The organism is Mesorhizobium sp. P3_A9 (assembly GCF_056402975.1).
Genome location: NZ_JBFUGJ010000019.1, coordinates 1 through 42,581 on the forward strand (window position 1 = coordinate 1; position 42,581 = coordinate 42,581).

Here is a 42,581-nt window from a genome sequence, read left to right on the forward strand (position 1 = left end):
CGATTTGACCGAGCAGATGGATGCCGCGGTCAACAGCCTGCGAATCGTGCTCGCCGCAGAGCAGAGCATCGCGCTCGGCAGGACGGTCGAGCTGGGCTGACGTCGGCGCCATCCCACTCATACGGCCGCTTCGCGGCCACCTTATCCCGGGGGGGGAGAAGTGAGGGAGCGGCAGAGCGAGACAGTCTCCACTCCCCTCGGGGAGAGGGCAGCCGAGGGAAGCGGTGGCTGGGTGAGGGTGAGACACTCAGATCCGATATGAAAGGAGTAGTACATGGCCGCTGTCACCGACAGTCTGTTGAAGACCTATGCCGAGTCCGATGCGCTGGACCTCGCTGGTCTCGTGCGCGGCGGCCAGGTTTCGCCGGCCGAGCTGGTCGAGGCGGCGATCACGCTGGTCGAGCGGCTCAATCCGGCGCTGAACGCGGTCATCCATCGGCTCTACGACATGGCGCGTGCGCAAGCGCAGACGGTCGACAAATCTGCGCCCTTCGCCGGCGTGCCGTTCCTGCTCAAGGAACTGGCCTCGTCCTGGACCGGCGCGCCCAACACCAATTCGTCTTTCTACCTGAAAGACGTCGTCGCCGACTTCGACACCGAGGTCGTTCGCCGCATGAAGGCGGCGGGGCTGGTGCTGGTCGGCAAGTCGAACGCGCCCGAAAACGGCTGGTCGATCACGACCGAACCAAAACTCTACGGCGTGACGAAGAACCCGTGGAAGGAAGGCATCACGCCGGGTGGTTCGAGCGGCGGCGCGGCTGCTGCAATCGCGTCGCGCATGGTGCCGATCGCGGAAGCCAGCGACGGCGCCGGCTCGATCCGTATCCCGGCCTCGTGCTGTGGCATTGTCGGGCTAAAACCGTCGCGCGGCCGCGTCAGCCTCGCGCCGTTCGGCGACTATTGGTATGGCGGCGCCTATTTTCTCTGCTGCTCGCGCACGGTGCGCGATACCGCGGCCTATCTCGACGCGGTGGCAGGTGCGCTGCCGGGAGACCCTTATACGCCGCCGGTGCCTGACAGCTCCTGGCTCAGCCTGTCGACACGGGCGCCGAAGAGGTTGCGCATCGGCTTTACTGTCACGCCGCCCAACGGCACCGCCATCGATCCAGAGGTGAAAGCGGCGGTGCTGGCGACGGTGGCCGCACTCGAGCGGCTGGGACACCAGGTCGAGGAACACGACATGCCCGTCGACGCCAACGGCGTCTGGGCGACCTACACCAACATGACCTGCGTGCAGACAGCGGCGACGTTCGACTACCTTGAAACGGTGATCGGCCGGCCTGTAACTCCAGGCGATGTCGAGGCGGTGACCTGGGCAATCATCGAGCGCGGCCGCGCGACCAGCGGCGTCAGGCATATCTCCGATGTCGAGCAGCTCCGGCAGATCGGCCGCGACATTGTCGGCGATCTCAACGCCTATGACCTCTTCGTCACGCCGACGCTGACGCAGCTGCCGCGCCCGTTCGGCTATTACGACATGTCGGAGACCGATCTCGACCGCTACAACGCCAAATGGGCGGATTCGGTGTTTGCCTTCCCCTTCAACATTTCGGGACAGCCGGCGATCTCGCTGCCGCTGGGATGGTCGAAAGACGGCGTGCCGATCGGCGTGCAACTGGTCGGCCGCTATGGCGACGAGGCGACGGTGCTGGCCGCGTCGGCGCAGTTGGAGCAGGAGATGCCTTGGAGGGATAGGCGGCCGGCGGTGAGTGCGTAAGTGCGTGGAACGGCGGGGCGGAGCGGTGAATAGCAAAGCATAGGAGGTCGCGCTCTACGGCGCCCCCCTCTGCCCTGCCGGACATCTCCCCCACAAGGGGGGAGATTGGCGGCTTCGGCGCTCCGCCTCTTCCTGCAACGTTGAAAATTGGCGAAGGCGGTTCCGATAAGCGATCTCCCCCCTCGTGGGGGAGATGCCCGGCAGGGCAGAGGGGGGCGCCGTAGAGTGCTAAGGGCGATAAGGACCAATACCCCCTACCCAACCATCTCCAGCCGCCTCGGCAGCCGGTTCATCACAACGGGTCCCTCCGCCGTGATCAGGAACTGGTCCTCGAGGTTGAAGCTGGCGAGGCCGTCTATGTAGAGCGGGATTTCGAAGGCCAGCACCATGCCGGCCTCGATCGCGACTTCGCTGTCGGCCGCAATGAACGGCCATTGCTCGGAAAACACCGATTGCCCGACGCTGTGGCCGAAATGGCCGCGGCGATAGGAGCGCAGGCCTTGCCGGACCAGGCTGTCGGTGGTGATGCGGTGTACGTAAGCGAGCGTGTTTCCGGGGATCAGCGCCGCCAGCCCGTCCTCGAAGGCGCGCTCGGCGATGGCGTGAAGCTCGGCCTGGTCGGCGGAAGGCGGCCCGAAGATGAAATTACGCGACATGTCGGAGGCGTAGCCGCCGACCGTGCAGACCATGTCGCATTTCAAGGGATCGCCGGCCACGGCCCTGGCATCGGCACCCTTGGCCCGGGCGCCCAGCGTCACATATTCGGCCGTGACGACCGGATGCGACAGGCCGGCGGCCGCATCGGCGACGCCTTTGCGGTAGAGCGCGACGAGGTCGGCCTGGCGCATGCCGGCCATCGCATCCACCTGCAAGCGCTCCAGCCCGGCTTCCGAGAGAAAAATACCTTGCTGCAAGAGATCGATCTCGCGCTGCGACTTGATGGCCCGCAGCCTATCCAGAACCGGTGAGCCGTCGACCATCGGGCAATCCGGCAGCAGCGCCTGGATGGCCGCGAAATCGGCGGCTGGAACAAAGTCGAGGTCGATGCCGAGCGTTGCGCGCGCCAGTCCGAATTCTTTCAGCAAAACCTGCACTTGGCGCACCGAGCCGGCGAGATCGAAGGTCGCTGGCCGCGAGAAATCCGTCGTGCGGCCAAGCGAGGTGAGGCCGGCCTCGATGCGCTCGGTCAGGGGAAGCCCGTAAGATGTATCGACAGGCGCGGATTCGATCCAGATCGGGTGCGAACGCACGACCGCTTCGGGCGCGGCGCTCCGCAGCTGCGCCGCGTTGAAGTCGGCGACGACAACGCCGATCGGCAAATCCTGCCGGGCCGGGATGACGACGAAGCCGCCGCCGGCGCGCCGGAACAGGCCGGCCGGGCCGATCCACGCACCGGTCGCATAGTGGAAGGCCTCGGGTGCCGAGAGCACAAGTGCTTCGATGCCGGCGCGTTGCATCAGTTGCGCGGCGCGCTGGCGGTCGACAAAGCCTGTCATGAAACCTCTCCGGATGTCCGAAGCGGCAACGGAGCATTGCGCAGAGCGACAATCAAGCCGGTTGCTCGCGGATGACGGTCTGCGGGCGCTTGCATTGGCAACATTCGGGATTGCCGAGGCCTCTCAACTTCGTCATCCACGGGTCTCCGCGACGCCGCTGCGCGGCTGCTCCGCCCGTGGATGACGAAGTGATAGGGCGTCGGCCAAGTTTGCCGTCGAAATCCCCTACTTGGTCGTCTCCAGCTTGGCGACGGCCGCGGTGAAGCCGGCGAGGGACACCGGGATGGTGACCGGCTTGCGGGTGACCGATTCCATGCCGATGTTCAGATTGGTTCCCGACTTCATCGCCTTGATCAGTTCCGGCGACAGCGGCGTGGCGGCATAGGCGCCGTTCTGGTCGCTGGTCTGGATAGCGATGACGACCTTCTGTCCCTGGTCGATCTGGTAGCTGACGCCGGACGGCAGGAACAGGCCGTGCGGCAAAGCGAGCAGCATGGCGAAGCTGCCATTGCCGTTGTCGCGGCGCACGGTCACCGTCAGCACACGCTGGCCTGTCTTGGCCTCGGTCAGGTTCTGCGACACCTGGCACCGAAGCTCGGAATTCGCCGAGCCGCTGGAGCAGTTCACGGCCCATGGATTGGCGTCGGCCGGCTTGGGTCCGGCCTCTTTGGCTTGAGGCTGTTTGGATTGGGATTCTTTGGCGGCATCCTCGGCAAGCGCCGGGCCAACAGAAGCCGACAGCAGCCACAGGGCAGCCGATGCCGCGACTATGCGGAGCAGATTAGCTTTCGCTAAAGTAATTGCCATGTTCTTTACGCCCCGCAGTTTTCCTTGCTCCGGCAGGTATTCTCCTGGAAAAGGCTTGATATCGCAATGGCGACTGCTCCGGAAGCCGACTCCCCGACCAAGCAAGCCGGCAAATTTACTGTGGCAATATCGCCACAGGACAGAAGTTTGAGGGCGGTCAACAACAGTCACAACATTCCGGACTCGCTATACAATAGAATTCGCGTAGAAATGAACGCGGGACGTGTAGTCCCAGAAGGACTCGCCAGGGATGGGAACTACCGAGAAGTCTCGGCAGGTTGGTGAGATGGCAGCGCGTGGGGGGGATTTCCACGTGCGTGCCGTCTATCGGCGTTCGCGAATTGTAAGTCATCTCTGGAAGACGACAGCGCTGACGACGCTGGCGCTTGGCCTTTCCGGCGTGGTTGCCTATGGCGACCCCGATGGGCTCTGGCAGCCGCAGATCCGCGCCATCATCGGTGCCGACAACAATGGCGGCAATGCCGCGCTCGAAGGCTTCATCCCGATCAAGCAGACGGCCGAATCGGTGCTGTTCCTGGATGTCAGGGCCAAGCACGATTTCAAGGATGCTTCCGGCCAGGACATCGGCCTCGGCATTCGCCGCATCGTCAATCCCGACCTGATGCTCGGCGGCTACGCCTATATCAACGTCGAGAACTACAACAGCACGCAGTTCACCGCCGGCACGCTGGGCGTCGAGGCGATCACGCCGAACTTCGACGCGCATGTGAACGTCTTCGTGCCGATCAAGGGCGACTCGACCGACCACTCGACCAGCTCGTCGCTGTCGATGGTCAGCAACCAACTGATCGAACAGATATCGGTGCTCGACCACCGCGACTACGCGGCCTGGGGCATCGAAGGCGAGATCGGCGCAAAGGTGCCGATCAACCTGCCCGACAAGCATTCGCTGCGGCTCGACATTGGCGGCTATCATTTCGAGGATCCGCACGGTGACGACGGCAGCGTCACCGGCGCCAAGGCCGGGTTCGAATACACGATCGGCGATGTCTTCGGGAGCGGCACCGAACTGGTGCTCGCCGGCGAGGTCCGCGACGACAATCGCGACCACACCCAGTTCGCCGGCAGCGTGCGGCTGAACATTCCGTTCAATCCCGGCCATGGCTCGGACACGACCGCGGCCATCGGTACGGACCCGATCTATCCGGTCAGCGAAGGCCTGCGCAAGCGCGTCAACGAGCGGGTGCGCGGCGACATCGGCGTCAGGATCCAGTCGCAGGAGTTGACCGGCGGCTCGACGACGCGCGTCGCCATCAACGCCGCCACCAATGCGGCCTTCGGAAAATTCTATTTTGCCGATGGTGGCCTGGCCGGAGCCGGCACGCAGGCCGACCCGACCACGCTGGACGACGCCGTCACCAAGGCCGGCAGCGGCGGTTTTGTCGTTGCGCTCGGCGGCAATGGCAATCTGACGACAGCCGGCGTGACGCTTGCCAACGGCCAGACCGTCATCGGTGGCGGCGAAAACGTCACCGCCAAGCTTTTCAACGGCAGCACGGCGACCTTCAATCTCGGCGGCAGCGACGGTACGATCCAGGGCACCAACGTCGCCAACAACGTCATCACGCTCGGCAACGGCAACACGCTGAACGGCATCACCATCACCGGCGGCGCCGACGGCATTTTCGGCAACAACGCCACCGGCACGACGCTGACCAATGTCACGGTGACGGGCGCCGGCCGCAATGGCGCCGAGTTCACCGGCAATTCGACCAATGTCAGCGCGTCCGGTTTCACCGCGACCGGCAACGGCCTCGACGGCCTGCACATCGAAGACAACGGCACCTACAATTTCACCGGCACGACATTGCTGCAGGGCAATCTCGACGATGGCCTTGATATCACCGGCCAGGGCACCTACACGTTCGCGACAGTCAATGCGCTGAACAATACCGATCGCGGCATTACCGTGCAGGGCACGTCGAGCGGCGGTACGTTCACCACCACCGGCGGCACCATTTCCGGCAATGGCGGCGTCGGCGTCTTCATCGACCCGATCACCGCCCATGTGGTGCTGGATTCGATCACCCAGACCGGCGGCACGTCCGGTGTGGTGCTCGACCATGTTTCGGGCAGCTTTACCGTCAACGGCGCGACGACGATTTCCAACACGACGGGACCGGCGATAGCCATTACCGATTCGCCGGCGACGATCCGCTTCGGCGACATCAACATCACCAATCCCGGCGCCGACGGCATCTCGTTCAGCGGCGTCAACGCGGCAGTGGTGGCCGGCAACATCGTCATTTCCGGCCTCGGCGTCGGCACCGGGCTCGATTTCTCCGGCAGCCAGACGAATTTCACCGCGCAGTCGCTCAACATCACTGGCTCCAATGCTGCCGGCACCATCGGCATCGACCTTGCCGACACCACCGGCGACGCCACGATCATCATCACCAATGGCGGTTCCATTTCGGGCGTCGACACCGGCGTGCGCCTTGGCATTACCGGTTCGCTGGCCCATTCGGCCAATGCCGAATTCAGCTTCGGCGGCGGCTCGATTGCCGGCATCACTGCTTCGCTCGACGCGCGCGGCCTCAACCAGACGCTCGGCCACTATGCGTTCGGCTCGACCACCTTCAGCGGCCCGCAGCTGTTCGACCAGCAGAATGTGATTTTCGTCGGCGCCGTCGGATCATCGGGTGATGGCTCTTCGACGTCGAGCCTGCTTGCGATCGACCAGGCCGACCTCGATACGGACGGCACCGCGATCTTCGTGCTGGTCAACGATGGCTCGCCGATCGATGCGTCGGGCGGTTTCTCGCTCAGCGACGGACAGACGCTGGCTTCCTTCGGCAATGGCCGCTCCTTCTCGCTTGGCGGCATTCCAATCAATGTCACCGGCGACAATGTCGAGCATGACCAGGTTGTCTCGGACCCGGGTGGCGCGGCAACGCTGACCAATTCCGGCGCCGGCGCCGTGGTGACGGCGGCCAATGGCAACTCGCTGCTCGACTTCAATATTTCGGGCGGATCCGGCGCTGGGATCAGCGCCTCCGGCGTCAACGGCCTGACCGTCCAGGGCGTGACGGTGAGCAGCGTCGCCACCGGCCTGTCGCTCAACAATTTCAGCGGCACCGGCACCTTCAACAATTTCGACGTCACCAGCGCCGGCACCGGCGTCAGCATCACCGGCGGCACCACCGGCACGTTGACTTTCGACGCGGCGAGCTCGATCGCCGGCACGACCGGCGTGGCGTTCAACATCGATAGCTCGACGCCGAACCTCACCTATAACGGCACCATCAACCAGACCGCTGCTGCCAGCGCGGTCAAGATCAACGCCATGACCGGCGGCAGTGCGACCTTCGGCGGCAAGATCATTGCCAGCACGGGTGCGGCCAATGCGATCGACCTGACCGGCAATGCCGGCGGCGCGATCAATTTCACCGGCGGTCTCGACCTGACCACGGACGGCGGCTTTGCCTTCAGCGCCATCAATGGCGGCACGCTGACGGTGACCGGGGCGGGCAATACGGTCAACACCGGCGCCGGCGCTACGGAAAACGGTATTCATCTCGGTGGCGCCAGTGGCCTGACGATCGGCGCGGCGGGCGTTACGTTCGCCAGCGTCACGGTCGATGGCTCCGGCGGCGCGGTGCAGAGCGGCATCGTCATCGAGAACACCAGTGGCGGCAATGTCACCTTCGGCGGCGTCGATATCAGCCGCGCCGGCACCGATGCCATCCGCCTCACCAACGTCGCCAGCGGCATCTACTCCTTCAACGGCACGACGACGATCGCGACGGCAGGCGGCACTGTCCCCGGCTTTGCGGTGCAGAACAGCGCGGCGACCGTCAACGTCAACAACCTGGTTACGACAGGTGTTGCCGGCGCCGATGTCAGCCTGACCAACAACACCGGCACGATTGGCATTGGCGGCACAATCACCAATTCCTTCACGGGTGACGGCGTCGTCGTCTCCGGCGGCAGCGCTGCCATCACTATCAGCGCTGCTATCAACAGCTCCGTGACCACGGGTGGCACGGCGGTCAAGGTCGACGGCACCACCGGCGGCTCAGTGGCCTTCAGCGGCGCGGTCACCTCGACCGGCACCGGCAATCTTTTCGCGATCGGCTCGATCACTGCGCCGACCGGCGGCGCGATCAGCTTCACCGGCTCGACACTGTCCGCGACAGGCGGCGGTGGCGCCGTCGTTGTCGGCCTTGCCGGCTCGGCCACGTTGAACGTCACAGCCCCGCTGTCGATCACCAATGCCACGAGCACCGGCCTAGCCGTCGCCAATGTCGCCAGCACCGCATCGGCGACCTTCGGAACGGTGACGGTAACGGGCGCCGGCGCCGACGGCATCGGCATCGGCAATAATGCCGGTTCAGTCACCTTCGGAACCACACAGATCACGCTGGGCACCACGGCTGGCACCGCCGGCATCAACTTCGCGCTCACCAATGCTGACGTCACCTTCGGCACGACGACCGTCAGCAATGTCGGCGCCAACCAGACCGGCATCGACTTCAGCGGTTCATCGACCACGGCCGATTTCGGCCTGACCACCATCACCGGCACCGGCGACCTCACCTCGCGCGGCATCGACCTGTCGTCGACGACAGGCAACAAGACCATCACCTTCCTGCAGGGCTCCAAGATCGACAATGTCGGCGTCGGCGTCGAACTGTCGTCGGGTGGCACCACGGCGACCTCGGCCAACGCCAACTTCACCTTCGGCGACGGCAATGCCGGTGACGGGCTGGAATCCACCATCATCGCCGCCAGCGGTGGCTACACCGTCAACACGATCGGGCTTGATCCGACGCTTGGCAATTATGATTTCGACGATGTCGCCTTCACCGGCAGCGCCCATCTGGCCAGCGCCGTTGGCGGCGTCATCATGGTTTCGCAGTCGGGGGGCGTGATCGCCGCCGGCACGGACGGGCTCAGCGCCGCGGTAACCACGATCTCGGTTGCCGCCGCCGATGCCATGGCCGGCACGCAGACCTTCGCCTTCGTTGGCACCGTCGATCTCAGCGGCACGCCGTTCACGCTCGATTCGGGACAGTCGATCACCGGATTCGGCAACAACACCTCCATCCTCACCTCCGGCACCATCCAGCCGGTCAATGTCCAGGGCAATCTCGGCGCCACCGGCGGCAACGTCACCGGCAATGAGGGCGTGGTCACCGGCACCGGCGACTTCCTGCACCTGCTCGGCAGCAACCAGGTGCGCAACACCGCCTTCGACTTCAACGGCGCCAGCGGCTCGGTCTTCACCGTTGACCAGAGCGCGGGCGGCTTCAACAATGCCGGCGGCATCGTCATCGAAGGTGTCACGGTCAGCAACGTTGCTGCCGGCCAGACGGCGTTCAAGGTCGCCGGCCTGGATTCGAACCTGTCGATCATCAACAACAACGTCAACGTTGCCGGCACGCTGCTCGACGTCGATGGCGGTGCCGGCAACATCACGGTCACGCGCGGCACCTTGCCCAACAGCGCGACACCGGGCACGCTGACCGGCGGCGGCATCTCGATCGCCAACCGCACCGGCGGCCTGGTCAACTTCACCGACAAGGTGACGGTCAACGGCAATGGTGTGTCGCTCACCGGCAATACGGGCTCTACGGTCACCTTCGCCGATCTGGACATCACCACCAACGGCGTGACGGCTTTCAGCGCCTCCGGCGGCGGTACGGTCAATGTCACGACCGGCACGATCAACGCCACGTCAGCACAAGCGGTTGATCTCGACGGCATCACGGCCGGCATCAACTTCGCCTCGACCAGCGTGACATTCGCTTCCGGCAACGGCATCGACCTGCAGAACCTGGCCGGCACGGCAAGCTTCGGTACCGGCACGCTGACCAACACCGGTTCGGGCACGTCGTTCAATGTCGGCTCGACCACCGCCGCCAGCGGCGGCACTGCTGCCATGTCCTACGGCGGCACGATTGCCACCAACGGCACCGGCGCCGCGGTTTCGATCCAGAGCATGACCGCCGGCTCGGTGACGCTGTCGGGCAATCTGACCGACAACAATGCGGCCGCCGGCGGCAACATCTTCGTTGCCGGCAACGATTCCACCACCATCACCTTCTCGGGCACGACCAAGCAGATCAGCTCGGGCACGGCCGACGGCGTCAATCTCGGCCTCCCCGGCGGTTGGCCGCTGGGCACGCCGACCCCCAACACGAACTCCGCCATCAACTTCACCAATGGCGGCCTCGACATCACGACGACAACGGGCGCGGGCTTCATAGCCATTGGCGACCTCGGCTCCTCGAGCTTTACCGTCACTGGCAGCGGCAACAAGATCAATTCCGGCGGCGACGGTCTGCTGGTGAACGGCGCCGATGTCGGCGCCGGCGGCGTCACCTTCGACAGTATCTCGGCGGTGTCCACGAGCGCCTTCGGCGGCGGCGCTGGCGTGTTCCTGTCAGGCATGACCCTGACGGGCGATGTCAACATTGGCGGGCTGAAGGATACCGGCTACATCGGCGCCTCGCTGTCCGCCCTGTTCGGCGCCGGTGTGGTCAATTTCACCGGCACGACCGATCTCGACACCAGCAACGAAGGGTTCGAGATCAGCGGCCAGGTCGGCACCATAAACATCGCCAATGTTGCTGGATCCACCCTGACCATCGACGGCAGCCAGGTCGGCATTGCGGCGGCCGTTCTCCAGACCGGGACCGTCAATGTCGGCGGCAATGGCGGCGTCGCCAGCATCGGCGCGACGACAAGCACCACCGGCTCGGCCATAGCTCTCTCTGGCGGCAACGACCTTATCAATGCGACGCTGAACTACAACGGTTCGATCAAGGTCGATACAGGCTCGGTGCTGCAAGCCGGCGGCGGTGACTGGACCCATCTGAACATGAGCGGTTCGGTTGTCTCGACAACGGCAATATCCGGGCCGGGGGCAGCAGCTTTCATCTTCAGCGGCAACGCCAACGGGCTCTACAATATTTCGAGCACGATCGATCATACCGGCACGGCCGTCGGCGTGCTGTTTGACGGATCGTCCGAGGGAACGGTCACCTTCTCCGGCACATCGAAGATCTTCAACACCAGCGGCGGCACCAACGACGCCATCGTCAAGGCCCCGAGCATCGGGGTGGGCGAAGGTACGGGCACGCTCGCGTTCACCAATGGCGGCCTGGTCATCACCACCAGCAGCGGCGCCGGCTTCACCGCCAGCACCTTCGGCGCCGGCACGATCAGCGTCAGCGGCGCCGGCAACACCATCACCACCGGCACGGGCACCGCGCTCAAGCTCGGCGACACGGCGGGCGCTACGGTTGGAGCGGCTGGCATCAATTTCGCTTCGATTTCGACCAGCGGTGCGGCGACCGGCATCTCGCTCAACAATGTCAGCGGCGGCACCCTCAATCTCGGCACGGTCAACTTGCAGGGCGTCACCACGACCGGCGTCGACATTTCCGGCACGCTCGGCTCGGCACTGAATTTCACCAGCCTGAACATCGGGCTCAACGCCGCCAATGCGGTCGGCCTGGACCTCAACGGCGCGGCACTCGGCGCGAGCAACATCACCGCGGGCGATTTCGATGTCGACGGCGGCAGCTTCGCCGGCACGATCGGCATCGACATGGCCGGCACCACCGGCACCGGCACGATCCAGCTCGGCGACACCGTCAACAACAACCCGGCCGGCCAGACCTCGACCATCGCCAATGTCGGCTATGGCGTGCAGTTCTCCAGCGCCACCAATGCCAAGCTGGTGTTCGGCGACGGCGCCGGCCCGGTCGAATCGTCGATCGCGACCACCGGCGGCCAGGCCATCCACGCCACCGACAGTTTGCCGACGAACGGCGATTACAATTTCAACGACGTCAATTTCACCGGCGACATTTCGAACCTGTCGTCGATCAGCGTCTACTATGTCACCGAAGGCGGCACCGGCGACGGCAGCCTCGCCAATCCGGGCAGCTATATCGGAGCGCAGGCGTCGACCGCCAATGTCGTGGTGCTGATCGACAAGAACGTCAACGGAGCCCAGGAAACCATCGACCTGAGCGGCACGACGTTCAGCCTTGATGACGGGCAGGTGCTGCTCGCCTTCAAGAGCGGCGATGCGGCCGTCGATGTTTCGCAGCTTGGCGTCGACACCAGCGCCGGCGCCTCCGCCGCGTTCCACTTCACCACGGTGCAGAATTCGCCGATCATCTCGGCGCCGGGCGGTATCGATTCGCTGCGGCCGGTGCTGCAGAGCAACAACGCCACCTCGGTGATTAATTTTGCGACATCAGGCACCGGCATCTTCACCGGCGGCATCGAAAACCTGATCGTCCGCAATACCGGCAGCGGCGCGGGCGTTGCCGTCAATGCGACGAGCGCCTCCAGTTTCTTCCTCAGGAACAACGACATCGCGGCCGGCGGCAACGCGCTCAGCCTCGGCACGACGGGTGGCACGGCCGACATGCTGCAACTCAGCATCGACGGCAACACTTTCCAGCGCACCAGCGCCGGGGCTGCCGTCTCGCTCAGTGGCCAGAACCTGTCCGCGACGACGAATTCCATCCTGGTCAATTCGTTTGCCGGCAACACGGTGACCGGCGGCACCGGCGGCGGCATCCTGTTCAGCAACGTTCACTTCAGCGGCGCCGCGGGCGGCACGCTGACGGTCGGCACCACGGGCGCGCGCGTTCAGGGCGACGGCCTGAGCTTCGTCAATCCGATCGGCACGCTGAACCTCACCACGCTCAACGTCGCCAACAATTCCGGCACAGGCGTCCTGGTCAACACCAAGGGCGCCGGCACGGCCTTCTCGCTGAACAACACCGGCGGCGTGGTCGACACGACGGGCGGTGCCGCGTTCAATCTCGATCCGCTGACCGTTGCCATGACGTTCGGCAGCGTCACCGCCACTGGTGGCGCCAGCGGCATCATCTTCGACGATGTCGCCGGCACCTTCACCGTCACCGGCGCGACGACCGTCACCGGCACGACGGGCTTCGGCATCGATGCCATCAACACCAACACCGGCACGTTCAATTTCAACACGGTGACGGTGAACAACACCGCCACGGCCGGCGGCGGCATCCATGTCGCAACCGGCACGCTCAACGTCACCGGGCTCGCCAACATCGACACGTCAACCGGCACCGGCGTCTCGCAAGGCACGGGCTCGACCAGCTTCACCGGCGGCCTGACCATCGACACGTCAAGCGGCGACGGCTTCCTCGGCATCAACGCCGGCTCGATCATCGTGAGCGGAGCCGGCAACACGATCACCACGGCAACCGGCCGGATCGTATCGTTGCAGACCGCAACGATCGGCGCCGGCGGCATGACATTCGACACGCTGAAGGCGACGGGAACGGTCGGCATCGGCGCCGGCGTACAACTCGCCACGGTCTCGGGCGGCACCTTCAACGGCGGCGCCCTTTCCGTCGCCGGCACAAGCAACAATGGGCTGATAGTTCAGAACAGCACGTCGTCAGCGGTCAATTTCAACAGCGTGGTCGTCAGTTCGGCAAGCGCCAACGGCATCTATGTCGTCAACGGCGTTACCGGCCCGGTCACCATCGGCACGGTGACGATAGACAATACGGGTACCGCCGGCGTGCGCGTTGAGAACACGTCCGGCACGATCAACATCAATGGCGGTTCGATCGGCGCCACCAACGACCCGACCGGCTCCGCCGTCCAGGTCGTCGGCGGCGCCGCGACCTTGAACGTCGTCGCTTCGCTCACCAAGACCACCGCAGGCAAGATTGTCGACATCTCCGGCGTTACCGGCGGTACGGTCACCCTGTCCGGCGCGCTCAGCGCCAACACCGCCAGCGACAACGGCATCTACGTCCACGGCAACACCGGCGGCACCTTCAATTTCAACGGCGCCATGACGCTTGCCACGGGCACCAATCAGGCCGTCAATCTGGATACCAATGTTGGCGCCACCGTCAATTTCGCCGGCGGCATGGGTATCACCACCACCTCCGGCCTTGGCTTCGGCGCCACCGGTGGCGGCACGATCAACGTCACCGGCACCAACACGATCCTGACGAGCTTCGGCGGCCAGATCCTGGCCTGGAACGGCATGACCATCGGCGGCAGCGGCGCCACATTCAGCACGCTGACGGCGCAGACCAAGGTCGCAGGCACAAACGATGCGGTCAATTTGACCAATGTCGGCGGCGGTATCTTCAATGGCGGCACGCTCAGCGTCCCGGGTGGAACCAATTCCTTCGGCCTGTTCCTCAACGGCACCAGCGCAACGGTGAACTTCGCCAAGGTGACGATCGCAAATCAGACGGGCACGGCAACCGGCGGCGGCATCAGGATCGACAACAACACCGGCGCGGTGACGATCAGCGACAATACGAGCCTGATCGGCGGCTTCGGCGCCGTGCAGGATATCGGCATCGACATCAATGGCGGCTCCGGCAACGTCACCATCGCGGCGTCGGTGTCGAAGGGAACCGTTGCCAACAACGTCGTCCAGATCAGCGGCCGTACCGCTGGAACCGTGACGCTCAGCGGAACCCTGAGCGCAGACCAGAGTGTCGGCACCGCCAATGGCATCGACGTCAGCAACAACACCGGCGGCACGATCACTTTCTCCGGCGCCGGCAGCGCGCTGAACACTGGAACCACCACCGCCGTCAACCTGGCCAACAACACCGGCGCGACGGTGAACTTCACCGGCGGCGGCCTGGCGATCACCACCACCAGCGCCACGGGCTTCAGCGCGACCGGTGGCGGCACCATCAATGTCACCGGCGCAGGCAACACCATCCAGACATCGTCGGGTCAGATCCTGAACTGGAACGGCGTCGCCGTCGGCGCCAGCGGCGTCAATTTCAGCTCGCTGCACTCGACCGCTTCGGTCGCCGCCGACGCGATCAACCTGACCGGTGTGACCGGCGGCACATTCAATGGCGGCGCTGTCACTGTAGCCGGCACGTCCGCCGGCGGCGACGGCATCGAGATCAACGGCTCGAGCGCCACATTCAACTTTGCCTCCGCCACGATCGCGGCGACCGCCGGCAACGGCATCCTGCTCAGCGGCGCCAACGGCGCGGTGACCTTCACGACGGTGACGATCGACAACACGACGCTGGCCGGCATCAGGATCGACAACAACACCAATGCGGTCAATGTGAATGGCGGCTCGATCGGTGCGACGAACGACCCGACCGACGTCGGCGTCGACATCAATGGCGGCACGGGCGCCGTCACCATCGCCGCGTCGGTGGCCAAGACCACGGCCGGCAATGTCGTCCAGGTCAGTGGCCGTACTGCCGGAACGGTTGCTTTCAGCGGCAATCTGAGCGCGACTGGCGCCGTCGCCAACGGCATCGACGTCAGCGGCAATTCCGGCACGGCGGTGATCAATTTCTCGGGCGCCAGCAAGACGCTGACCACCGGCGCCGGCACCGCCGTCAACCTGACCAGCAACACCGGCGCGACGGTCAACTTCACCGGCGGCGCTCTGGTCATCAACACCACCGGCGGCACCGGCTTCAACGCCACCGGCGGCGGCACGGTGACGGTGCAAGGCACCGGCAACTCGATCACGTCGACAACCGGCACGGCGCTCAACATCGCCAACACGACGATTGGCTCGGGCAACGTGACGTTCCAGAGCATCACATCCACGGCCTCGAGCGGCAATGCCGGCATCGTCCTCGACACGACCGGTTCCAGCGGTGGGCTGAAGGTGACCGGTATCGGCACGACGGCAGGCTCGGGCGGCACGATCTCGAACAAGACCGGCGCCGATATCCTGAACGGGTCGGACGCCAGTGGCCAGACCACGTCCGGAACCAACGGCACCGGCATCTTCCTGCGCAACACGGCGAACGTGTCGCTGGCCAACATGCAGCTCAATGATTTCTCGAACTTCGCCGTCTACGGCAACACCGTGACCAATTTCACGATGACCGGCACGACCATCAACGGCACCAACGGTTCCAACAATGCCGGCGATCTTGAAGAGGCCTCGATCCGCTTCGACAACCTGCTCGGTACCTCTTCGATCACCAGTTCCAACATCAGCGGCGGTTACTGGGGCAACGTCGCCCTCTGGAACACCAGCGGCACGCTGACGCGGCTGACGATGGACAGCAACACGTTTGGCCTGGTCAATGCGACGGGTGGGAACACCAACGTCATTGGACAGGTGTACAACAGCGCGATCGCCAACTACACGGTGACGAACAGCACCTTCGCCGGTACGCGCGCCGACTTCATCGCCTTCCTTGCCAACAACAATTCAGCGATGGATGCGGTCGTACGCAGCAATACGTTCCACAATGGCCAGGCGATCGTACCCGGCGGCGGCACGGCGGTCGACATCCGCAGCGGATCCGGCGGCTTGGCCTCGGCGGCGACGACGACCTTCGATATCTCGCACAATATTCTGACGGATGGCGGGGCCAATGCCTTCGACACGGTCGGCATCTTCGTCGCCAAGGGCCAGGACAATGGCACCATGTCGGGCACGATTGCCAGCAACTCGATTGGGCCTTCGAAGCTGAATTCCAATTCCGATGGCATTTTCGTGCGCTCGGCAGGCACCGGCACGCTGACAACTCTGATCCAGAACAACACCATCACCGGTGTCGGCAACGTCGGCATCCATCTGCAGAACAATGACGGCAGCGCGACGATGAATGCTTCGATCTACGGCAACATCGTATCGTCGCCGACGAGCTCGTTCCCATTTGCCGCGCTGCTGGTCGACAATGGCGCAACCGCGACCGACACCAGCACGACGAATGTCGTCATCGGCACAGGCACTGGAGGCGCGGGCAGCAAGAATACGCTGACGCACAACGCTCTCTATGCGGTCGATGTTTCGCTGAGCAATTTCAACGCCAGCACACACCTCAACCTTTCCAGGAACGGCTCGGCCCAGAGCACCGCTCAAGGTGTCATCACCGACGACAACAATGGTTCTCCGATCGTGGACACGACCGGCGGCAACGGGGCGATCACATTTGTCAACACGTTGCCGGCATTGCCGGCGGTCGTCGCGCCATAAGCTTTCGGGCCGGCTTCAACCGGAAGCCGGCTACTTTTTAATAAAAGCCAAGTTAAAAATATTCTTTTATTTGAACGCCTCCTAACGTTGCGTAAGCTTGTAGTTGTGGGTTAGTATGTACCAACAATGAGGGGGCAGCGATGTCGGAGCCATTTCTTTCCGAAATCAGAATCATGTCTTTCGTTTTTGCGCCGAAAGGCTGGGCTTTGTGTAATGGCCAGCTTCTGCCGATCAACCAGAACCAGGGACTGTTTTCGCTGCTCGGCACCACCTTCGGTGGCGATGGGCGGGTGAACTTCGCCCTGCCCGACTATCGCGGGCGCGTGCCGATGCATGTCGGCGGCGGCCACGCGCTGGGCGAGCGCGGCGGCGAACAGGCGCACACGCTTTTGATCGGGGAATTGCCGTTTCACAGTCATATCGAGCAGGCCACGACCGCCAACGCCGACGTGCCGGCGCCCAACGGCAATTTGCTGGCAACCGTTGCCAACACCTATACGGCGCCTGGCAATCCCACGGCGATGGAGCCCGGCACACTGGCCCCTGTCGGCGGCAACCAGGCGCATATCAACATGCAGCCGTTTCTGACCCTGAACTTCTGCATCGCCCTGCAGGGCATTTTCCCGTCGCCGACCTGAGGAAAAGCAACCATGGCACAACCATATGTTGGCGAAATTCGCATGTTTGCCGGCAATTTTGCGATAGCCGGCTGGATGTTCTGCGAAGGGCAACTGCTGCCCATCTCGGAAAATGAGACCCTGTTCAACCTGATCGGCACCACCTATGGCGGCGACGGCCAGAGCACGTTCGCGCTGCCAGACCTGCGTGGTCGCCTTCCGGTTCATCAGAGCGCTGATTTCGTCCTTTCCCAGACCGGCGGCGTGGAAGAAGTCACGCTTACACCCCAGCAGATCCCTTCGCACACGCATGCGTTCCTTGCTTCGCTGAACAATGCCGCGGCGAGCACCCCCACCGGCAACATGACCGGGCAGGTCGGCGCGTCGCAGATCTACCGCGAGGCGCCGGCGGCCACGCCGATGTCCCCACAGACCGCCGGGCAAACCGGCGGCAGCCAACCGCACACGAACTTCCAGCCCTATCTCTGCGTCAATTTCATCATTTCGCTGTTCGGGATCTTCCCGTCGCCGACCTAAGAGGACCGCCATGGCTGACCCGTTCGTCGCCGAAATCCGCATTTTTCCGTTCAATTTCGCACCCAAGGGCTGGGCCTGGTGCGATGGCCAATTGCTGCCGCTGTCGCAGAACACCGCGCTGTTCTCGTTGCTCGGCACCACCTATGGCGGCAACGGCAAGTCCAACTTCGCCCTGCCCGATTTGCAAGGCCGTGCGCCGATGCACCCGGGGCAAGGCCCAGGGCTTTCACTGCACGATCTCGGCGAGCCGGGTGGTTCGGAGACTGTGCAGTTGCTGATATCGGAAATGCCGCAGCACGGGCACACGCTGATGGCGAACGTCAATCCGGCCAACCTTGCGGCGCCAGGTCCAGCGCGATCCTTCGCGCGTACGTCTCCCGGCACGTCCTATTCGGCGACGGCCACTTTGACGCCGCTCAGCGATCAGGCGGTGCGGCCGATCGGCGGCGACCAGCCGCACAACAATTTGCAGCCCTATCTCACCTGCTATTTCTGCATCGCGCTGCAAGGCGTCTTCCCGCCAAGAACCTGAATTCCGAGCCAACAGGGCAGGACCAATACGATGGCCAAGACAGCAGAACCGAAATCGAAAGCCCCTGCGGCGAAGGCGGCGGCGCCGAAGGCGGCTTCCAGGGCCAGCGCCCGGCCGGTCCGGTCCGGTCCGGCGCCCGTCTACCAGAACATGCCGGCCGGCACGTCGTTCTTCGAACTGTCGCGGCTGATGGTGGTCGCTATCGATACGGCGGCCGGGCGCCTGATCCAGAAGGCGCAAGACGCGCCCAACGGGTCGTGGCCCGCCGCCTGGTCGGCCATCGCTCCCGGCGCCTGGGTGATCATGACCGCCGGCCTGACCAAGGACGGCAGGGTGGCCGTCGTCGCCCAGTTGTCTGGGTCGACCAATCTGTCCTTCATCACCGAGGACGCCAACCAGATCGGCCCGATCGACAAATGGAACACGCCGATCGGTATCGGCGCGCCGCCCGGCGCCGCCTCCTATCAGAAGCTGTCGATGGCGAATGATGCCGACGGCCGCATCGAGGTTTTCCTCACCGACAATCAGGGCAACATCTGGTGGATCTACCAGAATCCGGACCAGATCGTGCAGGTGCAGAAGACCATCACGCCGCCCGGCACCACGACACCGATCGTCGTCACGGTCGACGAGCGCGTTCCGCCGGTTCAGCCGTGGAGCAACTGGCAGCAGATCCCCGGCGGCCTGGTGTCGATCAGGGCCATCCGCCAGGCCGATGGCCGCATCGCGCTTTTCGGCATCAATTCCGGCTTGCATCTCTACCGCTGCCAGCAAGCGATAGCGGAAGCGCTGAAGGTTGCCGACTGGACGGGATGGGTGCAGATCGACACCACGGGCACCGGCGGGTTCACCGAAATGGCGCCGATTGTCGGGCCGCTCGGCGCCACCAATCTGTTCGCCCTGAACCAGAGCGGGCAGGTGCTGCACACGCGCCAGAAGCCGGCCGGCACCGACAGCTGGACGCCCTGGGCCATGACCGAATACAGCCGGGTTGCCAAATACACATTGGCTGCCGGCATCGAGGGCAATGGCGACATCATGCTTGTTGCGTCCGACCAGCAACACGTGCACTCGTTCAACGCCCAGTATGACGCGGCCACTCAAAACTGGTCGGGGTGGCGCGATTTCAACGCTTCGGGCGCCAACACAAGGCTGACGCTCGACTACAATGCCGACGGCCGCGTCGCTTTGTTCAGCCTGATGGGCGGCGGCGCACCCAACGACAACTCGCTGTGGACGCTGTCGCAGATGGGCATCGACAGCACGGAGTGGGAGGACGCCTGGGTGTCGCTTGCCAGCAGCAACGTCAACCAGGCCATAGTCGTGCGCGACCTGACGCCGCCGGTCTGAGCGTTGACTGCGGGCAGCGTGGCAGAAGTCGGCCCGGCACGCCTTCTTCCGGTCTGGTCCCGGTCGCGGCAGGCTGGGCTCGGCTTCCGTGCGGCGACGGAGGCGGATTTGCCGTTCCTGTCGCTTCTCTACGCCTCGACGCGCCTGGAAGAGCTCGCGGTGACGGACTGGACCGAGACGCAGAAGGCCGCCTTCCTCGACATGCAATTCCAGGCGCAACACGCCCACTACAGAAAACACTATCCCGAGGCCGACTGGCTGGTGGTGCAGCGGGCCGGGCAGGACATCGGCCGCCTCTATATCGAGCGCTGGCCAAGCCAGCACCGCATCATCGACATCGCTTTCCTGCCCGCCCATCGCCGCAAGGGATATGGCACGGCGCTGCTGCGCGACCTCATCGACGAGGCATGGTTAGCCGGCAAATCAGCGTCGATCCATGTCGAGAAGAACAATCCGGCGCGGCGGCTTTATGTCGAGCTCGGCTTTGCGGTGGTCGAGGACAAGGGAGTCTATGATTTGATGGCGTGTGCGCGGGCGGGTGAAAGCGCCCGGTGATTTTCGGTTGGCGCTGCCCCTCACCTGCCTGCCGGCATCCTCTCCCCGTATAGTGACGGGGAGAGGGACGCTGTCATCGATGGCTTCGCCAATCATCGGCGTTGCAAGAAAGGCGAAGGCGCGCGGCCAGCCCTCTCGCCCCGTTTACGGGGAGAGATGTCCGGCAGGACAGTGAGGGGCAGCGCCGACAGCAATGATTTTCGCGTCGGCCCAGTCAATGTCACAACCAAATCTCTAATTGAACACCGCCTCATAAAGCCGCCCGGCCGCGTCGGCGGCGATCGGCACGATGAAGATCTCGTGCTCCCTGCCTTGACCCGTGAAGCGATAGGTCGCCTGCGGCAGCGGCGTTTCGCGCGGGCCCCGGAACACCAGTGAGAAGCCGCCACCCGGACGCGGGCTGGCGGCGATGGGCTTGACCGTGCTCAGTTCCAGCGAGACCGGCTTGCCGCCGGCCTCGACGGTGAACACCTGCCCCTGCTCGAAATCCGCTACCGACGCCATGCCGTCACTCCGCTGCTGCCGGGTGCAATCTTGCCGCTTCGCCGCAGGCTGTCCAGAGGCCCTGCGTCTGGCCCGGGCGTTGCGAGACAATTCGCCGGGGCAAAGCGCAAAATACCGCAACGGTCGTGCTTTTATGCGCGCCACGGACACTGTAGTACTTTGTTCCTGCGCCGGAGTCTTGGTCCAGCCAAGATCAGCGCAACAAGAGCAGATGCCGGTCTTGGGGTCTGATGCGCAGCAGCCGGCCTGATCGGCTGGCGGGAGAAAGGGACGGAACCATGGCTGACAACGGGGCAGGAACGGAAGCAGCGCCGGCGGCCGAGGCGATGCCGCTGTTCTATTCGAAGCCGGAGGCGCTCAACCCGGCGCGGCACGGCTCGCTCGGCCTGACCGCGCGCGGCGACTTTGCCTTCGCGCGCACCGCGCACGCCATCCCGGTGGTGGCGTCGGAAATGCCGGCGGCGATGCGCTCCTACCCGATCGTCTTCATCGGCCCGGCCAAATCCCCTGTCATCATCACCGGCGTGCGCCAGGGCGAGAATTTGTTCGTCGATGCCGACGGCCGGTGGACCGCGCCCCACTACATTCCCGCCTATGTCCGCCGCTACCCCTTCATCCTTGCCGAGGATCCGACCACGGCAGGCCGGCTGACGCTGTGCGTGGACAGGGCAAGCGAGCGGGTCATCGACCAGCTCATGGCGCCGTTCCGCGAAGACAAGGTCGCGCCGTTCTTCAGCGGCACGGAGCCGACCGAAGCAACCAAGCAGGCGCTCGCCTTCTGCAATCAATTCCAGATCGACTTCAGAGCCACCCGCGAGATGATCGACAAGATCGACGCGCACGGCTTGTTTGCGCCGCGCCAGAGCAAGGTGACGCTGGAAGGCGGCGAAGTGCTCAACCTCACCGATTTCCAGGTGATCGACGAGCCGGCCTTCAACAAACTGAGCGACGCGGCCTTCCTCGACCTCAGAAAATCCGGCGCGCTCGGCCTGCTCTACTGCCACCTCGCCTCAACCAACAGCTGGACGTCGCTGGTGCACCAGGCATCGCTGCGCAAGGCGGATGGGGTGAAGGGCGGCTGAAGGCCGGGGGTAGCGGCTAACCACGAATTTTCCATCCATGCGAGTAACGTATCAACCTCGCGGCCAAAACCTAGCGGAAAGCACCCAAACCATCGACGGGATCGCTCATGTGGTCGGCAGGAAGTCGATGCCGGTTTCCTGCTCTTGCGAAGCACAATACGTCAGGTACACCTAGACGGCGGAGGAATTTCTATGATTACGGCCCATCAACACACGGTTTCAGAAGTACTTGGCGATAAGTTTTTGCACGAGATACCTCCCTATCAGAGACCTTACGCTTGGACACCAGATGAAGCTCGGGAGCTTTATCAAGATTTGAAGGAAGCTGTCGAAGCATCAAGTGGTGAGCCATATTTTCTCGGAAGCATTGTGCTGATTCGGCCGCAAGGCGAATTGGTCGGCCAGGTTGTTGACGGCCAACAGCGCTTGACCACGCTGACGATTCTCGCCGCCGTACTACGCGACATTGCGACTGATAAAAATGAAAAGGAAGCACTGGCGGCGGCTGTCTACATTGAGCCGAACCAGTTTAAGGCGCAGGTTGAAGCGGTGAGGGTTCGTGCGCACCAACGCGACCGGGTATTCTTCCGAGATTCGGTTCAAGTTCCGGGCGCCACCTCCAAGGAGGTTTCATCTCAGGAGCCTGGAAACGAGGCACAGCGTTTGATATGGCGAAATATCCAGGCCTTTCGCCAACTTGTATCGGTCCTTCCTGAGATCGAACGACAAGCATTGGTGGCTTTCCTCCTCAACAAATGCGTTCTCGTGGTGGTGGCAACGGAATCAAGATCCGCGGCGCTGCGCATCTTTAGAGTACTGAATGATCGTGGAATGGACCTCTCGAATGCGGACGTAATTAAAGCTGATCTGCTCGCCAAATTTACCGACGAGAGCGAAATGGCCCATCAAGCTGAGCGATGGAGAGAGTTCGAGAACGATCTTGGACGGACTGAGTTCGAAGGTCTTTTGGAAACGATCCGATTCATTCACGAGGAGGCAAAAAGCAGGCAGAGTTTGAGTGAGGCATATGCCGATCGCTTTCGTAGTAGCAACGCTGCTGCTGTCAGAGATTTTCTTGGTAATGAGTTAGCCCCTGCAAAGCGCCTTTACGGAAAAATACTGGACTGCGACAGCAGTGATTTTCCCGCAGAGTTGCGTGTTTCAGCCTCGGAGGCGATGGCCGGCTTGAGCCTGGTCCCCAATAAGGACTGGATACCCGTAGCGATCGAGGCTTCGTTGAAACTGGGTGCCGGAGCCAGCTTAGTTCAAACGCTAGCCAAGCTTGAAGGGCTCGCATGGGCCATGCAGCTTGCTCGTCGGTACGACACGCAGCGCATGAATCGATATGTTGAAATTCTCCGTGCCCTCAAGAAGGAAGAACACGAATTGTCTGTCGCCCTTACTCTGACGGCGGACGAGATTTCAGAAGCGTGGCAGTCCTTAACTGGTCCGCTTTATAGCCGATTTCCAACTCGAGTGGTTCGAGCGATGCTTGAACGCCTTGATCGGCTAATGGCAGAGCAGCCGGTAGTGTGGGACGGACAGAAAACAGTTGAGCACATTCTTCCGCAGAATCCCGAGCCGGGCGCTTGGGACCACATTATGCCGGAAGAGCGAGAGGTAATGACGCACAGTCTAGGCAATCTTGTCCTCCTAACTTCTCGCAAGAACTCTAGCGCATCAAATCTTGGCTTTCGCGAGAAGATCGTTGTGTATTTCGGGCTCGGAGGCGCTTCGACAGCTAAAAAACGCGCCACGTATGCCAGCGTCCAAGAATTATCTCACATCGATACCTGGGATGTGATTACTTATACGTCCCGACACACGCGTCATGTTGAGATGTTGGCAAAACGTTGGGGGATTTCCGTCCCAGAGGCTGCTCGGGGAAATGAGAGCCGATAAGCTTAGCTGCCAGAAAACCGGCCTTCAGTAGACAGTCTTAGTTATGTAGGTGAGGGTGGCCATCCCGCAATCTCGACCAGAGGTTGGGTGTGCGCCACCGCACCACCACGATTGTCGCACTTTCTATTCTGACCTCGATCATCGAGCGAATGGCGGCCTTATAAGGCAAGCCAAAATGCGAAAAAGCCGCGGCGGACCGCGGCTTTTCGATGCTTGATTTCCATTGAGGAAATTGGAGCGGGTGAAGCGATTCGAACGCTCGACCCCAACCTTGGCAAGGTTGTGCTCTACCCCTGAGCTACACCCGCTCACACGGCGTCTTGGCCGCAAGCCGGGCCTATATGGCTGAAGAGCGCGGCGATTGCAACAGGGAAATCGCAGGGTTTTTGCAACACGCCAGGCGATGCCGGCAAACCGCCCGCGCCGCGCGGATTTTGCCGCGCCGTTGCGCGATGGTCTTGTGTCGGCCACCGCATTGGCCGTAAACGGCAAGGCAGGAATTGGACGAGAAGAAGATCGATGCCGAAGAGCGAAGCCGAACTTTTTGCCTTTCTTGCCGAACTCGGCATCGCCGTTTCGACGATACGCCACCCGCCGCTCTATACGGTGGCCGATTCGCAGGCGCTGCGCGGCGAAATCGCCGGCGGGCACACCAAAAACCTGTTCCTGAAGGACAAGAAGGACAATTTCTTCCTGGTCACCGTCGGTGAGGACGCCGTCGTCGATCTCAAGCAGATCCACCAGCTGATCGGCGCCGCCAGCCGCGTTTCCTTCGGCAAGCCGGAGATGCTGATGGAGCTTTTGGGCGTTTCGCCGGGCGCCGTTACCGTCTTCGGTGTCATCAACGATACCGCCAACCGGGTGAAGCTGGTGCTCGACGAGGAATTGATGGCGCATGCCGTCATCAACGCGCATCCGCTGACCAATGAGGCGACGACATCGATCGCCGCGGCCGATCTCATCAGATTCGTCGAGGCAACCGGGCATGATGCTGCTATCTTGAAAGTCTCGGCATGATCGCCACATGCATGGCGAAACCGACTTCCAATGACATGGCGCCGACCCGCGGGCCGGCGGCGCGACCGAAAAGGTGACGAGATGAGCGACAACAAGCCGTTTGGCGGGTCATTCGGCAGCAGTGGCGGCCAGTATGCCACCACAGTGCAGTATGGCGGAACCGCCCCCGCGCCGGCAAAGGTCGCGCTTGGCGATGCGCCGGCCGCGCCCGTTGCCGGCGGCGATGTCATCAAGGACACGACGACCGCGGCCTTTGCCGCCGACGTCATCCAGGAATCGCGGCGCCAGCCGGTGCTGGTCGATTTCTGGGCGCCGTGGTGCGGTCCCTGCAAGCAGCTGACGCCGCAGCTGGAAAAGGCGGTCAAGGCGGCCGGCGGCAAGGTCAAGCTGGTCAAGATGAACATCGACGACCACCCCTCGATCGCCGGCCAGCTCGGCATCCAGTCCATTCCCGCCGTCATCGCCTTCAAGGACGGCCAGCCCGTCGATGGCTTCATGGGCGCAATCCCTGAGAGCCAGATCAACGAATTCATCACCAAGGTCGGCGGCAAGGGCAATGGCGCCCCGGCTGTGGCCGACGCGCTGGCGGCAGCGGCCGAAGCGCGCGAGGCCGGCGACATGCAGACCGCCGCCGACATTTTTGACGCCGTCCTGGCGCAGGCGCCTGAGACGATCGAGGCGATCGCCGGGCTGGGCGACCTGCTGTTCGAGGCCGGCGACACGGAAGGCGCCGAGGCGTTGCTGGCAACGGCACCCGAGGCCAAGAAGGACGCGCCTGTTCTCGCCGCCTTGCGCGCCAAGATAGCGCTGGCCGCGCAAGCCGCAGCGCTTGGCAATCCGGCCGAGTTCGAGCGCCGCCTGGCTGAGAATCCCAAAGACCATCAGGCGCGTTTCGATCTGGCCATGATCCAGAACGCCAGGGGCGAGCGCACGGCGGCAGCCGACAATCTGCTGGCCATCATCAAGGCCGACCGCGCCTGGAACGAGGATGGCGCGAGGGCGCAATTGCTGCAGCTGTTCGAGGCCTGGGGCATGACCGACGAGGCGACGCTGGCCGCGCGGCGCAAATTGTCGGCGCTGCTGTTCTCCTGAGCCGGCGGCTCAATCGTCGCACGGGCTTGGCGTCGGCGGTGGCCGCGCCAGATTAGGTACCTGACTTCAGCAGGCCGATGCTCCCTGTGGCGGAAGGCGGAAGAAGTCGATCGGAGGAATGAGGTGCAAGCGGGAAACGCGCATTACCGGCTCGCCAAGGATCTGCCGTCGACGATCCCGATCTTTCCGCTCGAGGGGGCGCTTTTGCTGCCGGGCGGTCGCATGCCGCTCAACATTTTCGAGCCGCGCTATTTGCAGATGGTGGACGAGGCGGTCGCCGGCTCGCGGCTGATCGGCGTCATCCAGCCCCGTCTCGACGGCGCACTGCGCGAGGATGGCGAGCCGGAGCTCTGCAATGTCGGCTGCGCCGGCCGCATCATCGCCTTCTCCGAAACCGGCGACGGCCGTTACCTGATTTCGCTGCAAGGCGTGTTCCGCTTCCGCATCGCCCATGAGCTGACGGTCAAGACGCCGTTTCGCCAGGCGAAGCCCGCGCCCTTCATCGCCGATCTCGATGACGATCCGGCGGCCAACGAGATCGATCGGCCGGCGCTGCTGAAGGCATTTCGCGCCTATCTGCAGGCCAACGATCTCGAAGCCGACTGGGAAAGCGTCAGCCGCGCCGAAAATGCCATGCTGGTCAACGCGCTGTCGATGATGGCGCCCTACGGTCCGGCCGAGAAACAGGCGCTGCTCGAGGCGGCGGATTTGAAGACGCGGGCCGAGACGCTGATCGCCATCACCGAAATGGCGCTGGCGCGCGAGAATGAGGATTTTGGCTCGAGCTTACAGTGAGAGGGTGCGATGGCGGGGCGTGACGGAAAGAAGATCAATGTCGATCCCAAGCTGCTGGAACTGCTGGCCTGCCCGCTGACCAAGGGGCCGCTGGCCTGGGATCCGGAGCGGGGTGAGCTGATCTCGCGGGTCGCCAAGCTGGCTTATCCGGTGCGGGACGGCATCCCGATCATGCTGCCTTCGGAGGCACGGACGCTCTCGGCGGAGGATGTGCTGGCGCCGCCGCCGAGGCTGAGCGGGCCTTCCTGAATTTCGCTGTGTGTAGAAGTGGTCAGAGGCCGGCGGGACAGCGCCCCCCTCTGCCCTGCCGGGCATCTCCCCCACTTGGGGGGAGATCGGCAGTTTCGCCGCCCAGTTCGTCTTTCAACGTTGGAGATTGGCGAAAGCCGGGATGACAGCCAATCTCCCTCCTTGTGGGGGAGATGTCCGGCAGGACAGAGGGGGGCGCTGGCCCGCCGGCATTCTATTCGTAATCGCTCCAGCTGCGACACCGGAGCAGGCCAATGCCTACTGGAAATTCCGCCCCTTGGGCATGACACGTTCCGCCTCTTCCGACAGCGTTGCGAGGTCCCCGACCTGTGTGTCTCTAAGCACCGGCGCTCCCGCCCCGCTGACCTTCTCCAGAAGCACGGTGAGCCAGGGCGTCAGATCCTCGATCTTTTCCGCGACGATATGGATCACACCGGATTCCGACTGCAATTTCCCGCTGACCTTGACGAACCGCGCACCCATGACGATGGGTCGGAAACGGTCGAAGGTTCTTTGCCAGAAGATGACGTTGGCGACCGCCTTGTCGTCCTCCAGCGTCAGGAAGATCGCGTTGCCTTTGCCGGGGCGCTGCCGCACCAGCACCAGGCCGGCGACGGAGACCCGCCTGCCGTCGCGTACCAATGGCAGGTTGGCATTGGGCGTGATGCCGGCGCGGTCGAGCCGCTCGCGCAGGAAAGCGACCGGATGCGCCTTCAGCGACAGGCCGAGCGAGCGGTAATCGTGGATGACGTGTTCGCCAAGCGGCATTTTCGGCAGCTTCGTCTCGGGCTCCAGTTCGCGCAGTCGCAGCGCCGGCTGGTCGAACAGCGGCAGCTTTTCGGCCGCACTCCTGGCGCCCAGCGCGCGCACGTCCCAAAGTGCGGCACGGCGGTCGAGGCCGATCGAGCGGAAGGCATCGGCCTGCGCCAGCCGCTCGATCTCGTCGACATCGAGGCCGGAACGCAGCCAGACATCGCGGACGTTTTCGTAGCCTGCACCGCGCCGCTTTGCGAAAGCCTCCATGCGTTCCTTGGAAAGACCCTTGATCTGCCGGAAGCCGAGCCGCAGCGCATGGTTCGTCTCGATAACACCGCGCATTTCGGCATGGCGCGGCAGGATGCGGGCCGGGTCGAAAGGCGCTTTTTCCAGAGTGCAGTCCCAGACGGAGAAATTGACGTCGACCTCGCGGATGTCGACGCCATGGTCGCGCGCGTCACGCACGAGCTGCGCCGGCTGGTAAAACCCCATCGGCTGCGAATTCAGGATCGCGGCGCAAAACACGTCGGGATAGAAGGTCTTGAACCAGCACGAGGCATAGACGAGCAAGGCGAAGGAAGCGGCGTGGCTTTCGGGAAAGCCGTACTCGCCAAAACCCTCGATCTGCTTGAAGCAGCGCTCGGCGAAATCCTTGGTGTAGCCCTTGCCGACCATGCCATTGATCATACGGTCGCGGTAATTGCCGATGGTGCCGGTGCGCTTGAAGGTGGCCATGGCGCGGCGCAATTCGTCGGCCTCGCCCGGTTTGAAACCGCCGGCGACGATGGCGATATTCATCGCCTGTTCCTGGAACAGTGGCACGCCAAGCGTCTTACCCAGGATCGCTTCCAGCTCTGGCTTTTGATATTCGGCCGCTTCCTTGCCTTGCCGGCGGCGCAGATAGGGGTGGACCATGTCACCCTGGATCGGACCTGGCCGCACGATCGCCACTTCGATGACGAGGTCATAGAAATCGCGCGGCTGGAGCCGCGGCAGCATCGACATCTGCGCGCGAGACTCGATCTGGAAGACGCCGAGCGTATCGGCGCGGCAGATCATGTCATAGACGCGTTGGTCCTCTGCCGGGAGAGTGGCCAGCACATAGGGTTGCCCGTATGGGTCCCGTGCCTTCGGATAGTGGTCGGTAAGCAAGGTGAAGGCGCGCTGGAGGCAGGTCAGCATGCCGAGCGCCAGGATGTCCACCTTAAGGATCTTCACCGAGTCGAGATCGTCCTTGTCCCATTCGACCATCTTGCGCTCGTCCATCGCCGTCTTGACGATGGGCACGATCTCGTCGAGCCGGTCCCTGGTGATGACGAAGCCGCCGACATGCTGCGACAAATGACGGGGGAAGCCCATGATCTCGTTGGCCCGTTCCATCACATGCCGCGATGTGGGGTCGCTACGGTCGAGGCCGCCGGCGCGGGCTTCCTTCTCGCCGAGCTCCGAGGTCGACCAGCCCCAGATCGAGCCGGAAAGCGACGCCCGGACATCTTCCGAAAGGCCCATCGCCTTCGACACCTCGCGCAGCGCCGAGCGGCCGCGATAGCTGATGACGGCGGCGGCTAGAGCCGTGCGCTTGGAGCTGTATTTTTCGTAGATGTACTGGATGACGGTTTCGCGCTTTTCGTGCTCGAAATCGACGTCGATGTCTGGAGGTTCGTTCCTCTCCTCGGAAATGAAGCGCTCGAACAGCGAATCGATTTTCTCCGGCCCCACTTCGGTGATGCCGATGCAGAAGCAAACCACCGAATTGGCAGCCGAACCACGACCCTGGCAGAGAATATCCTTGCTACGGGCGAACTTGACAATGTCGTAGACGGTCAGGAAGTAACGGGCATAGTTGAGGCGCTCGATCAGGGCGAGCTCTTCCTCGATGCGCTTGATCACGGAGGCAGGAACGCCGGCCGGATAGCGGTTGACCGCTCCCTCCCGCGCCAGTCTTTCCAGTTCGGCCTGCGGCCCGAGTCCGGATTCCGTCGGCTCGTCGGGGTAATTGTACTGGAGGTCGCTGAGCGAGAAGGTCAATTCTTCCGCAAAGCGCAGTGTCTCGGCCAGCGCCTGCGGATGGCGGCGAAACAGGCGGGCCATTTCCAGCGGCGGCTTCAGATGGCGTTCGGCATTGGCGGTGAGCTCCAGCCCGACCTCGGCGACGGGTGTGTTGAGGCGGATCGCGGTCAGCACGTCCTGCAGTGGGCGTCGTTCGGCCGTGTGGTAGAGAACGTCATTGGTCGCCATCAGCGGGATGCCGGTCGTCTCGGCCAGCGCCGCCGCCTGCTCGATCCGGAAACGGTCATGGCCGGCATAGTCGGGAGAGACGCCAAGCCGCAGGGCCTTACCAAAACGGTCCTTGAGCTGGCGAAGCAGGGCAAGCCTGCCGTCCGCGTTCGCCGTCAGATCGGGCAGCACCGCCAGCGACATCAAATCCCCCCATTCGACCACGTCGCTGCGCTGGAGCAGGGTGGCGCCCTTTTCGGTCTCGTCGCGCAGATTGGCTTGGGTCAGCATGCGGCACAGATGCCCCCAGCCGGCGCGATCCCTGGGATAGGCGAGAATATCCGGCGTGCCGTCGCCAAAAACCAGCCGGCAGCCGGGGTGATAGGCGAGTTTTTCGACCTTGGCCTGCTGCCAGGCGCGCACCACGCCGGCCACCGTGTTGCGGTCGGCAAGGCCGATCGCGGAGAAGCCCAGCAGCTTGGCCGCGACCACCAGTTCCTCCGGCTTGGAGGCGCCGCGCAGAAAGGAGAAATTCGACTGGATGCCGAACTCGGCATAGGGGATGACGGTCAGTGCGTTCATGCGAAGACCCCATGCATGAACCAGCGCGGCGGCACCTGCGGGTTGCCGTAAAGGCCTTGCCGGTAGAGCCAGTAGCGGCGGCCGTCGACATCCTCGATGCGGAAATAGTCGCGGGTCGATGTGACCGGATCGCTTGACGCTTCACGCCACCATTCGGCGGCGATACGTTCGGGACCCTCGGCACGGGTGACGCGGTAGAGCGCGCGCCGCCAGCGGAAATTGAGCGGCGGACCCTCGGGCATTTCGGTCGCCGGCACGTCGATGGGCTCGGGCGCGCGGAACAGCCGGATCGGCCGTTCCGGCGGGAAGATGGTTTTGGGCGCCTGCAGTCTGTCCGGCTTCTTCGGCGGTGTGGTCCGGCGCGGTGCCTCCGTGAAGGGGATGGTGGCGACGGCGCGTTCCGGCAGATGGCTTTCGACGAGAACCGGCTGCAGCACCGCGCCCTCGCCGAGCCGGGCGCGGATGCGGTCGGCGAACAGCGCGATGTCGGCGCCATCGTCGGTCACCTCGCCGGTCAGATCGGCCTGCGCCATGTCGAAGGCGGCGGCGGCCAGCACCGAGAGGCGAACCAGATCGAAGCCGTAGCCGGCATCGATGTCCTGCTCGAGCGCTGCCAGCCTTTCATGGAACAGTTTCTGGATCAGCCTGGTGTCGCGCAGCGGCCGCGAGGTGCCGAGCGCAATGCGGCTGACGGCGCCGTCGACACGGAAGAGCAGCAACGCCAGCGTCCGGGCGCCTTCGCCACGGCGCTCGAGATCGGTCTTCAAGGTCGTCGCCAGCAGGCCCACCAGCCGTTCGATGTCCTCGGTCAGGGTGATGGGCTCGGCAAGATGGCGTTCGACCGAAAGCGGCGCCACGGGAAGGCGCGGCGAGACCGCCTCGTCGAGACGGCCAAGCGCCTGGTCGAGACGCAGCAGCAAGGTGGCGCCGAAGCGGCGGGCGAGCGGCGCGCGGGGTGCCGCCATGACGGCGCCCGCCGTGCGCAGGCCCACACTTTCCAGGCTGGCGCGGGTCGCCGGGTCGATGCGCAGTGCAGCGAGCGGCAAGGGTGCGAGCAGGGCTTCCTCGTCGCCGCCATCAACGATGCGGTCGCCGCAAAAGCGTGCCGCCGCCCAGGCCGCGCCCGGTGTCGGGGCAAGGCCGGCGCGGACATCGAAACCCTGATGGAAGAAGCGCGACAGGATGTCGTCCAGCATGGCGCGTTCGCCGCCGAACAGATGGGTGCAGCCGGTGACGTCGAGGAACAGGCCGTCCGCGCCGTCCAGCGCCACCAGCGGGGTGTAGCGGTCGCACCAGTCGGCCAGGCCTTCGAGCAGGCGCCGGTCGGCCTCCGCATCGGCCTCGACGATATCGATCGACGGATGCATGGCGCGCGCATCGGCGATGCCCATGTCGCGCTTCAGGTGCAGCGCCTCAGCCCGCTCGTCGAGGGCCGAAATGCGCTGCGCGTTGCCCTGGCGATGGCTGACCACCAGCGGCGGATGATCCGGCGGCCGGGAACGCCATGACCGCCCCAGACGCTGCCGCAGGATCCTTTCGGCCGCCAGATAGGGAAACCACAGCGACAGGATCCTCTGTCCGTTGTTTCTGGCCCCTTCTTTCGTCGAATGCGCGTTCATCGGGGTTCCACTCCAGTGTGAATTGTCCAGGCAGGGCCGTGCGGCTCTTGCCGATGGTGATGGTAAAGGCGGGGCGGCCGATCGAACCGGCGAGCGGCCCGGCGATGGTGGCGCGTGGCGTGGCCGGCGCCGACGAGACGATGAGCCGAACGGGCGCTGCCGTCGGTTCGGGCGCGGCGGCCTGCCGCAGTAGAAACACCGGGCGGCCGGCAGCCTGCGCCCTGGCATGCAGCCGGCGCGTCGCTGTCAGGTCCAGCCGCTGCGGGTTGCCACGGATTTCCAGGATAACGGCAGCGAGCGCCGTCATCCGGGCGGCCTCCTCGGCGACCCACAGTGCGTCGACGAGCTTTGGCGCCTCGGAAAACAGCAATTGCCCGGGCTCGATGCCGAACGAGGCCTGCAGCCCCCTGGCATAGGGAAAGCCGGCCTCGCGGAAGATTTCCGTGGTGCCGATCCAAAGCACCGGCAGCCCTTGCGCCTGCTTGAGGATCAGGCTGGTGAGCGACAGGGCGAAACCGGCGACGGCTCCGGCATCGCGGGTTTCCAGGCCATGGATTTCGCTGAGCGCGGCTTTCGGCAGGCCGCCGCTCAGGGCGGCATCGAGCCGTTCGACGCCGATGGGCAGGAAGGCATCCGGCAAGGCCGCCGCAATGCCGCGCCGGACGATCGTGAGATCGACATCGGCGCTGACATCAGCATCAAGGAGTGCGCCAGCCGGCGCCTGCAGGCGTTCGGGCAGCGTTCCCTCGATTTTCGCGATCTGGCGGCGCAGGGCAAAAACAGTTTCCCGCGCCACGGCTGATATCGCCATGACGGTCAGTGTCCACTCACAATTGTTCCTGTTATGTTCCTATAGATTCCAGAGGGCAGCAGAAGAGTCAAGCAGAGTCATAAGGAATTTATTCCTCAGTGAGGTGGCCACGAGCCCAGCGTATGGGTAGATCGCAGCATCCCGTGATTTCGTCATCCTAGGGCGAAGCAGCCGCGCAGCGGCGTCGCGGAGACCCTGGGATCCATGCCGCGACCTCGACTGTGGAGTGCAGCGGAGCAGAATTCTGCACCGTTGCGGCGCTCAAGAGTCCCGGCATGGATCCTCGGGTCTGCGCCGCGTCGCTGCGCTTCTTGCTCCGCCCGTGGATGACGAACCGATGGGCTTTTCTTCGCCAATCGCCAACGCATCTGGCTCGTCAACACAACGACCCCGTCAACTTTCTGCGCTGAAAACTAGCGCTGGCCGCCAAGAGCCAGCCGTGCGGCCAGACCCGCGAACACGGTTCCGAGCAGGACCTGCGGTGCGCGCTGGAACCGCGTTCGCCTCGACAACGCCGTTCCGATCCGGCTGGCGGTCAGGATGACCAGGCCGTTGACCACCAGCCCGATCAGATTGAGCACGGTCGCCAGCAGCAGGATCTGGCCGGCGACGGAACCGGCCTCAGGGCGCACGAATTGCGGGAACAGCGCCAGCACGAACAGCGCCATTTTCGGGTTGAGCAGATTGGTCAGCAGGCCTTGCCGAAAAATCCGGCCGCGCGAATAGCGTGGCAGGCCGGCGACCGGGGCAAAAGCCGTTCCGTCGGAACGGAATGCCTTCCAGGCGAGCCAGGCGAGGTAGGCGGCGCCGGCATAGCGCACGATGTCGTAGGCGATGGGCGCTGCCAGGAACAATTGCGACAGGCCGAAGGCGGCGGCCAGCGCGTGGCAATAGGTGCCGGCGGCGATGCCGGCATAGGTCGCCAGGCCCGAGGCGCGTCCCTGGCTGGCGCTGCGTGACGCAATCAGCAGCATGTCTGGCCCCGGCGTCGCGGTCAGCGCGAGGCAGGCAATGGCGAAAAGTCCGATGGTGGAAAGGTCCGGCATGAGAACTCCTGAGAGATGGCCGGAACCGACCCCTACGCGATTCCCCGGCCGCGGCAAAGGCGCTGCGGCGAGAATTGCCGCTTCATTTGCCTCGACCGGCGCGAAAGCCTATATGCCGGGTTCAAAGGACAAAGCATGGCCCGCATCTATAAAACCCGCACCTGGCATAGCGAACTCGCGCCCTCGATGGAGGAGTTCGAGTTCCTGGCACTGGAGGCCTACGCCCATTTGCCGGAGGACTTTCGCAAGCTGACCGGCGAGATCGTCATCCAGATCGCGGAATTCCCGACCGACGAGATCATGGACGATCTGTCGCTGGAAACGCCCTTCGACCTGCTCGGCCTGTTCGAGGGCCGTGGCATCGCCGAGCGCTGGAACCCGCAGACCGGCGAAGGCCCGAACCGCATCACGCTCTACCGCCGCGCCATGCTCGACTACTGGGCCGAAAACGAAGAAACGCTGGGCGACATCGTCACCCATGTGCTGATCCACGAGATCGGCCACCATTTCGGCCTGTCGGATGATGATATGGAGAAGCTCGAAGAGGCGGCCGAGTAGGCTGTGCCGATATTCAGGTGAGGCCGACCTGCGAATGGCGGCTTCCTACGCTTCCCAGTTCTACTGCGTCGCAGTAGAACTGTAATCACGTACCCAAATTACGCTCCGTTCCGGTTCTCGGAACCCACGATTCTCGACTAGGCCTGACCTGAATCTCGACACAGCCTGCGTCCGAGCAGGCAGCGAGCCGATCACATGCGTCATCGTCTTGCCCAATTATACAAGTTTTGATATAAATCTGCTATGCCAGTGACGAAGCGCCTAGAGTTTCTGGGAGATTCTCTTGCCTAGCTCCGGGATTTTCCTGAACCGGCGCGCAAGGAAACAGGCGTTCAGTTGCATAAGGTTCAGCTCGGACTTGAGCCAAGCGACTGGAAGCCGATGACGACGGTAGGTCCCAGTGTGCGGGAAATCCGCGTCCGTGACAACACCGGCGCGTTCCGGGTGCTTTATGTCGCGAGCATAGGTGACACCGTCTATGTGCTGCACGCCTTCCAGAAGAAGACGCAACAAACGACGAAACGAGACCTGGATCTTGCCGCATCGCGGTTCAGGCAAATCTAACGGAGGCAGGGCGATGGAACGTCAGAGTTTTGAAAACGTCTGGGACGCGCTCGAGAATACTCCGGCCGAGTCCGCCAACATGACGATGCGCTCCAACTTGCTGATCGCGATCGAGCAGCGGGTGCGGAGTTGGGACGTTACCCAGGCCGAAGCAGCCACCCGCCTGGGGATCACCCAGCCGCGGCTTAGCGACCTCCTGCGGGGCAGGATCGCGAATTTCAGCCTGGACACGTTGATCAACCTTGCCGCACAGGCCGGACTGAGTGTGCGTCTTGATATTGCAGATGCCGCCTGATGCTGTCGTCTACCAGTCGCTAAGCTTGGTGTCCGGCCCGTATTCCTGGCCGTCGATATCCTTCACCACGGCCTGGCCGCAGCGCATGGTTTTGGCTTTCTTGTCATAGGCGTAGGTCGGCGAGCCGAAAAGGTGCCAGCCCTTGTTCAGTGCCGCCGTCACCTTGTGGCAGAAGCTGGCATCGTCCGAGGCGGTCAGAAAGCGGTAGAGTTTCATTTTTCAGTCCTGTCGTAAGTGCCCATAGCCCGCAAGCATGGGGTGATATCATGCGCCGATGGCGGCGGCTTTCGCCAGCAGTTTTTCGGCCTGCGCCAGATGCAGCCGCTCGACCATCCTGCCGTTCAGCGAAATCACGCCTTTGCCAGCATTCTCTGCAAGTGAAAAGGCGTCCTTGACCAGCTGTGCCTCGGCCAGCGCCTGCGTTGACGGCGCGAAGGCGCGGTTCGCCGCTTCGATCTGGGCCGGATGGATAAGGGTCTTGCCATCGAAGCCCATGGCGGCGCCTTCCGCGCACTCGCGGGCAAAGGCATCGAGGTCGCGAAAATCATTGGCAACGCCGTCGAGCATGTCGAGGCCGCCGGCGCGCGCGGCCAGCACCATCTGCATCAGCCATGGCACGAGGTAGCGCCGGTCCGGCGTCGCCAGCACGCCGGTGTCCTTGGCCAGATCGTTCGTTCCGGCAACGAAACAATTGAGGCGCGAGGCGGGATCGCGGCCCAGTTCGGCAATGGCGCCGATGTTGAGCAGCGCCTTCGGCGTCTCGATCATCGCCCACAGTTTCACGCTGTCGGGGGCAAAATTGTCGTCGAGCACATCGCCGACTTCGAGGACATCGCGCGGCGTGGCGACTTTGGACAACAGGATGCCGTCGGGTTCGAATTTTGCCGCGGCTAAGAGGTCGTCGGCGCCCCATTCGCTGGCCAGCGCATTGACGCGCACCACCATCTCGCAACGCCTAGCGGGGCGATTGGCGAAAATTCCGGCCAGCTTGTCGCGAGCGGCAATCTTGTCGGCCGGGGCGACGGCGTCCTCCAGATCGATGATGACGGCGTCGCAGAACAGCTGCGCGATCTTGGCCAGCGCCTTGTCGTTGGAGGCCGGGACGTAGAGCACAGAGCGGCGCGGGCGGTAGGGTTCGGTCATATCCGATCTATGCCGCCTGTGGGTGGTGTAGGCAAGCACCCGACTGGTGAGATGAGCCAATCGCGAAAGCTGGCGGCGCCAACGCTCGGAAAAGGATTGCGGGCAGCGCACCAGCCGTGAAGCGCAGCCTCTGCACGAAAACTGCACACGTTTGCGGAAAACCTCCTCGGATCCGCCCCGCCATCTCCCCGCCCGCCTGCGAGACAGGGGCATGCACAAGCGAGCAAAACCCCGTTGGTCTCTGCCCTACCGGCTGCGCAGCGAAGGCTGGTGGCTGGTCGATCCGCCGCGCGCGAACCCCACAGCGAACCTCATTCCCTTTGTCCGCAAGAGCCCGCCGCCATGGCGACCGGCCTCGATCAGGAAGGCCAGATCATGACATCGTTTTTCACCGCCGCGCCGAGCTATTGCAGCCGCTTCGGCGTCGCCGTGCTGCTGGTCGTGATGGCGGATTTTCTGTTCTATGGCCAGCCTGCCGGGATCACGATCTTCCTCTTCGCCATCCTGGTTGCCGCCGCGGTCGTCGCAGTGCATCCCGCGGCCTTCAGCGACATCAGGGTCTGGCTTAAGCCCGCCGCTTTGCTTGTCGCGCTGCTGCCGCTCGCCGAAAATGTCAGCGCCTTGTCGGTGTCGATTGCGCTGGCGGCCCTGGTCGTCTTCGCGCTTTCGCTGAGTGGTCGTCTGCGGCACAGCATCGCCCGCATTCCCGGCCAGATCGCGCTGTTTTGGCTGGCAGCGCCGTTCCGGTTCGTTCGCGATTTCATCCGTTGGCGCAAGACGGCGCGGCGCTTCGGCCGGCGCCGCGTGCGGCTGGCGGCGATCGCGGTCTGGGTGATGCCGTTGACGCTGGGCGCCGTCTTCCTGGCGCTGTTCGGCGCCGCCAATCCGATCATCGATTACTGGCTGTCGCTGATCGACCTGATGAAGCTGCTCGATCTGATCCAGCTGGCGCGCATCGCCTTCTGGCTGTTCGTGCTCGCCGGTGTCTGGGCTTTTTTGCGGCCACGCCTGCCGCGTTTTTCGAAGCGCGCCTCCCGGCCAAAGTATACCCCTGCCGCTCAACCGGCGGTCAATCCACAAAGGCACGTCATCGAGGACATCGTGTTCGGCAAGGCAGCCATCCTGCGCGCCTTGATCGTCTTCAACGTGCTGTTCGCGCTGCAGACCGGGCTCGATGCCACCTATCTGTGGGGCGGGGCAGCGCTTCCCGACGGCTTGAGCTACGCCGCCTATGCGCATCGCGGCGCCTATCCCCTCATAGTCACCGCGCTGCTTGCCGCCGGTTTTGTGCTGGCGGCGCTCAGGCCGGGAAGCGAGACCTCAGCCGATCCGCTCATCCGCCGGCTGGTCTATGCCTGGGTGGCGCAGAACATCATGCTGGTCATCTCGTCGATCCTGCGGCTCGATCTCTATATCGGCATCTACGCGCTGACCTACTGGCGCATCGCGGCTTTCGTCTGGATGGGGCTGGTGGCGGCAGGGCTTGCGCTGATCGTTGCTCGCATCGCGCTGCGAAAATCCAACGAATGGCTCTCCTCCGCCAATCTTCTGACGTTATCCCTGACGCTTTATGCCTGCTGTTTCATCAATTTCGCAGCAACGATCGCCAACTACAATGTCGACCATTCCCTTGAAATGACCGGCTCCGGCACCCCGCTCGACGCCGAGTATCTGCGCTCGTTCGGCGCTGTCTCCCTGCCGGCGCTGGATCGCTACTACATGCATCAGACCGAACATTTGACCACTTGGGCGGTAGACCTGCAGATGGCCGATGACTATATCGCCGAACAGAAGAAGTGGCGCGCCTGGAGTTTTCGCGGCTGGCGGCTGGCCAGGGTTCTCGACAAGAGAGGTCCGCTCGTGCTTCCTCCACCCGCGCTACCTTCGCAGCCTTCCATGCCGGACCGCTGATCCATGCCGCATCACATCCTCGTCGCCGACGATGACCCGCATATCCGCGAGGTGATCTGCTTCGCGCTGGAAAAGGCCGGCATGAAAACGCATGCAGTGGCCGACGGTGCCGCTGCCTTGCAGGAGATCGAACGCCGGGTGCCGGATCTGGTCGTGCTCGACATCGGCATGCCGGAGATGGATGGGCTGGAGGTCTGCCGGCGCCTGCGCCACACATCCGATGTGCCGGTGCTCTTCCTGTCCGCGCGAGACGAGGAGATCGACCGCATCCTCGGGCTGGAAATGGGCGGCGACGACTATGTGACGAAGCCGTTCAGCCCGCGCGAGCTGGTCGCCCGCGTCAATGTCATCCTGCGGCGCGCCCGCCCGGTGCCGACCGAACCGATCGACGACAGGCAGTTCGCGCATGGCAAGCTCACGCTGGCGCCGGCCAGCCACGCGGCTGCCTTCGACGGCAAGCCGCTTGCGCTGACGGGGATCGAATTCTCGATCCTGAAAGGGTTTTTGGCCCGGCCTATGCATGTGCTCGACCGCGACGCTGTGATGGCCAGCGCCTATGCGGGAAAAATCCATGTCGCCGACCGTACCGTCGACAGCCACATCAGAAACATCCGCGCCAAGCTGGCGGCGGTGGGTTGCGTTGACGCCATCGAGACCGTGCATGGCGTCGGCTTCCGGCTTGGCCGATGCGGCTGACGGCGTCGCGCAAATGGATCGGCCGCAAATGGCGGCCACGGCTTGCCACGGTCGTCGTCGCCATCCTGATCCTGGTTATGGCCTTGCCGCTGGTCGGCCTGTTCTTCTTTCGCCTCTACGAGAACCAGCTGATCCGCCAGACCGAGGCCGAGCTGATCGCGCAAGGCGCGGCCATCGCAGCCATCTATGCGCAGGAGGTGCGCGATGCCGGCATTGCCCCGGAAAAGCTCGGGGCGCCGATGCCGGAGGCCAATGGAAGTGCCAGCCGAGACGCCAATCCCGACGGGCCATACAGGCCGATCGAGCCGAGCCTCGATCTCGCTTCGGACTACGTGCTGCCGACGCGGCCGGCGGCGACGCCGGCGACCGTGGATCCCGCCTTCGCCGCGATCGGCACGCGCCTGTCCAGCATTCTCGATGCGACGCAGAAAACCACGCTGGCCGGCTTCCGGCTGCTCGATCCCCGCGGCGTCGTCATTGCCGGGCGCGGCGAGGTCGGGCAGTCGCTTGGCGAGGTCGAGGAGGTGCGCGACGCGCTTGCCGGCCGCTATGCCAGTGCGCTCAGGCTGCGCATCCCGGACCAGCCGACGCCACCGCTCTATTCGGTCAGCCGTGGCACCAAGGTGCGTGTTTTCGTCGCCTTGCCGGTGGCCGTCGATGGCCGGGTCGCCGGCGTGGTCTATGTCTCGCGGACGCCCAACAACATCATAAAACATCTCTATGGCGAACGCGGCAAGGTGACGTTGGCGGCAATCGCCATTCTCGGCGGCACGCTGCTCATCGGCCTTGTCTTCCTGCGCACCGTCAGCCGGCCGATCTATGCGCTGATCGACCGCACGCAGCGCATCGCCGCCGGCGAACGCGACGCGATCCGGCCGCTCGACCATCACGGCACCTATGAAATGGCCGAGCTTTCCGCCGCCTTCCTCGACATGGCGGAAAAGCTGCAGGCGCGATCCGATAGCATCCAGACCTTTGCCGCCCATGTCTCGCACGAGCTCAAATCACCGCTGACGGCGATCCAGGGCGCGGCGGAATTGCTGCGCGATTCAGGCAGCGCGATGGATGATGAAGAGCGGCGGCGATTTTCCAACAATATCGTCACCGATGCCGGACGGCTCAATCTGCTGGTGCGGCGCCTGCTCGATCTGGCAAAGGCCGAAAATCTTGCACCCAGCGGTGAAAGCACCTCGATCAATGCTGTGCTGGCATTGCTTCCCGTCGACACCAGGCTGGCGGTTCGCGTCGAGGCGGGCGGCGATCTCGCTTTGCGCATCTCGTCCGAGAACGCTGCAATCGTGCTTGCCAATCTCATCGACAACTCGGCCAGGCACGGCGCGACGCTGGTTTCGATCACGGCGGCGAGCGCCGAGGGCAAGGCGACGGTGCTGGTCAGCGATGATGGCGACGGCATTTCGCCCAGCAACCAGGCGCGCATCTTCGAGCCGTTCTTCACCACAAGGCGCGCTACCGGCGGCACCGGCATGGGCCTCGGCATCGTGCTGGCCCTCCTGAAAGCGCATGATGGTATGATCCGGCTGGTTGACAGCGAGCGCGGCACGCGCTTCGAGATCACTTTGCCTTTATCAAGCTGAGCATGATCTTATCCGAAAACCGGTACCCACTTTTCGGGATCATGCTCTGGAAGCTGGAGCCGAAAAAATGCGCTACGACATCGTCATCATCGGCGGGGCCATCGTTGGGTCCTCGATTGCCTATTATCTGCGCGAGGAAGGGTTTTCCGGCTCCATCGCGCTCATCGAGCGCGATCCGCAATTCGCCCATGCGGCAACGACCCTGTCCATGGCCTCGATCCGCCAGCAATTTTCCATTCCGGAAAACATCCGGCTGTCGCAATTCACGCTAAAACTGTTCCGGCGGCTGAAGGAAGAATTCGGCACCGATGCCGATATCGGGTTCCGCGAAGGCGGCTATCTCATCCTCGCCGGAGAGGCCGGGCTGCCGATCCTCAAAGCCAATCACGAGGCGCAGATCGCCGAGGGCGCCGACATCGTGCTCGAGGATGCCGAGCAACTGACACGGCGCTTCGCCTGGCTTTCGAGCGAAGGCATTTCCGCCGGCGCCTATGGCCGGACCGGCGAAGGCTGGTTCGACGCGCATGCGATGCTGACGCTGTTCCGCAAAGCGCTGCGCGACAAGAAGATTGATTTCATCACCGCTTCGGTCACCGCTGTTGCGCGCGACGGCAACCGCGTCACCGGCGTCTCCCTCGACAATGGCCAAACGCTGGAGGCCGGCATCGTCGTCAACGCCGCCGGGCCGAATGCCGGCAAGGTCGCCGCTCTTGCCCAGCTTTCGCTGCCGGTCGAGCCGCGCAAGCGCAACGTCTTCGTCTTCGAGGCGCGCGAGAAATACGCCGATATGCCGCTGCTGGTCGATCCCTCGGGCATTTATGTGCGGCCGGAAGGCTCGGTCTACCTCACCGGCGGTGCCGAACCTGAGGAGGGCGATGGGCCGGCCGACCCCGGGGATTTCGAGGTCGACTGGCCGCTGTTCGAAGAGGTGATCTGGCCAGTGCTGGCAACCCGCATTCCGGCCTTCGAAGCGATCAAGGCGACCCGCGCCTGGGCCGGCCACTATGATTACAACACGCTCGACCAGAACGCCGTGATCGGCCCGCATCCCGAGGTCGGCAATTTCCTGTTCGCCAACGGATTCTCCGGCCATGGCCTGCAGCAGGCGCCGGCGGTCGGCAAGGCGCTGGCGGAGTTGATCGTGCATGGGGGGTATCGGACGATCGACTGCAAAGCGTTTGGGTATGGGCGCGTGGCCGAGGGACGGGCGTTTCGGGAATTGAATGTGATTTAAGGGCTCGCAGAACAACCGCTCGGTCGAGTTCCGGCCCACCCCCCTCTGTCCTGCCGGACATCTCCCCCGCAAGGGGGACTGTTGCGTAATTCGGTGGTTGTGATTCTCTGAGATTGACGCTCGGAGGGAATCACGATGGCAGTGAAGCAGACGGGTCAGTTGAGCTTGGCGGAAGCCTTTCTGGGCGGCAAGTTGGCAGGCGGTTCTTCGCCACTCGATCGATTGTCAGGTCTGGTGAAGTGGGACCGCTTCGAGAAGCTACTCAACCCGCTGCGCGATGGTGGACCGGGTCGGGCTGCCTGGCCACCGTTGGTCCTGTT

General features: G+C 63.8%; 28 protein-coding genes, 1 tRNA gene and 2 pseudogenes. 21 read left to right on the top strand and 10 right to left on the bottom strand.

All coding sequences use genetic code 11. The features are described 5' to 3' along the window. Positions 1-274 precede the first annotated feature (274 nt). Positions 275-1,717, top strand: coding sequence for an amidase (locus tag AC1DX0_RS05670; protein ID WP_477223923.1), 1,443 nt, complete (start codon positions 275-277; stop codon positions 1,715-1,717). A 254-nt stretch (positions 1,718-1,971) separates the two neighbouring features. On the opposite strand, the gene AC1DX0_RS05675 is transcribed toward AC1DX0_RS05670, so the two are convergent. Together AC1DX0_RS05675 and AC1DX0_RS05680 are read right to left on the bottom strand one after the other, a co-directional pair. Further along, on the bottom strand, positions 1,972-3,213 hold the full coding sequence (locus tag AC1DX0_RS05675) for a M24 family metallopeptidase (RefSeq protein ID WP_477223924.1): 1,242 nt from the start codon (positions 3,211-3,213) through the stop codon (positions 1,972-1,974). Positions 3,214-3,438: 225 nt separating this feature from the next. After that, entirely contained in the window at positions 3,439-4,020 is a 582-nt protein-coding gene (locus AC1DX0_RS05680; RefSeq protein ID WP_477223925.1) for an invasion associated locus B family protein, read from the bottom strand. A gap of 286 nt (positions 4,021-4,306) precedes the next feature. Here AC1DX0_RS05680 and AC1DX0_RS05685 point away from each other — a divergent pair, with 286 nt between their 5' ends. From AC1DX0_RS05685 to AC1DX0_RS05710, 6 genes are all read left to right on the top strand, one after another. Further along, on the top strand, positions 4,307-17,002 hold the full coding sequence (locus tag AC1DX0_RS05685; protein ID WP_477223926.1) for a beta strand repeat-containing protein: 12,696 nt from the start codon (positions 4,307-4,309) through the stop codon (positions 17,000-17,002). A 140-nt stretch (positions 17,003-17,142) separates the two neighbouring features. Then, positions 17,143-17,640 (top strand): phage tail protein, encoded by a 498-nt coding sequence (locus AC1DX0_RS05690; protein ID WP_477223927.1) that lies wholly within the window; start codon positions 17,143-17,145, stop codon positions 17,638-17,640. Positions 17,641-17,652: 12 nt separating this feature from the next. Continuing rightward, positions 17,653-18,156 (top strand): phage tail protein, encoded by a 504-nt coding sequence (locus AC1DX0_RS05695; RefSeq protein WP_477223928.1) that lies wholly within the window; start codon positions 17,653-17,655, stop codon positions 18,154-18,156. Between the two features lie 10 nt (positions 18,157-18,166). Beyond that, complete coding sequence (locus AC1DX0_RS05700) at positions 18,167-18,688, top strand: phage tail protein (RefSeq protein WP_477223929.1); 522 nt, start codon at positions 18,167-18,169, stop codon at positions 18,686-18,688. Between the two features lie 30 nt (positions 18,689-18,718). After that, a complete protein-coding gene (locus tag AC1DX0_RS05705; RefSeq protein WP_477223930.1) occupies positions 18,719-20,038 on the top strand; it encodes a PLL family lectin in 1,320 nt (439 codons plus the stop codon). 18 nt (positions 20,039-20,056) lie between these two features. Then, the gene (locus AC1DX0_RS05710; protein ID WP_477223931.1) at positions 20,057-20,593 is read left to right on the top strand and encodes an N-acetyltransferase family protein; all 537 of its coding nucleotides are present in this window, start codon (positions 20,057-20,059) and stop codon (positions 20,591-20,593) included. 234 nt (positions 20,594-20,827) lie between these two features. On the opposite strand, the gene AC1DX0_RS05715 is transcribed toward AC1DX0_RS05710, so the two are convergent. Then, positions 20,828-21,097 (bottom strand): DUF6916 family protein, encoded by a 270-nt coding sequence (locus AC1DX0_RS05715; protein WP_477223932.1) that lies wholly within the window; start codon positions 21,095-21,097, stop codon positions 20,828-20,830. A 278-nt stretch (positions 21,098-21,375) separates the two neighbouring features. Here AC1DX0_RS05715 and AC1DX0_RS05720 point away from each other — a divergent pair, with 278 nt between their 5' ends. Together AC1DX0_RS05720 and AC1DX0_RS05725 are read left to right on the top strand one after the other, a co-directional pair. Next, on the top strand, positions 21,376-22,179 hold the full coding sequence (locus AC1DX0_RS05720; RefSeq protein WP_477223933.1) for a SapC family protein: 804 nt from the start codon (positions 21,376-21,378) through the stop codon (positions 22,177-22,179). A gap of 192 nt (positions 22,180-22,371) precedes the next feature. Beyond that, on the top strand, positions 22,372-24,081 hold the full coding sequence (locus AC1DX0_RS05725) for a DUF262 domain-containing protein (protein ID WP_477223934.1): 1,710 nt from the start codon (positions 22,372-22,374) through the stop codon (positions 24,079-24,081). A gap of 233 nt (positions 24,082-24,314) precedes the next feature. Here the strand turns inward: AC1DX0_RS05725 and AC1DX0_RS05730 are convergent. Then, a tRNA-Gly gene (locus tag AC1DX0_RS05730) sits at positions 24,315-24,389 on the bottom strand. A gap of 211 nt (positions 24,390-24,600) precedes the next feature. Between AC1DX0_RS05730 and AC1DX0_RS05735 the strand changes: the two genes are divergently transcribed. The 4 genes from AC1DX0_RS05735 to AC1DX0_RS05750 all read left to right on the top strand — a co-directional run bounded on the left by AC1DX0_RS05735 (position 24,601) and on the right by AC1DX0_RS05750 (position 27,234). Then, positions 24,601-25,098: a prolyl-tRNA synthetase associated domain-containing protein gene (locus AC1DX0_RS05735; protein WP_477223935.1), complete on the top strand. Its 498-nt coding sequence runs from the start codon at positions 24,601-24,603 to the stop codon at positions 25,096-25,098. Between the two features lie 81 nt (positions 25,099-25,179). After that, positions 25,180-26,190: a thioredoxin gene (trxA, locus tag AC1DX0_RS05740; protein ID WP_477223936.1), complete on the top strand. Its 1,011-nt coding sequence runs from the start codon at positions 25,180-25,182 to the stop codon at positions 26,188-26,190. Between the two features lie 123 nt (positions 26,191-26,313). Then, positions 26,314-26,985 carry an LON peptidase substrate-binding domain-containing protein gene (locus AC1DX0_RS05745; protein WP_477223937.1) on the top strand — a complete coding sequence of 224 codons (672 nt, stop codon included), beginning with the start codon at positions 26,314-26,316 and terminating at the stop codon, positions 26,983-26,985. A gap of 9 nt (positions 26,986-26,994) precedes the next feature. Then, a complete protein-coding gene (locus tag AC1DX0_RS05750; protein WP_477223938.1) occupies positions 26,995-27,234 on the top strand; it encodes a Trm112 family protein in 240 nt (79 codons plus the stop codon). A 258-nt stretch (positions 27,235-27,492) separates the two neighbouring features. Here AC1DX0_RS05750 and AC1DX0_RS05755 read toward each other — a convergent pair whose 3' ends face one another. The 4 genes from AC1DX0_RS05755 to AC1DX0_RS05770 form a co-directional block, all read right to left on the bottom strand. After that, a complete protein-coding gene (locus tag AC1DX0_RS05755) occupies positions 27,493-30,789 on the bottom strand; it encodes an error-prone DNA polymerase (protein WP_477223939.1) in 3,297 nt (1,098 codons plus the stop codon). Continuing rightward, a complete protein-coding gene (locus AC1DX0_RS05760; RefSeq protein WP_477223940.1) occupies positions 30,786-32,261 on the bottom strand; it encodes a DUF6504 family protein in 1,476 nt (491 codons plus the stop codon). Before AC1DX0_RS05760 ends, AC1DX0_RS05755 begins: the two co-directional genes overlap by 4 nt. Beyond that, positions 32,203-33,219: an ImuA family protein gene (locus AC1DX0_RS05765; RefSeq protein ID WP_477223941.1), complete on the bottom strand. Its 1,017-nt coding sequence runs from the start codon at positions 33,217-33,219 to the stop codon at positions 32,203-32,205. Before AC1DX0_RS05765 ends, AC1DX0_RS05760 begins: the two co-directional genes overlap by 59 nt. Positions 33,220-33,632: 413 nt before the next feature. Next, the gene (locus tag AC1DX0_RS05770) at positions 33,633-34,265 is read right to left on the bottom strand and encodes a LysE family translocator (RefSeq protein ID WP_477223942.1); all 633 of its coding nucleotides are present in this window, start codon (positions 34,263-34,265) and stop codon (positions 33,633-33,635) included. A 135-nt stretch (positions 34,266-34,400) separates the two neighbouring features. Between AC1DX0_RS05770 and AC1DX0_RS05775 the strand changes: the two genes are divergently transcribed. From AC1DX0_RS05775 to AC1DX0_RS05785, 3 genes and pseudogenes are all read left to right on the top strand, one after another. Then, on the top strand, positions 34,401-34,823 hold the full coding sequence (locus AC1DX0_RS05775; RefSeq protein WP_172221986.1) for a metallopeptidase family protein: 423 nt from the start codon (positions 34,401-34,403) through the stop codon (positions 34,821-34,823). Between the two features lie 243 nt (positions 34,824-35,066). Next, a pseudogene (locus tag AC1DX0_RS05780) lies at positions 35,067-35,387 on the top strand (type II toxin-antitoxin system RelE/ParE family toxin). Between the two features lie 13 nt (positions 35,388-35,400). Next, complete coding sequence (locus AC1DX0_RS05785; protein ID WP_477223943.1) at positions 35,401-35,682, top strand: helix-turn-helix domain-containing protein; 282 nt, start codon at positions 35,401-35,403, stop codon at positions 35,680-35,682. A 9-nt stretch (positions 35,683-35,691) separates the two neighbouring features. Here the strand turns inward: AC1DX0_RS05785 and AC1DX0_RS05790 are convergent, their stop codons facing one another. Next, positions 35,692-35,898, bottom strand: coding sequence for a DUF1737 domain-containing protein (locus AC1DX0_RS05790; RefSeq protein WP_477223944.1), 207 nt, complete (start codon positions 35,896-35,898; stop codon positions 35,692-35,694). 48 nt (positions 35,899-35,946) lie between these two features. After that, positions 35,947-36,825 (bottom strand): HpcH/HpaI aldolase/citrate lyase family protein, encoded by an 879-nt coding sequence (locus AC1DX0_RS05795; RefSeq protein WP_477223945.1) that lies wholly within the window; start codon positions 36,823-36,825, stop codon positions 35,947-35,949. Positions 36,826-37,200: 375 nt separating this feature from the next. Between AC1DX0_RS05795 and AC1DX0_RS05800 the strand changes: the two genes are divergently transcribed. From AC1DX0_RS05800 to AC1DX0_RS05820, 5 genes and pseudogenes are all read left to right on the top strand, one after another. After that, entirely contained in the window at positions 37,201-38,736 is a 1,536-nt protein-coding gene (locus AC1DX0_RS05800; protein ID WP_477223950.1) for a DUF4153 domain-containing protein, read from the top strand. A gap of 3 nt (positions 38,737-38,739) precedes the next feature. After that, entirely contained in the window at positions 38,740-39,432 is a 693-nt protein-coding gene (locus tag AC1DX0_RS05805) for a response regulator (RefSeq protein WP_477223946.1), read from the top strand. Next, the gene (locus tag AC1DX0_RS05810; protein ID WP_477223947.1) at positions 39,423-41,027 is read left to right on the top strand and encodes an ATP-binding protein; all 1,605 of its coding nucleotides are present in this window, start codon (positions 39,423-39,425) and stop codon (positions 41,025-41,027) included. Before AC1DX0_RS05805 ends, AC1DX0_RS05810 begins: the two co-directional genes overlap by 10 nt. Before the next feature lie 67 nt (positions 41,028-41,094). Further along, positions 41,095-42,261, top strand: coding sequence for an NAD(P)/FAD-dependent oxidoreductase (locus tag AC1DX0_RS05815; RefSeq protein ID WP_477223948.1), 1,167 nt, complete (start codon positions 41,095-41,097; stop codon positions 42,259-42,261). Positions 42,262-42,396: 135 nt separating this feature from the next. After that, positions 42,397-42,581 (top strand): annotated as a pseudogene (locus AC1DX0_RS05820) (IS5/IS1182 family transposase); the annotation flags it as partial.

Coding starts and splice junctions, on each gene's coding strand:
- AC1DX0_RS05810 (WP_477223947.1), top strand. CDS start 39,423: ATGCGGCTGACGGCGTCGCGCAAATGGATCGGCCGCAAATGGCGGCCA.
- AC1DX0_RS05670 (WP_477223923.1), top strand. CDS start 275: ATGGCCGCTGTCACCGACAGTCTGTTGAAGACCTATGCCGAGTCCGAT.
- AC1DX0_RS05755 (WP_477223939.1), bottom strand. CDS start 30,789: ATGAACGCACTGACCGTCATCCCCTATGCCGAGTTCGGCATCCAGTCG.
- AC1DX0_RS05715 (WP_477223932.1), bottom strand. CDS start 21,097: ATGGCGTCGGTAGCGGATTTCGAGCAGGGGCAGGTGTTCACCGTCGAG.
- AC1DX0_RS05790 (WP_477223944.1), bottom strand. CDS start 35,898: ATGAAACTCTACCGCTTTCTGACCGCCTCGGACGATGCCAGCTTCTGC.
- AC1DX0_RS05675 (WP_477223924.1), bottom strand. CDS start 3,213: ATGACAGGCTTTGTCGACCGCCAGCGCGCCGCGCAACTGATGCAACGC.
- AC1DX0_RS05750 (WP_477223938.1), top strand. CDS start 26,995: ATGGCGGGGCGTGACGGAAAGAAGATCAATGTCGATCCCAAGCTGCTG.
- AC1DX0_RS05735 (WP_477223935.1), top strand. CDS start 24,601: ATGCCGAAGAGCGAAGCCGAACTTTTTGCCTTTCTTGCCGAACTCGGC.
- AC1DX0_RS05770 (WP_477223942.1), bottom strand. CDS start 34,265: ATGCCGGACCTTTCCACCATCGGACTTTTCGCCATTGCCTGCCTCGCG.
- trxA (WP_477223936.1), top strand. CDS start 25,180: ATGAGCGACAACAAGCCGTTTGGCGGGTCATTCGGCAGCAGTGGCGGC.
- AC1DX0_RS05700 (WP_477223929.1), top strand. CDS start 18,167: ATGGCTGACCCGTTCGTCGCCGAAATCCGCATTTTTCCGTTCAATTTC.
- AC1DX0_RS05795 (WP_477223945.1), bottom strand. CDS start 36,825: ATGACCGAACCCTACCGCCCGCGCCGCTCTGTGCTCTACGTCCCGGCC.
- AC1DX0_RS05695 (WP_477223928.1), top strand. CDS start 17,653: ATGGCACAACCATATGTTGGCGAAATTCGCATGTTTGCCGGCAATTTT.
- AC1DX0_RS05775 (WP_172221986.1), top strand. CDS start 34,401: ATGGCCCGCATCTATAAAACCCGCACCTGGCATAGCGAACTCGCGCCC.
- AC1DX0_RS05805 (WP_477223946.1), top strand. CDS start 38,740: ATGCCGCATCACATCCTCGTCGCCGACGATGACCCGCATATCCGCGAG.
- AC1DX0_RS05815 (WP_477223948.1), top strand. CDS start 41,095: ATGCGCTACGACATCGTCATCATCGGCGGGGCCATCGTTGGGTCCTCG.
- AC1DX0_RS05785 (WP_477223943.1), top strand. CDS start 35,401: ATGGAACGTCAGAGTTTTGAAAACGTCTGGGACGCGCTCGAGAATACT.
- AC1DX0_RS05705 (WP_477223930.1), top strand. CDS start 18,719: ATGGCCAAGACAGCAGAACCGAAATCGAAAGCCCCTGCGGCGAAGGCG.
- AC1DX0_RS05800 (WP_477223950.1), top strand. CDS start 37,201: ATGACATCGTTTTTCACCGCCGCGCCGAGCTATTGCAGCCGCTTCGGC.
- AC1DX0_RS05725 (WP_477223934.1), top strand. CDS start 22,372: ATGATTACGGCCCATCAACACACGGTTTCAGAAGTACTTGGCGATAAG.
- AC1DX0_RS05765 (WP_477223941.1), bottom strand. CDS start 33,219: ATGGCGATATCAGCCGTGGCGCGGGAAACTGTTTTTGCCCTGCGCCGC.
- AC1DX0_RS05720 (WP_477223933.1), top strand. CDS start 21,376: ATGGCTGACAACGGGGCAGGAACGGAAGCAGCGCCGGCGGCCGAGGCG.
- AC1DX0_RS05690 (WP_477223927.1), top strand. CDS start 17,143: ATGTCGGAGCCATTTCTTTCCGAAATCAGAATCATGTCTTTCGTTTTT.
- AC1DX0_RS05680 (WP_477223925.1), bottom strand. CDS start 4,020: ATGGCAATTACTTTAGCGAAAGCTAATCTGCTCCGCATAGTCGCGGCA.
- AC1DX0_RS05685 (WP_477223926.1), top strand. CDS start 4,307: ATGGCAGCGCGTGGGGGGGATTTCCACGTGCGTGCCGTCTATCGGCGT.